We start from the raw sequence: 55,489 nt of genomic DNA on the forward strand, positions 1-55,489 counted from the left end.
GCATCCGCGCCCGATACCGCGCCCGCCGCAGCGCCGGACCACTCCCCCGCCCGCGGCGCCGCCTCCGACGCCGTGCGGCCGACCCGGCCGGCGCCGACGATCATGTTCCAGGGCACTTCGTCGGATGCCGGCAAAAGCATCCTGACGACGGCGCTGTGCCGCATATTTGTGCAGGACGGCCTCAAGGTGGCGCCGTTCAAGTCGCAAAACATGTCGCTCAACTCGTACGTGACGCCGGACGGGAAAGAAATCGGCCGGGCGCAAGGGATGCAGGCGGACGCCTGCCGCATTCCGGCGACGACGGACATGAACCCGATTTTGCTCAAGCCGAAAAAGGACATGGTGTCGCAGGTCGTCGTCCACGGCAAGCCGCTGCGCGACTACGACGCGAGGACGTACCGCGAAAAATATCTCGGCGAAGCGGAGCATATCGTCAAGGAGGCGCTCGGACGGCTGCGGACGCGCTACGACGTCGTCGTCATCGAAGGGGCCGGCAGCCCGGCGGAAGTCAACCTGAAGGACCGCGACATCGTCAACATGCGGCTCGCCGGTTGGGCGGACGCCCCCGTGCTGCTCGTCGCCGACATCGACCGGGGCGGCGTGTTCGCTTCGCTCGTCGGCACGATGGACATTTTGTCGCCCGAGGAACGGGACCGCGTGCAAGGGTTCGTCATCAACAAGTTTCGCGGCGACGTCTCGCTGCTGACGCCCGGCCTCGATTGGCTCGAGAAGCGGACCGGCAAGCCGGTGCTCGGCGTCATCCCGTATTTGCCGGACGTCGGGCTGGAGGACGAAGACTCGGCTTCGCTCGACGCGAAGCGGCCGTCGGGACCGAAAGGCGAAGGACAGCTGGACATCGCCGTCCTGCGGCTGCCGCGGCTGTCCAACTTTACCGATTTCGACCCGCTGTTCGAGGAGCCCGACGTGCACGTCCGCTACGTGTCCGCCGTCGGCGATTGGGGCGAGCCGGACGCGGTCATCCTGCCGGGCAGCAAAAATACGGTCGACGACTTGAAGTTTTTGCGGGAGACCGGCTTGGAAGCGCGCATTGTCCGGCATGCGGAAAACGGCGGCAGACTGCTCGGCATTTGCGCCGGCTACCAGATGATGGGGCGGCGGCTGCTCGATCCGGACCGGCTCGAATCCGACACGGCGGAGCTGCCGGGCCTCGGGCTGTTCCCGTCGGAGACGACGTTTGCGCCGGACAAGCGGACCGAACGGGTGACCGGGACGGCGCGATGGCCCGGCGGAGAGACGCTCGGCGTGGAAGGCTACGAAATTCATATGGGCCGCACCGTATTTCGCGAGCCGGTTCGGCAGCCGTTTTCGATTCGCGTCCACGACGCTCCGGACGCGGCCGATTCGTATCACCCCGACGGGGCGATGTCGGACGACGGCAAAGTGTGGGGAACGTACATGCACGGCATTTTGCATAACGACGAGCTGCGCCGCGCGTGGATCAACGACATTCGCCGCGACAAAGGATGGGCGCCCCTTCCCGGAGAGCTGCGATTTATGGGCAAGCGCGAGGCGGCGTTCGACCGGCTGGCCGATCACGTACGGCGGCATTTGGATATGGAGCGCATTTATGCGATGATACAAAAGAAGGAAAGGGGACGGAGCGAATGAGAATTTATACGAGAACGGGCGACAAAGGGCAAACCGGCGTAATCGGGGGACGGGTCGACAAGGACGACGTACGCGTCGAGGCATACGGCACGACGGATGAATTGAACTGCTTCGTCGGGCAGGCGATCAGCGTCATGAACGACGACAAGCTGGCCGACCTGAAGGCGGACCTGCAGACGATCCAGCACGAGCTGTTCGACTGCGGCTCCGATCTCGCCCTGCTGAAGCCGGAGCTTCGCCCGTACAAAGTGACGGCGGATCTCGTCGACCGGCTCGAGGCGTGGATCGACAAGTACGACGCGGAAACGCCGGACATTACCCGGTTCGTCCTGCCGGGCGGTTCGACGGCTTCCTCGCTGCTGCACGTATGCCGCACCGTATGCCGGCGGGCGGAAAGACGGGTCGTCACGCTGGCCAAACAAACGGAAATCAACGAAGAGGTGCGCCGTTATTTGAACCGGCTGTCCGACTTCTTTTTCACGGCCGCCCGTACGGCCAACCATCGCGAAGGAGTGCCGGACGTCGAATACGCCCGAAGTCCCGAAGTGTTCCGGCGCAAGTCGAAATGAACTATTACGAGCCGCTCACCTACGTCGTTCCGCCGGAAGATGACGGCGCGATGCTGAAGACGATTTTGCGCGACCGGATGCAGTTGTCCCGCAAGCTGCTGTCCAGGCTCAAGCTGACTCCGGAAGGCATTACGGTCGGCGGCGAAAGACGATATACGTCCTCGCGGGTCAAAGCGGGCGACGTCGTGGAAGTGCGCATGGAGGAAGAGCAGTCCGAGGACATTTTGCCGCAGGAGCTGCCGCTCGACATTTTGCACGAGGACAACCAGCTGCTGATCGTAAACAAGCCGGCGGGGATGATCGTTCACCCGACGCACGGCCATTACGTCAACACGCTGGCCAACGCGGTCGTCCATCACTGGCTCGCGCGGGGAGAAAAAGTCCGCTTCCGCCCGGTGCACCGGCTCGACCAGGAAACGTCGGGCGTGCTGTGCATCGCCAAAAATCCGTACGCCCACCAGCACATATCCGAGCAAATGCAGGCCGATGCCGTGGAAAAAACGTATCTCGCCGTCGTTTACGGCGCCGTGGAACGGGACCGGGGGACGATCGACGCGCCGATCGACCGGGATCCGCAATCGCCGCACGTTCGCATCGTGACGCCCGCCGGATACAGGGCCGTGACGCACTACGAGACGGTGCGGCGGTACGGCGCCGAAGCGACGCTCGTCCGGCTCCGACTCGAAACGGGACGGACGCATCAAATCCGCGTGCATATGAAGCATATCGGGCATCCGCTGATCGGCGACGCCATGTACGGCCGCGATGCCGGGCCGGACGAGCCGGCGGGCGCGAGCGGCAAAACGGCCGAGGGACCTTCCCTCGGCCGTCAGGCGCTGCACGCGCACATGCTCGCCTTCGCGCATCCGTCGGACCGCCGTCCGGTCCGTTTCGAAGCGCCGCTGCCAGCGGATATGGGCGGGCTGATCGAAGCGCTCGAGCGGCGTCACTTCGTATGAAGGTTGCCGCTGTGCGTTTTGTTGCCCGTCCCGCCCTGCGTGTCGTCCCGCTGCTCGAGCTGCTGCTGCTTTACGGCCGAGCCGGCGCCGCAGCCGGCCGCAAGAAAGGCGGCCAGCAGCCCCGTTGCGACGACGGCCGCCGTTTTTTGAAACAAGCTTCGGTTCATCGTGGTTGCCTCCCAAGCAGGATGGTTCGTCCTTACTGGTTACTGTTTCAAAATTCGCCGCATTTTATCCGAAAATTGCGGTATTTGTGCTGCACGGCACTTTTTTGTTCGCCCATTTCATGTATAATAGGGAAAGTCTGTATTTGACAGCAAAGCCGGGCAGAAGGAGTGAATCGAAATGAGCGACACGCATACGACCGTCTACTTATATTCGAAATGCGGCACGTGCAGAGACGCCATGAAATCGCTGCAGCGCAAAGGCGTCGTGCCGGACGAAGTCGTCGACATTTTCGAGACGCCGCCTTCCGAGGAACGGCTGTCCGAAATAATCGCGAAGAGCGGCCTGCCGATCAAAAAGTTTTTCAATACGTCCGGCGAAGTCTATAAGGAAATGAAGCTGAAGGACAAGCTGCCCGGCATGAGCGAACGCGACATGATCCGGCTGCTCGCTTCGAACGGCCGGCTGATCAAACGCCCGATCGTCTACGACGGAGAACGGGTTACGGTCGGCTATAAAGAGGACGAATACGAAAACGTATGGAAACGCGTCTGACGGGAACGAACGAAAGCGCGATCGAACGCGGGTCCGACAAGAGCGATTGAGAAGAAAAGGGGGCCGGACCCATTGAAGCGACGGGAATCGGAACAGCATCGCGGCGGAAGGTGGCTGCCGGGAACGGCCAGCCTGTTTTCGGTTGCGGGAATCAAGACGCTGCTGCAATTTTTGCGGCTCGGCAAAAAAAGCGGGGCGCTGCTCAGCATGGCGGCGGCGCTGGCCGTCTACATGTGGTTTTACCAATGGGAGTTCGCGCTCGGCGTCACGATCATGGTGCTCGTGCACGAGCTGGGCCATGTCGCCGCGGCCCGGCATAAGGGCATACCGGTAACGGCGCCTTTTTTCATCCCGTTTCTCGGCGCGTTGATCATGCTGAAGCGCAATCCGCGCGATGCCGCGACCGAAGCGTTTATCGCCATGGGCGGCCCGCTGCTCGGCACGATCGGGGCGCTCGTCTCGCTGCTGATCGGGCTCGCTACCGGCCATTCGCTGTTTTACGCCGTCGCGTATGTCGGCTTCACGCTCAATCTGATCAATTTGCTGCCGATCCATCCGCTGGACGGAGGGCGCATCGCCTCGTCGGTGACGCGCTGGCTGTGGGTCGCCGGAGCGGTCGGCGGGCTGTTCGCCGTCGTCTTTTTGCGCTCGTTTCTGTTTTTCGTGCTTTGGGCGCTGTTCGTTTGGGACTTATTCGCGAAATATATCGTGCACCGCGGAAAAACGACGGAGTATTCGTTTTGGGGCAAAATCGAAGTGCCGTTCGATCGGATACCGGGCGAAAACTGGATGCTGATTCCGTTCCGCGAACGGGAGCCGCTGCCGTACCGAACGTATTCGGATTTGGACGGCAAACAGTGGATCGACATCGAGTGGGAGGAAGCCGCTGTCGTCCATAAGGTCAAAATGCAGGAGCAGGGGCTCATCCGTTCGATCATCAGCACGAAGGTCGAACGCCGCTGGCAGCAAACGCCGAAAGTCGTCGTCCTTCGTTATCAGGTCGATTACGTGCCGCACGAAATCGAAAATTATTACGAAGTGCCGGACAAGGTACGCTGGAAATTCGGCATCGGCTACGGAACGTTGGCCGTCGTCCTGCTCATCCTGCTGGACATCGCGCAGCTGCTCATTAGCGAACAAGGCGGCTTTTTCCGTTCGTTAAGAGAGTGAACGATTAACGGAATGAACAAGCGGCGGGAATGTCTGCCCGTCCGACTTGGTCAAACCCGGGGGGTATAGGAAAGTTGAAACGGAACGGTTCGAGCCGGCTGCAGCATTTGGGGTCGGCTATTTTTACGGAAGTGGCGGAGTGGAAACGCGAAGCGATCGCGAAAGGACACGAAGTGATCGATCTCGGCATCGGCAGCCCGGATCGGCCGCCTTCGGCGCGCGTCATGGAAACGCTTGCGGCGGCCGTGCGCAATCCGGCCCATTACGGCTACCCGACGTCGGAAGGAAGCTTTGCATTCCGCAGCGCGGTCGCCCGATGGTACGACTATCGGTTCGGCGTGGAGCTCGATCCGGAGAGCGAGGTGACGACGCTGATGGGCTCGCAGGACGGTCTCGCCCACCTGGCGATGGCGGTCGCCGATCCGGGCGATGTCGCGATCGTGCCCGATCCCGGGTATCCGATCTATTCGGCTTCTCTCGTGCTTGCCGGCGTTAAGCCGTTTTTGCTGCCGCTGCGGGCGGACAACGGCTTTTTGCCGCGCTTGGAATCCATACCGGAGGAGGTTGCGGCTTCCGCCAAATTCATGTTGCTCGGCTATCCGAGCAACCCGCTGTCGGCCGTGGCGGACTTCGACTTTTACGAGCGGCTTGTCGATTATGCGGCGAAGCGCGATCTGCTGATCGTGCACGACGCGGCGTATTCGGAAATGGCGTTCGACGGGTTGCGGCCGCGAAGCGTGTTGGAAGTTCCCGGTGCGAAACGGATCGCCGTCGAATTTCATTCGCTGTCGAAAAGCTTCAACATGGCCGGCTGCCGGATCGCCTATATGGTCGGAAACGCGGACGCGGTCCGGGCGCTGCGGACGCTCAAGTCGAATATCGATTACGGCGTGTTCGCGGCGGTGCAGGAAGCGGGAATAGCCGCTCTGGAAGATCAGATGGCCGGATCGGGCTGGGAGATCGCCTCCGTTTACGAGCGAAGGCGGGACGTCGTCGTCGACGGACTGCGCCGGATCGGCTGGGACGTGCCCAAACCGAAAGCGACAATGTTCATCTGGGCGCCGATTCCGCCGGGCTGGACATCTCGACAAATTTCCCGGGAAATGCTGCTTTCCGCAGGCGTTGTCGTAATTCCGGGAGACGCGTTCGGCGAGCAGGGGCAAGGGTTCGTCCGCATCGCTCTCGTGCAGGAGGAAGCGAAGCTGCTCGAGGCCGTCGAACGGATCGGTCGTTTTTTGCGCGAAAACGGCGCGAGTGGATAGCGCTCGTTCTCCGAAGACGGTCGAATGCGGCACGGCGCGGCGACCGTATGCTGACGATCGCCGCGAATCGCGTTTGATCGCATCATTGCAGACGCCCGGCATGTACCGCAGCGGCGGCCGGTGCCTTTTGCAACGTGATCGGGACCTTTGTTTTTAAGCAGGGGTCCTTTTCTTTTCGCTCTTAAAAGGAAAAGCGGCGGAGGTGTCGAATTTTTCCAAACAATGGGTGATGACGCGATGTCGAAAATTACCCAATAATTGGAATACCCTGAAGGCGAAGGAACGGGTGCGGATGAATCCTACTTTTAAAATCGTTTTATTCGATCTGGACGATACGCTTATCCTTTTTGAAGATTATTGGGAAGATAGCTTGCTGGAAACGTTTCGGCAGCATGGTTGTACGAAGGAGCTCGATCCCGCGCTTCTGTTCGAAGTATTTTGGGAGATGAACCGACAATTCGTGAAGCTGTATCACAGCAGGCAAATTTCGTTGCGCGACTTCCGGAACGTTCGCCTGATCCGTGCGCTCGGTACATACGGCATCGAGATCGACGAGGAAACGGCGGACGATTTCAATGCGCTGCACAGAAGCTTGAGCAAGCGGTTTATGAAGGCGAACCCCGAGCTGATCGAGCTGCTGACGCAACTCAAACAGTCGTATTCGCTCGGCATCGTAACGAACGGGACATGCGACTGGCAGCTCGATAAAATCGAGGCGTTGGGCATCCGCTCCCTTTTCCCGAGAGAGACGATCGTCACTTCCGAGGAAGCGGGCTGCGAGAAACCGGCCATGGATATTTATTTACAAGCGTTGGCGCGTTTCAAGGCCGAACCGGAACACGTTCTTTTTGTCGGAGACTCGTGGGAAAACGACGTCGAAGGTCCGATGCGCGCCGGGATGCAAGCGGTTTGGTTCAACCGAACGGGCGACCCGCTCCCCGAAGGCGGCACACCGTACGGGGTGATTCGAACGCTGTCCGAACTGAGGGTGCTGTTGGAATTGAAATAGAAGGGAGAACCGTATGAGCCTTATAATCAGAGACGCCGCGGAGCGCGATATTCCCGGCATTATCGAGCTGAGAAAGCAATTGGACGACGTTCATGCCGAGCAGATGCCGGCTCTGTTCCAAAGCGCCTACTTGTACGACGAAGAACGGGTCCGATCGTTTTTGGAGGCGGAGAAGTCGAAAGTCATCGTAGTCGAGATGCCGGATGATGACGGAATCGTCGCCTATGCCGTTTTAAATCAAGAACGAGTGGAGGAGCAGACGATTTTCAAACCGAAAACGATGATCTACGTCAACGACATTTGCGTTCGCAAGGAGCTGCGCGGAACGGGGATCGGGAAAACGGTAATGGCCTACATCATTAACTGCGCGAAAGAGATGAAAGTCGATACCGTCGAGCTGAACGTATTTTGCTCCAACGAAAGCGCGGTCCGATTGTACGAAGCGATGGGGCTCAAAGATCAAAACAAGCGGATGGTTTTGCGATTATAACGGGCGGCGTAGTCGGACAAATTCGTTATTCCGAAAATCGAAGGGGGCGGCGGCATGAAATGTCCGGCAGCGCTGGAAGGCCATAGAGTCGTATTGAAAGCTATGGAACCGAGTCACGCCGATGAATTGTACGAATGCGGAAACCATCCGGATATATGGACGTATTTGCCGTGCCGGATGGAGTCGCATCGGGATTTGGCCGAATTCGTCGAAAGCGCGCTCCGCGATCGAGAGACGGGGCTCGACTATCCGTTCGTCGTCTACGATAAGAGCCTCCGCAGGCTTGTCGGAAGCACCCGCTTTTTGAATATATCCGTGCCGAACCGAAATTTGGAGATCGGCTATACCTGGTATACGCCCGAAGTATGGCGAACCCGCGTCAATACGGAATGCAAGTACTTGCTGCTGCGGCATTGCTTTGAACAAATGAAGACGGTAAGGGTGCAGCTGAAGGCGGACGTCCGCAATGTCCGTTCGAACAACGCGATCGAACGGATCGGGGCGGTCAGAGAAGGAATTATGCGGCAGGATCGGATTTTGCCGGACGGGTATTGCAGAAGCTCGTACATTTACAGCATTATCGATTCCGAGTGGCCGGCCGTGAAGCTTCGTTTGGAGCCGTACTTGAAAGCTTGACGCCGGCTTTCCGATGCAGATGAAAAATCGGCATGGCGCCGAAAAATAAGGGAGTTTATGAAACGATATATAGCGATCATCCTGATCGTCGGTTTGCTGTCGATTGCGACTTCGCTTTTGTACGGATTTCGTCTCTGGTTTACGTTCGACTTTATGGGACCCGAGCAAGGCTCGGAGCGAACGTCCGTCGGAATATGGACCGTGATCAATTTGCTTCTGGGGCTTTTTGTATGCGCCCTGTCGATCGATCAGCTTAGGCGAATGAGCGATTTTTCGATGAAACTGTTGCTCGCCTGCGTGAATGCGATCGTTTTTATCCATATCGCGCCGTTATGCTTATGGCTTGCATTCGCAGCTTCCGACGAACGATTGCGGGGCATCTCGCTTCATCTCGTCGTTTGCCTGTTAAGCCTCGTAAGCATTTATGCGTTATTGAGAGCGATGAACAGAGCGAGAGGCGGTTAGCGGGCCATTTTCTTTTCGGGGTCTTTTTTTGATCAGCCGTGGTATGGATGCGAGCCTTTTGAAGCTTAAAGCACGGGACGAGCGGCGCCTTTCGTTTCCGCGTCCTGCGTATCCGAATCCTGCCATTGGAATAATAACCGAACGGGAAAACCTCCTGTTAATTCGCTCTCCCAGTGGCATCGTGACGAAATACCGGGAGAAGCTCCAGTTATAGTGGTGCCGAACCGGCGAAAAACGCGGTTTGGACGAATATAACGGGACGTTTTCCAGTTGTTTTGCCCGGAAACGGGAAACGATCGAAAATAGCGGGAGCATTTCCATCTCGATTCCCGCTCCGCTGCCGTTTCGGCACAACCAGGTTGGCGCAGAAAAGACAAGTCCGTCCCGAGCTTCGCTTAAAAGCGCCAAAGCCGGAGCGGGTTTCCTGCCGGCGGCGGCGGGACACGGCGATACCGGCTCGTATGACCTGCGTTGATGCATCGAGTTGGAGCGGGGGGCGAGCATCGGGCGGCGGGACGGGCCCAAGTTCCAAATGTCTAACGGACATAGCGGCTGCTATTGAGCCTAATATCGGCTTCTTTTTTTTCTAACGGACACAGATGCAACTATTTGGCGAAAAACCCCCTTTTGGACGGCGGTTCGGAGCCATTAAGCGCAATGGTGTCCGTTACGTTTTCAAAACGGCCGATTTTCGCGAAATAAGCGCCGTGGTGTCCGTTACGTTTCGGAAGCCGACTGTTTCGCTAGAGACTCGCGCGGGGACGGCGGCGGATCCTCGAAATACGCCGATAGACGTTTTTCTTACAATATCCCTGGTCTTTACCGTATTTGCCGGAAAACCTCCCGACAACTTCGACCGACTCGCGCGTTTTGCCGCGGCGAGCTGATTTACCGGGAGCTTTTATCCTGATAAAACGATCGGACGCCTATTCGGAGACGAAGGAACGGGAGGAATTCCGGTTAACGGTTGATCAGCAACAGAGTCGATCTCCCCCGCGGGCGACCGCCTGACCGGGCTGCCCTCAATCGGCCGGCGCCTTGAGATGCCCTTGATTTTGAATGACGGCTTGAACGCGAAAGTCCAAGTTTACGTCGGGATAATAGTCGGTTCTCCAACGCTTCAGCTGCTCCCGGTTCAATTCGGCCCGAAACAATTGTCCGATTCCCAAAATGTCCGCTCCCGCCGCTTGAATTTTCGCGAACATGCGGTTGAATCGACCCGTCAGAAGCGTTTCCAGATCTTTTTGGATGGACGCCGTCGACGGAGTCTCCCTTGTTTCCAGCACCGATACTTTCAGGTTGATCACACTTTCCACGTGCGGACGCCCGTTCGCCAGCCCGCTCTTGTGACGTATCGTATTGCTGACGACCAGCACGCTGGCGTGATCCATCACTTCGATTTTCCCTTGCGTGCTTTGCCCTTGAAAAGCATTGAACAACAACGTATCGTCCGGGCTGATCCGTTCGACCATTTTGCCGTTTTTAATGACGGCCGTTCCGATATGCTCCACTTGCGTGCTTTTCCCGGAACGGATGATCGGGATGGCGACGTCGCGCGTGAAGGAATGGATGCTCCGGTACACCTGCCAAATTCGCGTCAGCGCGATTTGCGGACTCCAGCCCGCGTTTTTTTCGAAAAAGTCGTAAAGCGGCGTCCCGCTCGGCTGCTTCGTTCGGGTCACTCTGGCGAAAAAAGTGTCCAGATCCTCGTCGCATATCACGACCAACGCTTTGGGCGAAATATCCCGGGATCTCATAAAACCGGAGATGCTTTCGTTCAGCCCCTGCTGCGCGTACGGTTTTTCGAACAGGACGACTTTCAGGTGAAGCAGATCGACGTTGCTTTCCAAATTCATGCTGATTTTATCGACCGCCTGGGTGATCGTGCTTCCCGTATCCGTAACGATTTTCGTTTGGGTCGTCGTACCGGCGGGCTCCGGAATTTGCAGCGTCACCTTGAACGTTTCGTCCGCTTTGGAAATGCCCATGACGACCGGCAAAGCGCGGTGATTGATATCTTTGTTGTCCCAGCAGCCGGATACCGGCAAACCGACACAGGCGGCAAGCAGCATACGCATCGCGAGCTTAAACGTTTGCATGGTTAACCTTTCTTTTGGATCGAACCCCGAAGTAGTAGACGGATGCCGGAACGGCGATCATGATGTATAACCTCAACAGCGTATTCCACCAAAAGAGCCGTTCGACATCGTTCCAGCTCGGAATCGTCAGGCAAACGATAAAAATGAGCGCCGCAAGCGGGAGAACCAGCATGGCGGGCTTCGAGGACGGGATGTACCGATTCGCGATCCGGACCGTTTTCCACATGACCAACGCAAGAAATAAGATGAGGAACGTGACGAGACTGAGCAAAAAAAACATGGTAAGTCGATCGAATAGGAGCCAGCTGATCTGGATGGCGTCCAAAGCTACGACGTAAGGAAAAAGAAAGGTCGAGGCGGTGGACCTCCCGAACGTAAGAGCGGGTATGTAGACGGAAAATAAAAAAAAGGGAAGCAGCGCGGCGGCGGCAATCAGCACTTTGCTTCGGTCATAGGAGAAAAACGGCTGCACGAAGCCGAGAAACAAAAAGCCTCCCGCGAAAGCGAAAAAGCTTTTCCAATACGAGCGGTCCCGGAGAAACGAGAAATCGATATCGAACAAGGGGACGGCATAACGCCAATCCGCGTTCTGGAACGATGCGAAAAAAACGAACAAAACGATCGGAAGGAACAATACGGCGAGCAAAATGCCGGTGCGGCAAATCGTTTCAATCCCTTTTGCGGCGATGTAGGTCGAAATCGCGAGCAAAAGCGCCATAATCGCCCACAGCGGCGTATCGGACAGGAAGACGATCGTAATGATTTCCGAGTAGGCCCGGACGGTTAAAATCCCGACGATCAGCAAATAGAAGGCGACCGGCAGCAAAAAAACGGCCGATACTCGTTTTCCGACGTCCGAATAAATGCGAATCAAGTCTTTTTTGGGGAAGTGGCTTAGCCCTTTCATGTATATCGATAGAAGCGCAACATGGACGACAAACCCGAACAAAATCGGGGCCCAAAACCCTTCGGTGACGCTGGCGATGATGCTTCCGGGATACAGAAAAAAAATGAGCCCCAGATGACTGAGAACGTACAGCGTCGCGACGTGCAAGCTTTTACCCATGCTTGATTTCATCCTTTGCGATATGTAGGGCGAAATACGAAATTCCGTACGTAGTTTGACCGGCCAAGTAGGCGCCGACGACAACGAGCCCCGCCAATACCCCCAAAACGCCGTAAACGGAAGCCAAAATGACGATCACGTATTTGAACAAACGGATCGATAGCGAGTTTTGAAAGCCGACGACGGTCGAATTGGCGATCGTCGTGGCCGCGATCACGATGATGAGGAGATTGCTGACCAATTTGGCCGCCACGACCGCCTGCCCGAGAATGATGCCGCCGACCATCGTGATCGTCGGCCCGACGCTTTTCGGCAGCCGTACGCTCGCTTCCAAAATCAATTCGAGAATGACAAGCAGCATCACGATCTCGACCAGGGACGGATACGGAACCCCTTCGCGGCTTCGGGCGATCGAGAGCGCCAGCTCGATCCGCAGCACTTCGGGATTGACGGACACGAGCGCGACATACAGTCCCGGAATGATCAATGCCGTTAACGTTCCGACGATCCGGGTCAAACGTATGGCGATCATCAACGGAAGCGGATAGTTCCGGTCGTTTTCCATAGCGAACAAATCCCACAGCAGGCTCGGAAGCACGAGCGCGAAAGGCAGCCGGTCGATAAACAGAACGACCCTTCCTTTCGTCAAATAATGGGCGCTTTCTTGCGGAAGCTCCGTTCGATTGAATTTCGATACGGCGGCCCAGGACGAGAAGCCCATCGTTTTATACAGGTTTTGGATGCTGTTTACGTCTTTGCCGCGATTTTGTTCGATATGGGCAACGACTTTACGGACCAGCTCCATCTGCACATGGCCTTCGAAATAAACGACGGCGAGCTTCCGCTTTTGATCGCCGCCGACCGTAAACGTCTTGACCTTCAGCCGGTCCGAATGGAGCTGCTTGCGGAGCAGGCCGATATTGGTGTCGATATCCTCGATAAAAGAGCCGACCGGACCTTGTACGACGTTTTCGTTATGCGGCGATTCGACGGAACGGCTGAGCAATTTCGTCACGGGCCGTACGGTCGCAAAGCCGGAGCCGTTTTCGGCATAAAGAATCAGCTTGCCGTCGACGACGGAGGAGACGGCCTCCGCGACATCCTTCTCCTTCACTTCGCCGATCGCGCCGATCGCATGCAGCAGCCCCTCGATCGACCCGTCCGCGTCCGTTTCGCGATGCCCGGACCTTTGAATGTCGAGACGCGTCGAGGTTAAATCGATCAAGCTTTTGAATCCCATCAGAACGACCGGAACGCCGGCCAAAACGTCCTGCTGCGCGAAAAAATCGTCATTATCCCCGAGCATGCGTTTCATTTCCCGTACAAACGGATCCACGGCGTTCCCCCCCCGCTACGATGCATTGTTATATGCTTCCCTTTTTGGAAACGGCGTATACGGCGCCGCCGCGTCCAGCGTCCGCCCTGCCGCGGAATGCGCTTTTTTTGCCCCGCTCCGGAAGCGCGGCAAAAAAAGCGAATCGGCGGCCGCCGCCCATTTTTTGCCCCCCTCGCCCCCTTGGCGCAACAATTGGTCATTGAGATTGCGCAGCCGCTTTAGTAGCATTCGGGTATGGCACGGACCGGCTGCGGGGGTGCGACTTCATTCGGAGACTGGGGGATGGAACGATTTGCTGCAACGTGAAAGCGACCGCCCGCGCGTCGGGGCTGCGGGACAGGCAGAGGGAAGCGCGGGGCCGGTTCGGGCCTCGATTCGGGCCGCGCCGACGGGCGGATGGAGGACCGCGCTGAGACGGGACAAATATTTGTACATGCTCGCCGCCCCGGGGCTCCTGTTTTTTGTTATTTTCAAGTACGTGCCGCTTTGGGGGCTGCTCATCGCCTTTAAAAATTACTCGGTTTATCTCGGATTCCGGGAAAGCGAATGGGTCGGCATCAAATATTTCGTCGACTTTTTCACGAACCCCGATTTCGGGCTGTTGTTTCGCAATACGATGGCGATCAGCTTCCTCAACATTTTGTTTTTCTTTCCGCTGCCGATCGTGCTCGCGCTGCTTCTGAACGAAGCCCGCAGCCTGCTGTTCAAACGGATCGTGCAGACGGTCGTCTACTTGCCGCATTTTTTGTCCTGGGTCATTATCGTCGGCATTTGCTTCCTCATCTTCAGCCAGGGCACGGGCATCGTCAACAATTTGATCGTGGAGTCCGGCGGCAAGCCGATCGCCTTTTTGACCGAGCCGAACTATTTTTGGGCGATGCTGACGGCGCAGTCGATCTGGAAGGAAGCCGGCTGGGGGACGATCATTTTTCTCGCCGCGCTGGCCGGCATTCATCCGGAGCTGTACGAAGCGGCGACGGTCGACGGGGCGAACCGCTGGAAGCAGACGATCCACGTCACGCTGCCGGGCATCCGCAGCACGATCGTCGTTTTGCTCATCCTCCGGCTCGGGCATGTGATGGACGTCGGCTTCGAGCAAATTTATTTGATGATGAGCGCTCCGGTCGCTCACGTCGCCGACGTGTTCGACACGTACGTATACCGTCTCGGCATACAGAACGGACGGTTCGGCTACGCGACCGCCGTCGGCATTTTCAAATCGGTCGTCGGCCTCGTTCTGGTCGTCCTGGCCAACAGGCTGGCCAAAAAATTCGGAGAGGAGGGACTGTACTGATGACATCCGGCCTCGGCTACAAGCTGTTCGCCGCGTTCAATTATTTGGTGCTCGGGCTTTGCGCGCTCGCCACGCTGCTGCCGTTTCTGTACGTCGTCATCGTCTCGTTCACCGACGCGACCGAATATTTGACGACGCCGGTCGTGCTCATTCCGAAGCAGTGGAGCCTCGATTCGTACAAATACATTTTCTCGACCGGCACCTTTATGCGCTCGATGGGGATAAGCGCGTTTCTCGCCGTCGTCGGCACGCTGTGCAGCCTGATCGTCACAAGCGCGCTCGCCTATGCGCTGTCGCGCAAAAGGCTCAAAGGCCGGACGTTTTTCCAGGTCGCCATCCTGCTGACGATGCTGTTCAACGCCGGGATGATTCCGAATTTCCTCCTCGTGGACGGCCTCGGCCTGATGAATTCGATCTGGTCGCTTATTTTGCCCGCGCTGACAAGCGCCTGGTACGTGCTGCTGATGAAAAACTTTTACGGCGAAATTCCCGACGAGCTGGAAGAAGCGGCGCGCATAGACGGCTGCTCCGATATCGGCGTCTTCGTAAAAATCATTTTGCCCGTCTCGACGTCCGCCCTTGCCGCCTTCGGGCTGTTTTACGCGGTCGGGTATTGGAACACGTACTTCAGCGCCGTGCTGTTCATTAACGACGACGCGCTGCGGCCGATGCAGGTCGTGCTGCAGCTGATGCTCATAACGGCTTCGACGCAGGTCGCCGATCCGGCGGTGGCTGCGATGCTGGAAAGCGAGCGCAGCATTCCGCCACAGGTGATCAAGATGGCGGCCGTCGTCGTCTCGTCTCTGCCGATCGTCATGGTGTACCCGTTCGTGCAAAAATATTTCGTCAAAGGCATGATGGTCGGCTCGGTAAAAGGCTAGCGGGGCGGCGGGCGGCCCGGAGCGCCGGGGACGGGAAGGAAAGGCGGTGATCGCTTTCTAAGGCGGGATCAAACGCGGAAGGACTCAAGGACAGGCATCCGTACCATGTGTTACCATGCGAACCACTTCGAGGGAGGTCGTCGACAATGAGAAAAAGAAGCAAAGCATGGCTCGCCGGAGCGGCCGCGATGGCGCTGGCGGCTTCGCTTGCCGGCTGCGGCAAGGCCGGCGGAGCGAACTCGAACCCGTCCGAAGCGGCGGGCGGCGCGAATAAGCCGCAGATGGACATTTCCGTGACGACGATCACGTTCGGCGGAACGCCGAGCAACGATCTGGACGGCTACAAAGAGCTGAACAACAAGTTCAACGTCAAGATGAACGTGAATTACATTCCGGCCAACAACATCAACGAGAAGCTGAACGCGCTGCTCGCCTCCAAGGAACTGACGGACGTCATGTTCGTCGAATATTTGGAATCGACGCCGAGCTATTTGAACGCGGTTCAGCAGGGCGCATTTTGGGATTTGACGCCGTACGTCAAGCATTACCCGAACTTGTCCAAATATCCGGAAAGCGTCTGGGAAAACTTGAAGGTCGACGGCAAAATCATGTCGCTGCCGCGCGTCCGGCCGCTCGACGGGCATATGGCGATGTCGATTCGCCAGGACTGGCTCGACAAGCTCGGCCTGCAGGCGCCGAAGACGATGGATGAGCTGTATAACGTCATGGAGGCGTTTACGAAAAAAGACCCCGACGGCAACGGCAAGGCGGATACGTACGGCCTCGTCTTCGTCGGCGCCCCGACCGGCATCATGCCGATGTTCGGCTCCGGCAACAACTGGGCGCAGGACGCCGCGGGCAATTTGATCCCGGATTGGTGGACGCCGCAATTCCGCGACGGTCTCGCCTTTTTGAACAAAGCGTATCAGGCCGGGCTCCTATTGCCGGATTTCCCGGTGCTGAAAAGCACCCAACTGAAAGAAATGCTGCTGCAAAGCAAGGCGGGCATCGCCTTCAACAACATAATCGATTCGTACCTTTATTCGCTCGACCTGCAGAAGGTCGTTCCGCAAGGAAAGCTGACCGCCTACGAAGTCCCGGCGGCGGCCGACGGCAAGTCGCACTACACCCAGGCGCCGGGCTATTACGGCCAGCTGCTGATCAATAAGAAGGTCAGCGAAGAAAAGCTGAAAAAAATATTGGAAATTTACGACTATACGGCGACCAAGGAAGGCTTCAACCTGATCGCCTACGGCATCAAGGACAAAGATTACAAGGAAGCCGCCGACGGCTTCGTCACGCAAACGGACGAGGGCAAAAAGCTGTACGACAACTCCTCCTCCTGGCTGGCCGGCTATTTCAACAAATACGCGCGGGCGGAAACGTCGGGCATCCCGGCCGACATCCGGCAGTACAACTATAAGCTGGTCGACGCCATTTCGCAGAAGTCGAAGCCGGACCCGACGATCGGGCTTTCGCCGACGGCGCCGTATTTGGAGAAAGGCGCCGACTGGAACAAGAAGAAGCAGGACATGATGGTCAACGTCATAATCGGCAAAAATTCGCTGGCCGACTGGGATCAGTTCGTGAAGTCGTACCAGGAGGACGCGAGCTTCAAGAAGCACGTTCAGGATACGAACGACGGCTACAAAAAGAAGGCGAAGAAATAAGCCGATTCATTGACAGCGCATACAAAAGGTTCGTACAATGAATGGTGCGACAACGGGCGATGACGGGGGGAGCGGGCGTGAAGCGGGGATTCCGGAAAAAAATATGGCACGGCATGATCATATTCTCGCTCTTCGCCTCCATCCTCCCGATCGTCGCCGTCGGATACGGCAGCTATTATTTCTCCGCGTCGGCGATTCGGAGCGAGGTCGATCAGGCGAACGTCCGCATGCTGAGCAACGCGGCGTCCTCGATCGATACGACGCTGCAAAGAATTCAGAACAACGTCGTCCAAATGCTGCTCGGCTCGTTTTTCAACGACAACCTGACGGAGCAAAAAAAACAGGACTATGCGGGCTTTTACTCCAGCATGTACCAAAACTTGTCGGCTTTGCAAAACGCCAACAAAGAAATCCAAAACGCCATTTTATACGTCAAGGACGACGGCTATTTCATATCCCCGTCGACCGGCGGGCGGAAGGTGGAGTCGGAGTCGGACCGGAAAACGCTCGACGACGAGCTGGCTTCGGACGTATCGCTGAAATGGAGCGGCGCCTTGTATCCGTTTCTGGCATCGGACCCGTACGGCGTTACGCTCGTCAGCAAAGTGCCGCTGAACTCCGGATCGCCGGTCGGATTGCTGTTCGTCCATATCGACTACCGCCTGTTTCAGGACACGATGGGCCGGTTCGCCAGCTACGGCGGCGAACGGCTGTATATTTTGAACGCGGAAGGACAAACGGTATCGTTTTTCGGCGACGAGCGGGTGCCGGACGGCTTGTTTCGGGGCGGCGCGGACGGCGGCCCGGACGACCGGCGTTCCGTATTGTCGCTGAACGGCGATTCTTATCTCGTAACGCGCATAACGTCGGCATACAATCACTGGACGTACATGGATTTGATTCCGGTCAAGGAGCTGAACGCCAAGTCCAAAGGGATCGCCGTCATGACGCTGGCCATCGTCGCGACGTTTCTCGTGCTCGGCTTTTTGCTCGTTTTATGGGGAACGCGGCGCGCCTACCGGCCAATCCAACTGCTCCTCGCATTCGTGCGGGGAAACGGGCCGATCGAGCCGGAGCTCGACGAAGTCGGGTTCGTGCAAAAACGGTGGGCCGAACTGAACGACGCCACGCTCCAGCTCAACCGCAGGTTGAACGAGCAGCTTCCGATGCTTCGCGAATCGTTCGCGCTCCATCTGCTGCAAGGACAGTTCGCCCGTTATTCCGAGGAGCAGCTGCAGGCGCTGCTGCACAAGTACGGCTTGCCGGACGGCGGGGAGCACGACGTGCTGATCGTCGCCTGCGATCCGCCGCCCGGAGGGGACGGGCGTTTCCAGGAAAGCGACAAAGACCTGATCGCGTTCACGATGAAAAATATCGTCCAGCATATGCTGGAGGAGGACGGCCGGCGAGGCGTCGCGCTGAATCTGCTCGGCGATCGGACGGCCGTCTGGCTGTGGCGAGGCGCGGACGGTTCGGAGGAATGGCGCGCCGGGCTCAAGCCGTTCGCGGAGGCGGTTCGGGCGACGATCGCCGGCTATTTGAAGCTGCCGGTCACGGCGGGGCTGGGCGGCGGCGCCGACCGGCTGGGCGAGCTGCCGGAAGCGTACCGTAAGGCGCAAATCGCCCTGCAATCCCGGATCGTCTACGGCGGCAACCGGGTGATCCCGTATGCGGGCCATATGGCCGACGCGGATATTCGTTTCCGCTACCCGATCGAGACGGAGGCGCGGTTCGAGCAGGCGCTGCAGCTCGGCGACCGTGCCGAGGCCGAACGGGCGCTCGCCGATTTTTCCGCCGCCGTTCGCGATTCGTTCGTCCAATCGGAGCTGATGCGCTCGGCCTATTACCAGCTGCTGACGACATCGCTTCGCACCGCCTACATGCTCGGCATCCGGCCGGACGATTTGCTCGCGGGGGGCAAGACCGACCCGTATGCGGCGGTCGGCCGGCTGCGGACGGTGCAGGAGCTGGACGGCTGGTTCGCCGAAACGCTGATCCGGCCGATCGCCGATTTCGTGCAAGGCCGGCATCGTCGGGAGAACGAGCGGCTGATCGGCAAAGTCGTTCAGTTTATCGAGACGAATTACGGCTACGACCTGTCGCTCGATCAATGCGCGGAGCTTTGCGGCCTCAGTCCGCACTATTTGAGCCGGCTGTTCAAAAAGCAGGTGGGCGTATCGTTCATCGACTTTTTGACGAACTGCCGGGTGACGCGGGCGAAGGAGCTGCTGCGGAAAACGGAGCTGTCGGTGGCGGAAATCGCCGATCAAGTCGGATATCAGCCGAAACACTTTATTCGCGTGTTCAAGAAGGCGACCGAGCTGACCCCCGGTCAGTTTCGGGAGCTCCGCGACGCGTAGAAACGGCCCGAACTTGCGGGGCAAAAAAGGAGAGCGTGCGATGGCTGACATATCGAGAGTGTTGATTATCGGCTGGGACGGGGCGGGCAACTTCGCGCAAGCCGCCGATACGCCGAACCTGGACCGGCTCGTTCGAAGCGGGGTATCCGGCTTCGACGTACAGACGGCGATGCCGACGATCAGCGCGCAATGCTGGGGATCGCTGCTGCACGGCGTCGAACCGGACCGGCACGGCTTGACGAACGAAATCGCGAGCAGGGAGCTGTTTCGGGACGATTCGCCGTACCCGTCGATATTCCGGGCGGTGCGGGAAGCGGAGCCGGACGCCAAGCTGGCATCGTTCAGCGCCTGGTATCCGATCAATCACGGCATCGTCGAGGATTCGCTCGGCGTGCACAAAGTGTCGATGAAGGACCGAGATCTGGCGCTGGCCGCGGCCGATTACATCCGGGGCAACCCCGATGTAAGGCTGATGTTCGTCCAGTTCGACCTGCCCGACACGGCCGGTCACAAAAGCGGCTATAATACGCCCGAGCAGTACGAGGCGATCGGGGAAACCGACGGATATACGGGGTACATCCTGAAGGCCGTCGAGGAGACGGGGCTGCTTGCGGACAGCTTGATCATCGTCGTTTCCGACCACGGAGGCGGCGGCGTGAATCCGCGCGGACACGGAAGCGACCATCCGCTCGACCGCACGATATTTTGGGTGGCGGCCGGCCCCGGCATCGAGCCCGGCTCGACGCTGCCCGGCGGCGTGACGATCGCCGATACGGCCGCCGTCGCCGTCCGCGCGCTGGGCGTCGACGCGCCGTCTTCGTGGCAGGCGAAGCTGCCTGACGGCCTGTTCGGTTAAGACAAGCCCGGAAACTGCCAGCAATTGCCCCGAATAAACGGTCGAACCGGCGTAGATCCTATTTTTGTCCGAAAACGCATAGAACATTTTAAAATCTATAAGGAGCGTGCAAAATGGGAATCTTGGGCGGCAATCCGAAAGACGAGCCGTTGCATTACGGGGAAATTTACGATATATGGCAATTTTCGATGATGGCCAAAGGCTGCGTTTCCGCTTATCGGGCTTTCCAAAACCATGCCGGGGATTCGGATTTGAAAAACATCCTCGCCGACATGATCAACCAAGCGGAGCTTGAAGCAAGCGAATGCGACAAGCTGTTGAACGATAACGGCATCGTTCCGGCTCCCGGTTTGCCGGATCGTCCCGAAGCGAAGTGGGAAGACATCCCGGCCGGCGCCCGGTTCGCCGATCAGGAAATCGCGCCGAAAATCGCCAACGACGTGGCGATGGGACTGGTCGCCTGCAGTCAAGTGATGGGCAAGTCGATCCGCGAAGACGTCGGCGCCCTTTTTGCGAAATATCATGCGACGAAAGCGGCAATCGGTCTGAAAACGCTGCGGCTCAGCAAGGAAAAAGGCTGGCTCGTTCCGCCGCCCCTCCAGGTGAAACGTCCCGAGCTTGTCGAAGCTTGAGAGCAGCCCGGGGATTCGGTATCTTTTAACTCGCCTATGCAAATCAAGCCGCCCGCCGGGGCGGCTTTTTCCATGAACGCTGCCGGGACAGGACGCGGAAATGTTGGCAGCATACAAAGAACGCCGCCGGGTATGCTAATGGACGGCAACAAAATAATTTCATCAGGAGGGTTCGAGACGATGCAAAAGCAAAACATGACGAATCAAATCAACCAGTGCCAGCAAACGATCCAACAGCTGATGAACCAAACGCAGCAAGCGACCCAAATGTACCAACAGCTGCTGCAGCAGGAACAGCAAAACGCGGCTACGCTCGAAGAGCTGGCTCGCCGGGAGCAGCAGGCGTCGCAAATCATTCAGCAAGCGTTGCAAGGGCATCAAATCGCGATGCAGCACATGCAGCAGGTGTCGCAAGTATGCCAGCAATTGGAGCAGGCCATTCATGCGGAAGCGACGGCATTCCAGCCGCAGCAGTACGGCGCTTATACGACCGGAAACGCCTATCGGAATTATCAATAACGTTGGCATGAACAGTCTCGGCCCTTCCGCCCGGAAGGGCTTTTCTTAATGAGCGGATGGCGGCGTTGACGGCAATCATGCGCCGCCTGTATAATTATGGGAAACAAAAAAACGGAATCGCACTATTGAAAGCGCATACAATATTCTTCAAGCGTTTGGTTTTCCGGGAAGGAGAAAGCCGATGAACCGCAAGCTAATCAATTCCCCGGTCATGTTTGCGCTTGGCATGTTTGCGATGATGGTTCCGAGTCAAGCGTTCGGCGCGTTTTACAGCTATTATTATGTCGAGAAGCTCGGTCTCGGCGTCGGTTTGGCCACGCTTGCCCGCACGATTTATTTGATCTGGGACGCCGTCAACAATCCGCTGTTCGGCTATATGTCCGATCGGACGAGGACGCGCTGGGGACGGCGCAAGCCGTGGATATACGGGGCGATTCCGCTGTTTATGGCGGCCTTCGTCATCGTCTTCGCCGTTCCGAAAGGGCTTGCCGGCACGGGATTGTTCGTCTGGTTTCTCGTCGCGCTGCTCTTGTTCGAGGGCGTGGCCACGGTGCTGTGGGTCAATTACGGCGCGCTGTTCCCCGAGCTGTTCCGCGGCGACCGGGTACGCGCGAGAGCGTCGGCGGTGCAGCAGGCGTTCCAGATCGCCGCCATCCTCGTCGCCTCGGTATTGACGCCGGTTTTGTTCGCGGCGGTCGGTTTCGGGTATATGGCGCTCGTCTTTGCCGGCGTTTTCGCCGTCTGCATGCTGCTGTGCGTTCGGTCGGTGCGGGAAGACGAGCAGGCGCGCGCGGAAACGCCGCTGAAATTCGTCGACGCCTTTCGGGCGACGCTGAAAAACAAGCCGTTTTGGATATTCAACATCGCGAATTCGTTCGCCCAGACGGTGAACGGCCTGCTCAGCTCGATCATCCCCTTTTACGGCAAATACGTGCTTCGCATCGCCGAAGCGCAAGTTTCGATCCTTCTGGCTTCCGTTTTCGTCTCCGTCATTCCGCTCGTCGCGGTCTGGTACGCGATCGTCCGCAAGCTCGGAGGCGTGCGCGGCTGGCGGCTCTCCTTGGCGGTCTACGGATTGTCGGTCATCCCGCTCTGGTTCGCGGACAGCCTCGGCACGGGCATCGCCGCCGGCATTTGCGCGGGCTTCGGCCTGGCCGGCTTTCTCGTCACGCCCCCCGTCGTGACCGGCCACATTATCGATCGCGACTTGGCGGCGACCGGGCGCAGGCGCGAAGGCATCTATACCGCGGTCGGCGGGTTCATCACCCGTTCCAGCGGCCTTATATCCGCTTTGGCGTTCTGGGTCGTAGGCCTCGTTTTCGGCTATGAGAGCGGCGAAAATCCCGGTCCGGATCCGGAAAGCACGTTCCGTTATTTAATTTGCGTCGTCCCCCTTTGCTTGCTGGCGCTTTCGTTTCTGATCTCCCTCTTCTACAAACACGCGCAGAGCGGCGGAACGCGGTAGCCGCGCCGCGCATTAACGTCATGACCGGAGGTATCGATGGATAAATATTTGATATTGAATTGCGACGATTTCGGGCAGAGCCGGGCGGCGAACATGGCGATCATGCATTTGCTCGAGGCGGGAAAAGTATCGTCGGCGACGATTATGCCGCCTGCCCCGGCGTTCGCGGAGGCGGCCGATTGGGCAAGGCGCAGGCCGCAGCTGAACATCGGGCTGCATTTGACGCTGACGAGCGAGTTTTCCGGCTTGCGCTGGAAAAGCTTGACCGGCCGTCCGTCGCTGCACGACGAGAGCGGGCATATGCACCGGACCGTCGCCGATTTCGAACGATACGTATTGGCGAAGGACGTGCGGGCGGAAATCCGGGCGCAGTTTCATGCCGTCCGGAAAGCCGGGCTCCCGGTCGTTCACGTCGACAACCATATGGGCAGTCTGTACGGGCTCGCGACCGGCCGCAGCTTCCTGCCGTACGTCCTGCTGCAGTGCGCCCGGCGGGGAATGCCGTTTCGCATTTTTCGCCGCATTTACCCGAAGGACAAATTTTTGGCGTCGATTCCGGATGCGGAAAAGGCGCTGGCGCCCGTCGTGGCGCTCGCCGATACGCTCGGAGTCGGCATGCCGGATTACTTGCTGTCGCATCCGTATCCTATCGAGGAGGGCGAAACGTACGACAGCTTCAAGCGGTCGATCATCGCCAAGCTGTACGATTTGCCGGAAGGCGTCAGCGAGACGTACATTCACCCGGCCGAGCGCGATCCGCAGCTGGAGAAGCTGATTCCGTCGTGGAACAAGCGGGTGTGGGAATACAAGCTGATGCTCGACCCGGACTTCGACTATGCGCTGCGGGACGCGCGGGTGAAGCTGACGGATTATACGTACGTCCGGGATCATATGCGCAGGCCGCGGCTACGCGCGGCGGGAACGCTGCTCCGGCTGATGCTGGCGGCCGGGCGGCACGATTCCGGGCGCGAGGCGCATTGAGCCGGGCGGCCGGCGCGGCGGCGGAGCGTCCTATATCCGCAATACGCCGCCGAGATCGGCAAGCTGTCCCGTTAAACCGTTCCGACAAGCGGTCCTGCGCGCTGTTCGCGTTTAGGGCCGCTTCGGTTGAAACGCCCCTCGCGCAGCCTTTCGCTCATCCTATTGACGTCCGTCATAGAAACGTTTACAATATCCATAAGGTATATAATGGTATGACCATAGTATCACATGAAGATCACCCTTTTGACTCGTTGATTATTGGTATGACCATAGTACCTATTAGCGCGAAACCGGGTCGTCGCAATCGCAATAATAATAGCGCTTTCACGATAAGCCGCGAGGAGGTGATTGGGCTGCGGAAGCGATAACCGGCGGGAGCGGCAGCCGCAAGCCGTTCGTTTGAATCGCAATCATTCATCTTTTTACGGGAGGGTTTGCCTGATATGGGGAAAAAGTGGGGTCATCTGTCGCTGGCGAGCGCGATCGTCATGTCGCTGCTGGCGGCATGCGGCGGAAACGCGAACGGTCCGGACGACAAGGCGGGCGCCGGAAACGGGACGGAGAAGCAGCCGGAAAAGCCGAAGGAACCCGTCGAAATTTCGATTTTCCATTATAACGGAACGTGGGGGGAGGAGCAGAACAACAAAGTATTCGCGGAACCGATCACCAAGAAGTACCCGCATATCAAAGTCAAGGCGATCACTTACAAAGATCCGAAGCAGCTCGAAGAAATGGTCGTGTCCGGCAATATCCCCGATCTGATCATCACGACGCCGGGCCCCGGCTTCGAAACGACGATCCGCAAATTCGAAGGCCAAACCGACTTGACGCCGTTCATCAAGCAGTTCAACTACGATCTGGGCGCGCTGGACGAAGCGGCCGTCGGTTCCGTCCGCAGCCTGTCGACCAAAAACGAGCTGTACAGCCTCCCGGTTTACATGGCGCCTAACACGATCTATTACAACAAAACGGTGTTCGACAAATTCGGCGTCGCTTACCCGAAGGACGGCATGAACTGGGACGACATGTACGAGCTGGCCAAACGGCTGACGCGCAACGATAACGGGGTGCAGTATCGCGGATTTTTGGCATCGTACGTTCATTTGATGAGGCTGAACCAAGTATCGCAAAAGCTGTTCGACTCCACGGGGCAAAAAGTCGCCTTCGATACGAGCGAATTCAAAAATTATTTGAAAGACATTTTCCGCATTTTCGAGCTGCCGGGCTACGATATGGATAAAATCCCGCTCAGCTACAACCCTCTGTTTCTCAAAGACCAAACGGTTGCGATGATCGAGCCCGGCGGTACGTTGCTGGGCGAGGAATCGCTCGCCGCATTAGGGAACAATTGGGATTTCACCTCCTTCCCGTCGATGAAGGATAGGCCGGGAGTCGGCTCCCAGCCGTACCCGTTCATTATTTCCATGTTCAATACGAGCAAGCATAAAGAAGCGGCGTTTGAAGCGATGGCTTATTTGACCTCGGCCGAATACCAGACGGCGGCCACGAAGCAGGGCACGCTGCTGCCGGTGCTGAAAGACAAATCGATCGTCCGCCAATTCGGGCAGGATTCCGCGTTATACAAAGGGAAAAACGTCGGCGCACTGCTGCCGAAGCAGTTCGCGCCCGTTCCGAACGAGCCGTTTTCCGAATATACCGCGACCGCGCAAAACGAGCTGTACGGGATATACGTCAAAGTCGTACAGCAGAAAGCGGATATCAACACCGCCTTTCGCGAGGCGACCGAAGCGGCCAACAAAAAAATCGAGGAAATCAAGGCGGGCAAAAAGTAGCTTCGCATCGACCGCTTAAGCCCGGGGCGGCGGCACAGGATACCGGCGAATAATAAAAAACGGTCCGAAGCGCTTCGATTCGCGCCAGGGCCGTTTTTTCACGGGCAATGTATCGACCGCAGCCCCGCCGACTTCAGGGCCGCTGCGGCCGCCTTACAGGCGCTCGTTTACGGTGCGCTCCAGCTTTTGCAGCAGCAGCGGAAAGCGTGCGGTCAGCCGGTACAGCTCGTCGCGTCTCAGCGACAGCAAAACGCTCGACGTCAGCGCCACGATCGTCGCCGTTCTCGGAATGTTACGAAGCAGGGCGATTTCGCCGAAATGATCGCCGTCGTCCAGCACGGCGACCCGCTGCGGGCTTTGCAGGCCCGCCTCCTTGACGACCTCCACGACGCCGCGCGCGATGATGTACAGCTTGTCGCCCTCCTCGTTTTCCCGGATGACCGTTTGTCCCCGTTCGTACGTTTCGGTCACGAACAGCGGAGCGATCTGCTCCAGCTGCTCCTTGTCGATGTCGGCGAAAACCGGCAGCCGCGCCAACCGGGCCGCGTCGACCTTCGCCCGAAAGCCGTCCTCGGACAGCTGGAAGCCTTGCTGCTTGTCCCACATGGCGCGGTACAGGCCGTTTTTCTCCATCAGCTCCGCATGGATGCCCGTCTCGGCCACCTCCCCGTTCCGGAAGACGACGATACGGTCGGCCCGGACGACCGAAGACAGCCGGTGCGTGACCGATACGATCGTGCTTCGTCCCCGGTAGTTCCAGATGACGTCGTTCAGCTCGGCTTCCGTCGCCGGATCGAGCGCCGACGTCGCTTCGTCGAGAACGAGCAGCTCCGGATTGCGAACCAGCGCGCGCGCGATGGCGATCCGCTGCCGCTGTCCCCCGGACAAGCTGGAGCCGAAGCCGTCGATCGCCGTATCGTAGCCGTCCGGCATGCGCATCACCGTATCGTGGATGCGCGCCTCCCGCGCGGCCCGTTCGACGTCCGCATCGGTCGCATCGGGATTCGTCAACCGGATATTGTCCCGAATCGTGCCCTGAAACAGCAACGATTCTTGAAAGACGATTCCGGTCCGGCCGCGAAAATCGGCTTCGCCGGCCTGCCGCAGATCGGTGCCGTCCCACGTGACGGTCCCTCGGCCCGGATCGTAAAACCGGAGCAGCAGCTGCAGGGCGGTGCTTTTGCCGGAGCCGCTCGGACCGACGAACGCCGTGTAGCCTTTGGCCGGAATGTCGATCGACACGTCCCGCAGCGCCGCGGAACCCGGCGCATAGCCGAACGTCACGTTGTCCAGCCGGAGCCGTTCGTTCAGGCTGCGAAGCGGGACCGGGCCGGCCGGTTCCCGGACCGGCGTTTCGTAGTCGAGCACGTCGCGAATCCGCTTGAACGTCACCTCCGCCTCGAGAAGCGACGGAAGAAGCGCCGACAACGCATATACGTTGTGTCCGACGCCCGCCGCTATCGTATAAAACGCGATAAAGGAGCCGACGGTCCAGCCGTCCGCAAAAATCATATAGCCGCCGAGACCGATCAAAATGCCGTTCAGCAGCAGCATCGCCGACATCGGGACGCGCTGCAGCAGCGAAAACAGGAACGATACGCGAAGCCCCGATTCGTATAAAGCGCGAAGCTGCCGCTCCGCTTTGTCCATGAAGCGCCGCTGCAGGTGAAAGCCTTTGATGACGCTTTGGCCCTTCAAGCTTTCGTCGATCGTATTGAGGAAGCCGTCCTGCTCCTTGCGGTATTGCTCGGACGCCTTTTCCGCCGGGCGGCGAAGCAGGCTCGGACTCAAGAACAGCAGCGCGGAGCCCGCGATCATGGCGAGCGTCAGCCTCCATTCGAGCTGAATGAGCAGGACGAGGCCGATGATGACGGCAAAACCGCTCTTCAGCGCCGTCGGCAATGCGCCGGAGATGGCCCGGTCGATCAACGAGACGTCCGAGGACAATCGCGTCGTCAGCGCGCCCATATCGAACGTTCGATAAAAGTCCGGCCCCTGCCGCAGCATATGCCCGAACAATTGCGTTCTCAGCCGCAGCACCGATTTCTCGCCGATCTTGGCGAGCGAATAGTCGCCGGCGACCCCGGCGACGACGGACAACAGACCGCAGCCGACGAGCAGTGCGAACAGCAGCCCGAATACGGCCGCGTCTTTGGGCAGAAACGCGTAATCGATAAAATATTTCAAGCTTAAAGGCGCCGTCGCCGTATAGGCCGATTCGACCAGCAGTCCGGCCATGAACAGAACGAGCAAGGCTTTATGCGCCAAAACGTATCGGAGCATCGAACGCAGTGCGGTCAACGGGTCACGTCCTCGACAAAACAGGATAAACCTAGCATAGTCGATTAACGGGCATTCCGTAAACCCGCTGCGGCAAGGAAGTTTGCCGGAGCGATGCGGCGGACCGTTTTTTTCGGGGGCGAATGGGCATCCTACAATTGGAAAAAGCCGAATTTGAACCGAAAGGATCCGTCGCCCGTGGAACTATTTTTGGCCGTTCTCGTCCTGCTCGCGCTGATCGGCGTCTCCAACGCCGTCAGCCGCTTCCTTCCGTTTGTCCCAGTTCCGCTCATCCAGATCGCGCTCGGGGGCCTCGCCGCGATGATGTCGCCGGCCATTCGCGTGCCGCTCGAGCCGGAGCTGTTTTTCGTGCTGTTCATCGCGCCGCTTCTGTATAACGACGGCAAAAATACACCCCGCGACGAGCTGTGGAAGCTGCGGGCGCCCATTTTGTTCATGGCGGTCGGGCTTGTGTTCGTTACCGTGGTCGCGGTCGGCTATGCGATTCATTTCCTGATTCCGTCGATCCCGCTCGCGGCGGCTTTCGGCCTGGCCGCCATTTTGTCGCCTACGGACGCGGTCGCGGTCGCCGCGCTGGCCGGAAGAATCCATATGCCGAAAAGATTGATGCGGCTGCTGGAGGGGGAAGCGCTCATGAACGACGCTTCCGGCCTCGTCGCCTTCAAATTCGCGATCGCCGCCGCGGTGACCGGCGTCTTTTCGCTGCCGCACGCGGTCGGAAGCTTTCTCGTCATTTCGCTAGGCGGCCTCGTCGCCGGGGCGGTCATCGCCTTCCTGATCGGCTGGCTGCGCGTCGTGCTGCGCCGAAGCGGGATGGAGGACGTGACGATGCATATGCTCATTCAGCTGTTGACCCCGTTCCTGCTCTACATCGTCGCCGAGGAGCTCGGGATGTCGGGCATTCTCGCCGCCGTCGCCGGGGGCATCGTCCATGCGATCGAGCGCGACCGCGCCGAGCCGTCCATGCTGAAGCTGAGAGCCGTCTCGACCGGCACGTGGTCGGTCGTGCTGTTTATACTGAACGGCCTCGTCTTCGTCATACTCGGACTGCAAATTCCGGCGGTCGCGCGCATTATCTGGCTCGATCCGGCTTTCAACAATGTAAAGGTGATCGGCTACGCGGCGATCATTTTCGCCATGCTCATCGCGCTTCGCTTCGTATGGACATATGCGTTCACCCGGGGCGGCCGCCTGTTCGGCTTGAAGCGGCGGCGGGAGGCGCCCAGCCTTCGCGTGCTGGTATTGACGGCGTTCTCGGGCGTCCGGGGGGCGGTGACGCTGGCCGGCGCGTTTTCGATTCCGCTGGCGCTCGCGGACGGCAGCCCGTTTCCGCAGCGGGACTTGATCGTGTTCCTCGCCGCCGCCGTCATTTTGTTTTCGCTCGTCACGGCGAGCGTCCTGCTGCCGCTGCTGTCGAAGAAAAAGCAGCCCGCGGGCGAGGCGGACCGGAAAAAAGCGGAGAAGCAGGCGGCAATCCGCGTCATGACGGCGGCGATCCAGGCGGTGCACCGGGAGCGCGGCGACGAGACCGACGCCGCGGCAGCCGCCGTCATCGCGGACTACAAGTCGCGGATCCGGGAGCTGCGTCTGAAGGAGGAGGGCCGGAAGCAGGCGGCGTTGTCCGGCGAGAAGGAAGCGGAGCTGCGCCTGACGGCGCTTCGCGAGGAGCGGGAGTGCGCCAGGCGCATGCTGGAGAGCGGCCAGATCGAGCGGAAGCACGCCGACCGGTTTTTCCGCACGCTCGATCAGGTCGAGCTCATTTTGGCGAACCGGCTCCATTTGTGGCTGATGATGGCGCGCCTGTTTCTGGACAAGCTGCGGGCGAGCTTTACGGGCAAGGAGCCGGCGCTGGCGAAGCTGCCCGAAGCCGATCTCGAGGCGCTGCGGACGATCAAAATCCGCACGTGCGAGGCGGCGATCGGCGAGATGGAAAAAGTGCGCCGCACCGACAACGGGCGCGAGGCCGTCGACGTGATCGCCTATTACAACGGCGTGCTCGATCGGCTGGCCCGGTTTCCGCGCGCCGTTCGCGGCGGCGACAAGCAGTTCGAGGAGCGGAAAAGGGAGCTCTATTGGACGGCGATTCAGGCGGAGCGCGACAAGGTGCAGTCGCTGTACGAGCAGGGCGACATTACGCGGGAGACGGCCGGAAAGCTGCGGGCGATGATCCGGGAACGGGAGGCGGCGACGTTCGAGCTGGGGGAAATCGGCTGATCGCGCGGGAGACGTTCGCGGAGGGAGCCCGGAAATTCCCGGTTGTACGGGGAAGGAAGTCCGGGAGGCAGACCGGGGCCGGGAAACATGCATGGGCGGGCGGGCCGTCAAGGCATGTCGCCCGCATCGTTTTTCCGGTACTCCTGCGGCGTCATCCCGGTTTTGTGGCGAAACAGCTCGTGGAAATACTTCATGTCCTGATAGCCGACCGCGTTGGCGATTTGCTGCACGGTCATCGAGGTCGTTTTGAGCAGCTCGCAGCATTTTTTGATGCGCAGATGCTGCACGTACGACGTGAAGGAGGAGCCGGTTACCTGCTTCAGCAGCCGCTGCAGGTGGCTGACGCTCAGGAAGGAATGGTCGGCGACCTGCTTCAAGGCGATATTTTCGGCGTAATGATGCTTGATGTACTGCAGCGCGTCCTGAATTTTCGGGCTCCGCTTCTCGTACGCGCCGGTCATGATCGTATGGCGGTACAGCAGCGCGAACAGCTGGAGGAAGAGCGCGTGCACGACGACCTCGTAGCCGGGCTGCTGTTGGCGGTATTCGGACAGCAGGTTGTAAAACAGATCCGTGAAAGCGTTATCTTTATCGTAAATATGCAGCCACGGCCGCTCCATCGTCTGCGGGGCGCAGAGCACCTGCCGAAGCACGGAGCCGTCCGGCGGAAAGTCGGCCCACGATTGCAGCGCCTCCGGGCGGAACACGCAGTTGATGACGCCCAAGCTGCCGACCTTCGACGGGGAAGGGGGCCGATAGACGTGGGACGTTCCGACCGGCAGCACGAAAATGTCTCCCTGCTTCACCTGCACGGTCGTGTCGTTAATGTACTGGAAGCCGGTTCCTTCGGTGACGTAGCTGATTTCGATGGCGTCGTGCGTATGCTGGTGCAGCTTGAACGCCTCGTACGCCCGGTTGACGAAGACGTGCATGCCGGGACGAAACCGTTCCTCCGACCTGAAGACGGTCGATGCGGAAGAATGCATGTGTAACGCGACCTCCTTGAACCGGTTTTGATGCGATGCGGATCATAGAACGGCGGCATATATGCGCCCGTCGGCGAGAGACGCCGTGCTTCTCGAACCGTTTGAGCCCCGTCCCGCGTAAGCGGTTGCCTGCGCGCCTAAGCGATCGCGAGCGGAAGCGGACGGTGCGCGGCTTGACGAAATACCGGACGTTTGGGGCCGTTATTTGCGCTTGGCGGGCCGCGATTCGGCCGCTGGGCCGGAGCGCCGCTCCGGGGCTCGCGTAATTCCATTATTACCACGGAACGTTTTTTCGTTCAACCCGTACTTTCGGCGCGGGGGCGTAACGGTCCGTCTACCGTCGGCAGCCGCAAGATGAGTTATTTCCCCTATATTTTTCATGCGTTAGACCCATATATGGTAAGCGTTTTCCTCTATAATAAAAAGTAAGACGGCTGTCCCGGAAACGCGGAAACCGACGTCCTAACACGTATACATTCAAGAGCAGCTGAAGGAGGCGGCCTACAAATGACGCAAATAGACCGGCGGGCGCTCGTAACCCGGCACAACCCGACGATTCGCGGTATCGTGCCGATGGCCCCGCTTTCGGTCGGCAACGGCGAATTCGCCTTTACGGCCGATTTGACGGGGATGCAGTCGTTCCCGGAGCAGTACGAGGTGCCGCTCAGCACCCAATCGCAGTGGGCGTGGCACAGCTCGGGCGGAAGAGGGACATGGAGCCTGAAGGACGCTCCGATGCAGTACCGCGACGGGGATCGCGGCGGCTACCCGATCCGCGCCGAAGACCGCGAGGAGGCGTTTCACTGGCTGCGGCAAAATCCGCATCGGCTGCAGCTCGGCGAGTTCGGCTTCCGGTTCGCGTCGGCGTCCGGCGAGCCGCTGACCGTGCAAGCAATTACGGACGCGGAGCAGACGCTCGACCAATGGAGCGGCGTGCTGACGAGCCGATTCCGGGTCGACGGGGTTCCGGTGACGGTGCGGACGGTGTGCCATCCGAGCGTCGACCAGTTCGGCGTCGTCGTCGAAAGCGCGTTGATCGCCGAAGGGCGGCTCGACATCGCGATCCGTTTTCCGGCGCCGGGGATGGTGTCGCGCAGCTGGGACCGTTCAATAGCGCTGAACTGGGAGGACGCGGATTCCCACGGCACGGAATGCCGGCTGCTTTCCCCGAGAAGCGCGCTGATCGACCGGACGATGGACGACGACGGGTATCGGGTCGCGATTCGCGCATCGCAGGGCGAGCTCGTGCGGGACGGGACGCATGCGTTCCGGCTGCGGGCGAAGGGGCCGGAAAGCCGGCTCGGGTTCGCGGCCGGCTTCGCCGGGGCGGACCGGACGCCGGCGCTCGTTTCGCCGGACGAATGCATCGCCGCAAGCCGCGAGCATTGGGAGTCGTTCTGGCTCGGAGGCGGGGCGGTCGAGCTGTCCGGCAGCCGCGACCCGCGCGCGGCGGAGCTGGAGCGGCGCGTCGTGCAGTCGCAATTTTTGACGGCGATTCATTGCGCGGGCTCGGTGCCTCCGCAGGAAACGGGCCTTTTGTACAACAGCTGGTTCGGCAAATTTCACCTCGAGATGCATTGGTGGCACGCGTTTCATTTTCCGCTGTGGGGCAGGGCGGAGCTTCTCCGCAAAAGCATGGGCTGGTACCGCGACATTTTGCCGGTCGCCCGGGAGCTGGCGAAAGCGCAAGGCTACGAAGGCGCGCGCTGGCCGAAAATGGTCGCGCCGGACGGCGTTCAGAGCCCGTCGCCGATCGGACCGCTGCTCATTTGGCAGCAGCCGCACCCGATCGCGTTGGCGGAGCTGTGCTACTTGGCCGATCCGACCGAGGAAACGCTGCGGCAGTACGGGGAGCTCGTGTTCGAGTCGGCCGACTTTATGGCCTCGTTCGCGGAATGGGACGCGGCGGGCGGCCGTTACGTGCTCGGTCCTCCGGTCATTCCGGCCCAGGAACGGCATAAGGGCGAGCATACGTGGAATCCGACCTACGAGCTGGAATATTGGCGGCACGGGCTGGAGCTGGCCGAGACGTGGGCGAAGCGGCTGGGCGCCGAAGCGAATCCGAAATGGAAGGACGTCCGCGAGAAGCTGTCCGTGCTCCCGGTAGGGGACGGCGTCTACTTGGCGCACGAAAACTGCCCGGACACGTACACCCGCACGAATACGGACCATCCGTCGATGCTCGGCGCCCTGGGCATGCTGCCCGGCAAAACGGTCGACCCGGAAACGATGCGCCGTACGCTGGACCGCGTCATGGAATGCTGGAGCTGGGAAACGACGTGGGGCTGGGACTACCCGATGGCCGCGATGACGGCCGCCCGTCTCGGGGACGGCAAACGGGCCGTCGAGCTGCTGCTGATGGACGTGACGAAAAATACGTATTTGCCGAACGGCCACAACTACCAGCGGCCGGGCCTCATGGCGTATTTGCCGGGCAACGGCGGCTTGCTGACCGCGGTCGCGATGATGGCGTGCGGCTGGCAGGGGGGCCCCGACGGGGACGCGCCGGGCTTCCCGGCCGACGGAAGCTGGACGGTGCGCTGGGAAGGGCTGAACCGGTTCATGTAAGCGAAAATGAAGCGGCAGCCCCTTAAGTTGATGCGTAACCCCCATATAGAGCGATGACGTTTCGGTATAATTTGAGGTAAGAAAAAAGGGTTCGCGGATCGTACGACCGCGACCGACAACGGTTTTGCGGCGAGCGGCAAGGAAGCGTTTTCCGCAATCGGCCGCGAAGGAAGGAGCGGGAGATGTCCATGACGGAAGCGACGCGCGTACCGGCGATCGGCTGCTGCTTGACGGCCGGATCATTTATGGCGGGGCTTGGCGGCTCCGCGGAGGCGGATGCCGGCCGCGACCCGGTCGACGGACTTGTAAACGGCATTATGGAAACGCTGCGAATCGGCTACGACTTCGCCGAACTGACCGTCCGTTCGCTGATGGACCTGTCCGAGCCGGAGTTCGGCCGGCTGCGGAGCAGGCTGGCTGATGCAAACGTGAACATTCCGGCGCTGAACAGCTTCATCCCGCCCGGGCTGAAGGTGACGGGGCCGGATGTCGACGAGGATGCGCTCGTCCGGTATGTCGGGCTCGCCATACGGCGGGCGCGGGCGGTCGGCGCGGACATTATCGTGTTCGGCAGCGGGGGAGCGAGACGGGTTCCGGACGGATTTCCGGCCGAACGGGCAATGAAGCAGGTCGAGCGCTTTTTGGCGATGACGGGCGACATTGCCGCGGAGCATGGCCTGACGATCGCGATCGAGCCGCTGAACCGAGCGGAATGCAACTTGATCAACACGGTCGAACAGGCGGTGCGGCTTGCGGAGCGGGCGCGCTCGCCCCATATCCGCGTGCTGGCCGACGCCTACCATATGCATCTGGAGCGGGAGCCGCTTGGGGTCGTCACCCGGGCGGCCGCCGCGTCGCTGCTGGCGCACGTGCATTACGCCGAATCCGACCGCGGCTTTCCGACGGGTGCGAAAGCGGACGGAATCCGGCTGCCGGAGCTGCTTCGGGCGCTTCGGGAAGGCGGCTATACGGGCCGAATATCGGCGGAATGCTTCTCCGCGGACGCATCGGCGGACCGCTCCGCGGCTCGCGCCGGCTCGCTGCGGTACGTACGGGAATGTTTGCGGCACATCACGACTCGAGGAGCGAATTGACATGGGTTTGTTATTCAAGCTGCGGCTGAACGCCGGCAGCCATCATCGCGACTATTGTCCGGTTTCGTACCGGATCGCCGCGGATTCCCCGCTGCTGCAAGGCCGCGACGCCTCCGGGCTTGTTCTGCTCGGCCCGGGCGGCGAGCCGGTCAAGCTGCAATGCGAGCGGGAGGACGGCGGGATCGTCCTCCGTTGGATCGTGGAACGCTTGTCCGCGGGCGGTACGGCCGACTATGAGGTGCATGCCGGGAGCGGAGCAGGGTTGCCGGCGGAGACGGACGACGCGGTCCGTTTGCTGGAAAAGGACGATCGGATCGACGTCTTGATCGGCGGCCGCTTTTTCACCTCCTTCGTCTACGATCCGCAGTTGGCGAAGCCGTATATCGGCCCGGTTATCGGACCGTACGGGGACAGCTTCACCCGGCTCGATTTCGAAACGAGGGAGCATCCGCATCACCGCTCGATCTGGGTCGCGATCGGCGACATCGACGGGACCGATTTTTGGAACGAACGGGACGGACACGGCAAGCAGCTTATCGCCGAATTTGCGGACAAAACGGACGGCCCCGTATTCGCGAAGCTGACGGCGAACCTGAACTGGTGCAATGCGCGGGGCAAAGCCCAGCTCGCCGAAAGGCGGACCGTCACGTTTTACAACACGCCGGCGGGCGGGCGGTTCATCGATCTCGACGTCGAGCTGTTCGCGGACAAGGACCGGCTCGAATTCGGGGCGACGAAGGAAGCGGGGCCGCTCGGCATTCGGGTCGCGGAGTCGATGAAGGCGGACAACGGCGGCACGATCGTGAACGCCTTCGGCTCGATCGGGGAGAAGGAATGCTGGGGCGTCCGCGCGCCGTGGTGCGACTATTACGGCGAAGCCGGCGGCCATACGCTGGGCATCGCCGCCTTCGACCATCCGGACAACGACGATTACCCGACCTACTGGCACGTTCGCGATTACGGCATGCTCGCCGCGAACAATTTGTATTTCGCCGGCGGCAAGCTGTTCCGGAAAGGGCAGTCGATCCGGTACCGGCACCGCGTCTATTTCCACGAAGGCGATACGGCGGCGGCCAAAGTCGCGGATAAATTCCAGGATTACATCCATCCGCCGGAAATATCGATCGCCGATTAATGCGGGACCGGGGGAGGATACGGATGGAGCAGACGCACATGGAGCGGCCGGATCATCGGCATCGCCTCGTCATGAGGCGGCCGTCCTCGTGGTGGGGCGGCTTGTGGAGGGAAGCGCTTCCTTCGGGCAACGGGACGGTCGGCATCTCCGTCTATGGAGGCGTCCGCAGCGAGACGGTGCTGATCAACCATGCGGAGCTGTGGCACGGCGGGCTGAAGGGCGAGCTGCCCGACGTCGGCGGCTTGCTGCCGGACATTCGCAAGCGGATGCGGGACGGCGACTTTATGGCCGCCAAAACGATGCTGACGGAGGCGCTGGCGGAGCGCGGGTACGACTCGAAGCGCGAGATGCCGCTGCCGCTCGGGGACTTGAAAGTGACGATGCCGGCGCACGACGGTTTCCGCCGGTACCGGCGGTCGCTGGAGATGGAAACGGGGGAAGTTTCCGTTCGCTGGGAAAGCGCCGACATCGCGTACGAACGGACGCTGTTCGTCTCCCGGCGGGACGATCTGGTCGTCTGCGAGCTGCGCGCGCACGGCGGAACGATTGAGGCCGATATCGGGCTGATGCCGCACGATATGGCGGAATCTTCGCCCTCGATCCCGGCTTGCGTGTCCGCATCGGCGCAAACGGTGGCGGACGGCGGCTTTTTGTCGTACGCCGCGACGAACGACGACGGGCGCGACTTCGGCGCCGTGCTCCGGGTCATCCCGAACGGCGGCCGGGTCGATGCGGCGGACGGCACCGTGCGGATATCCGGGACGGATCGCGCGCTGCTGCTGCTGAAGACGTTCGTCCGGGGCGAACGGTCGGACGACTGGCAGCGTCTGAGGCGGGAGCTCGGCGAGGTCGCGCTCACGTACGACGAGCTGCTGGAACGGCATACGGCGCTGCATCGTCCGCTGTTTACGTCGGCCGACATTCGGCTCGGCGAAGGGGACGGCGGCCGGACGAACGAAGAGCTGCTGCAGGACGCCTACGAAGGGGAAGGGCTGCCCGCGGGCCTCGCCGAAAAGCTGTGGGCGTACGGCCGATACTTGTTCGTTTCGGCGACCCGGCCGGACGGTTTGCCTTTTCCGCTGTACGGACTGTGGGGCGGCGAATACCGGCTCATGTGGAGCCATTTCATGGCGAACGAGAACGTCCAGATGATGTACTGGCACGCCGCGGTCGGCGGCTTGTCCGAGCTCGTGCCGTCGCTTTTCCGCCATTACGAGAACCTGATGGACGTGTTTCGCGACAATGCCCGCAAGCTGTACGGCTGCCGCGGCATTTTCGTCCCGGCCGGCACGACGCCGGGCGTCGGCACCCCGTTCCAGACGGTGCCCGTCATTTTGTACTGGACGGGGGCGGCCGGCTGGCTGGCGCAGCATTTTTACGACCACTGGCTGTTTACGGGCGACGTCGCGTTTTTGAAGGAGCGGGCGCTGCCGTTTATGCGCGAAGCGGCGCTGTTTTTGCAAGATTTTTTCGAAATCGGGGAGGACGGCTATTACGTCTCCTACCCGTCGGTTTCGCCGGAGAACACGCCGGCGAACTTTTACCCGCGCGGCCCGAAGCCGCTCGCCCATCCGATGCCGAGCGCGATCAACGCGACGCTCGACTTCGCGATCGCGAAGGAGCTGCTGGCGAATTTGATCGAGGGGAGCCGGGCGGCGGGCGTCTACGAGGAAGAGCGGGCCGAATGGGAAGCGATGCTCGGCCGCATCCCGCCTTACGCCGTCAACGCGGACGGGGCGGTCAAGGAATGGATGGACGACCGTTTCGAGGACAATTACCGTCACCGGCACATCTCGCACTCTTATCCGCTTTTTCCGGGACGGGAAATTACGAAGCAGAGCGATCGCGCGCTGTTCGAAGCGTTCGGCACGGCGATCGAGAAGCGGCTCGTCATCGGCCTGAGCGATCAGACCGCCTGGTCGCTCGCCCATTTGGCCAACTTGTACGCCCGGCTGGAAAACGGCGACCGCGCCCTCGAGTGCATGGAGCTTCTGGCCCGCTCCTGCCTGCTCGGCAATTTGTTTACGGTCCACAACGACTGGCGCGGCATGGGCGTGACGCTGTCCGACAAAAAGGCGCCGGTGCAGCTCGACGCGAACATGGGCCTCGTGTCCGCCGTGCAGGAAATGCTGCTGTACGCGTCGCCGCAGCTGGTCAAGCTGCTGCCCGCTCTGCCCGGCGCATGGAAGAACGGGTCGGCGCGGGGGCTGCGCTTCTGCGCCGGAACCGTCGCCATGCGGTGGGACACGGAGCGGGGCGAGTTCGAAGCCGAGCTGCGAGCCGAGCGGGAGGCGGCGGTCGGCGTGAAGCTTCCGCCCGCGTTCGGCGGCTGCCGCTGGCGGCTTGTGCGCGCGGACGGGACGTCTGCGGACGGAGCGTGCGACGACGCGCTGGACGTCCGGCTCCCGGCCGGGAGCGCGCTGCGGATTTGGACTTAGCCGCCGGTGCGGGGCGGTGAGGCGCGGATAGTGCGCGAAAGAGCGCTATAGGCCCGGTCCCCGGGTCGCGGGAGCGGGGATAGCGCTCGAAAGAGCACTATGCGCGCGAAGCGGCCGCCGGTGCGGGGCGGTGAGGCGCGGATAGTGCGCGAAAGAGCGCTATAGGTCCGGTCCCCGGGTCGCGGGAGCGGGGATAGCGCTCGAAAGAGCACTATGCGCGCGAAGCGGCCGCCGGTGCGGGGCGGTGAGGCGCGGATAGTGCGCGAAAGAGCGCTATAGGCCCGGTTCCCGGGTCGCGGGAGCGGGGATAGCGCTCGAAAGAGCACTATGCGCGCGAAGCGGCCGCCGGTGCGGGGCGGTGAGGCGCGGATAGTGCACGAAAGAGCGCTATAGGCCCGGTTCCCGGGTCGCGGGAGCGGGGATAGCGCTCGAAAGAGCACTATGCGCGCGAAGCGGCCGCCGCACGGGCGCCAACAAAAAACTTATAAAGGGGGGGCGAGCATGGACGGGCAAACGCTACACCGGCGGTTTCAAACGCCGCCGGACGAGTTTACGCCGATTCCGTTCTGGTTTTGGAACGACGCGCTGACGGAGGAGGAGCTGGTCCGGCAAATCGGCGGCTTCGCGGAAAAGGGCGTCATGGGCTTCGTCATCCATCCGCGCATGGGCATCCCCGATTCGATCCCGTATTTGTCGGACCGTTACATGGATTTGGTCGAAGCCGCCGTACGGGAAGCGGAGAGACGCGGCATGATCGTCTTCCTGTACGACGAAGCGATGTACCCTTCCGGTTCGGCGAAGGGGCTCGTCGTGAAAGACAACCCCGAATACGCCAGCCGCGGCCTGAAAATGGAACGTTTCGACGGTACGGAGCCGGTATCGCTGGCCGCCGTGCTCGGGCCGGGCGACGCGCTCGTATCCGCCCAGGCGGTTCGGCTGACGGACGGTCGGCTGGCCGATCCGCAGTCGACGGTCGTCCTGCAGCCCGCGGACGGGGTCGTCGCCTTCGTTCCGCCGGCCTCCGGCGATTGGTCGATCCTGCTGTTCGTGGAAGCGTTTTCGAAAGGGACGATTCGCGGCGTTCACGTCGGGGAAGACGACGGCGAGCCGAACGCCCCCGCTTCCGCCGATTTGCTGAACCCGGATGCGACCGCCAAATTTATCCGGCTGACGCACGAGGCGTACTACGAACGGCTGGCCCGCTATTTCGGCGGGACGATCCGGGCGATTTTCACGGACGAACCGCACATATTGGGACGCCGGCACCAAAAAGGGCTTGTGCCGTGGAGCGGAGGCTTTCTCGACGATTTCGCCGGCGAAGGAAACCGGTTAACCGATCTGCCGCTGCTGTGGCTCGAAGGGGAGCGGGCCGCCGTCGTCCGCTCGAAGTACCGCGCGGCCGTGCGCAAGCGGCTGGCCGCCGCCTACTACAAGCCGCTCGCCGATTGGTGCGCGCGCCGCGGAATCGCCCTGACGGGACACCCGGAAGCGAGCGACGATATCGGCCTGCTCGATTATTTCCACATTCCCGGCCAGGACGTCGTTTGGCGCTGGGTCGCGCCGGAAGACGGCAAGGCGCTCGAAGGGCGGCACAGCACGATGGCCAAATGCTCCTCCGACGCGGCCAGACACCGGGGCCGGCGCAGAAACCTGAACGAGGTTCTCGGCGTTTGCGGCATCGGGAACGGCTGGCATTTGACCGCCGGCGACATGAAATGGTACCTGGACTGGCTGTTCGTCCGCGGCGTCAATATGATCGTCCCGCACGCCTTTTACTACTCCGTGGACGGGCCGCTCCGCTACAACGAGCGTCCGCCGGACGTCGGCCCGAACAACATTTGGTGGCCGCATTACGGAGCGTTCGCCGCCTACGTGAAGCGGATGAGCTGGCTCATGACGGACAGCCGGAACGAGACGCCGATCGCCGTCCTGTGCCGGGACAACTGGCTGCCGTGGCAGATCGCGAAACCGCTTTACGAGCATCAGATCGAGTTCAACTATTTGGAGGAAAGCTTGCTGGCCGCCTCCTGCCCGGAGCGGAACGGGACGCTCCGCATCGCCGATCAAACGTATGCCGTTCTTGTCGTCGAGAACGGCGGCGTCTGGCAGGAAGCGACGATCGAAGCCGTGCGGCGGTTTCGGGATGGCGGGGGAACCGTTCTCGTCTGGGATGATGGCGCGGCGTCGGGCTGCGAAGCGATGCCCCGCACGCTGAGCCTGGCGGAGCCGTCCGGCATCGTCGAGGCACTCGACGGCCGCGTGCGCGGGCCGCTTCGTCTCGATCCGCCGTGCCGCGATATTCGCGCCAGTACGATCGTGAAGGAGGAGCGCCATTTCATCGTTCTCGTCAACGAGGGCGAGGACCGCTACGAAGGCTCCGTCGTCACGTCCTTGCCCGGCCGCGCGGAGCGCTGGGACGCATGGACGGGAGAGACGGGGCCGGCGCAAGCGCGAAGGACGAAGGGGGGGACGGCGCTCCGTCTCGAGCTCGAACGCAGGCAAAGCGTCATCTTCATGCTCGACCCTCGCGCCGCGGCGGATGGCGAGGCGGAACGCGCCGCGGAGCCGCCTGCGCCGCCGCAAAGGCCGACGCGGACGCTGCGCGAGCTGCCGCTTGCCGAAGGCTGGACCGTCCGGGCGGACGGCTTTCCGATCCGGCCCGCGGGGCTCGGTCCGTGGAACGAGCTGCCGGAGCTGCGCGGCGTGTCGGGCACGGCGGTCTATACCGTCGCCTTCGAGCTGGACGATCCGGAGACGGCGGACGTTTTGCTGCTCGATCTCGGGGACGTTCACGAATTGGCCGAGGTGACGGTGAACGGGCGTCCGGCGGGCGTCGTCATGTGGGCCCCGTACGTCCTCGACATCCGTCCTTATGCCGCAAAAGGCCGCAACGAGCTGGAAGTGGCCGTCACGAACAGTTTGGCGAACCGGTACGACGGCGCCGGCGTACCGTCCGGCTTGGTCGGTCCGGTCAAGCTTCTGCTGGGGTAGAACGGATCGGATCCCGGGCATTGCGCTCGGGACGGGTCCGCTAAACGATTTTCAAATTGGGGGAGGTTTATCGATGAAAGCGAATGGAAAAATCAAACTGCTCGCCGCATCGCTCGGGGTAAGCATGGTGTTCGTAACGGCCTGCGCCGGAGGAGACAAAGAAGGAGCCGGAACCGGGACGCAAAACCCGGGCGGGTCGACGAACGCGTCGCTCAAGGAGGATGAAGCGGCCAATCTGGTCGTCTATTCGAACAGCGGGGACTCCGTGGAAAGCTGGAACGAAAGGTTCGGCGACGCGCTCAAACAAAAGTTTCCGAAGTACAATATCAAGTACGTGCAGAAAACGAAAGAGTTCGGCTTGAAGGAGCTGCTGACGAACGGCGAGACGATCGACATTTATTGGGACTCGATCGGCAGCTTCGCCTCCACCGTGCTGGACAACAACATGCAGTACGACATGACCGAGCTGATGAAGCCGCGCGGCATCGATTTTTCCAAAATGGAGCCGACCGTGGCCGACTCCGTCAAGCTCATCGATAAAACGAAAGTGTACGGCATCCCGGTTTTCAACAACAACATGGTGCTTTACTACAACAAGGACATTTTCGACAAGTTCGGCGTCCCTTACCCGAAAGACGGCATGACGTGGACCGAGGCGATCAAGACGGGGGAAAAGCTGACGCGCTTCGACGGCAAGCAGTATATCGGCCTGTCGTCGTCGCAAACGCATATTTTGAACATGAACCAGCTGTCGATCCCGTTCGTCGATCCGGACAAATTGACGCCGACGATCAACACCGACCCGCGCTGGAAAGAGCTGTTCGAAACCGTATTCGTCGGACCGGCGAAGGCGGCGGGCTACAAGGAATACATGGAAGCGCACAAAAGCGTCATCCCGTATCGGGACGAGTTTTTGAAAGAAAAGGAAGTCGCCATGTTCGCCTGGCTGTCGTCGATCATTTTCGTCTACCCCGAAGAATACAAAAGCATGAACTGGGACATGGTGTCGCTGCCGACGTTCGACGGCAAGCCGAAAATCGGCTCTCAGGCGTATCCGACCTATTTCACGGTGACGAACATGTCCAAGCAGAAAGATCAGGCGATGAACGTCATCAACTATTTGATCTCCGAAGACGTGCAGAAGCAGCTTAGCAAGAAGGGCATCATGTCCGTGCTGAAGGACGAATCGATCCGGAAGCTGTACGGCCAGGAAAGCGCGTTCAAGGATAAAAACATGCAGGCGGCGTTCTACAACGATTTCGCGCCGATACCGGCGAAAACGAAATTCGAAAGCTTGCTGCTTACGCCGTACGCGAAAGCGGTTCCAAAGGTCATTTTGACCGGCGACTACAACACGGTCTTCCGCAGCACGGAGGAAGAAACCGCGAAGAAGATCAACGAAGCGAAGCAGCAGTAACGGCTGGGGACGGCCGACGTTGCCGTTACGATGGTCCCGGCCGCCTGCCGCGGCCGGCGCAGCGGAAGCGACGCGCATGGCATTTCGGTTCGCCGAGCCGAGCCGGCGCGACGATGCCGTTCCCGGGAAACGGCTTGTCGCACGATGCGAATAGGCCGGCTGGGCGGCAGCCGGCGGCGGCGAACTCCCGAGACCCGCGTTCAAGCCGGCGGGCCGAAAAGTAACGGAACGGTTTTTCATTCGTTTCCGCTATCCCCGGGCTCGGCCATGGAATGCCCGGCATTTGCCCGGACACGGATGCTTCGTGTCGCGCGACGTCCCCGAAAAACGCCTCCGTCTTCGCCTGCGCGGCGGTTTTGGAGGCGTTTTGCGCGCGGTTTTTGGCCGTCCCGGGCTACCCGCGCGTGCCGGCCCGCGCCGGATGAAACGGGAAAATGCGACCGGTTCGCGTGCAAATAACGTTCGAAGGAACGCCATGTGCCACGACGGAACCGGTTTCCGCGCCGATCTGCGCTAGGGAGCACCGGCTAGGGGCTCCCTCAAGCATGGGCGCGGCCGGCGCTACTTTTTCTTTACTTTGGCGGAGGCGAGCGGGCCGTAATTCATCAGCTGCGTCATCACTTGTCCCATTTCGCGGGCGGGCAGCTTCATGCCGGTTTCGATCCAGTGCATGACGATGCCGACATTGGCCGAGGCGATATAGGCGACCAAGTAATCGCGCGGGATGAGCAGATCGTCGTCCGGCGGCTGCAAGTCGACCAGCTTGTTGTACAGCTGGCCGGTCATGAACGCCTTCAGCTCCCTGACGAACGACATGTCCCCGTTCGGACCGAAGATCGCCTTGAAAAAGTCGGCGTTGGCGATCGCGAACTCGAATATCGCAACGGCGACCGGATAAGGCTCCCCTTTGGCGGCCGAGGCGATCATGTCCCGGGGATCGATGTTCGAGGCGGTGTTTTTGAAATGCCCGAGCATTTCGTCCTTGAGCTTCTCCAGCATGTCCGGAACGTCCCGGTAATGCAAATAAAAGGTGCCCCGGTTCACGTTCGCGCGGTTCGCGATGTCGGTGACGGTGATCGCCTCCGCCTGCTTTTCCTCCATCAGCTCGAACAGCGCGCGGCGAAGCAGCCGGTTCGTTTTGATTTGCCGCCGATCGGTTTTGGTTGTCATTCGGCTCCCTCCATGAAAAAAACTGCGACCTAATGAACAGTCCGCGTCCGGACTGACGATTAATGAACAGCGAAGCCGGACACTGATTATTGCGCATTCCGCTGTCCCCATTATAATTAACAGTGTGATAATTAATCAACAACTTGTTCATTATAATGCGGGGAGTGAACCGGAATGGCATTGTTGAAGCAAAAAACGTTATGGCTCGGCGTGCTCGGCGCGCTTGCGGCGTTGTCCGTCTTCGGCGCGGCGATGATCGGATCGATCGCGGGCGCGAAGCCGCAGGCGCTGCCGGTGGCGCTCGTCGTCCTCGACGAGCCGGTCCGGCTGCCCAGCGGAGAAACGCTGGCCGTCGGCGCGATGGTGAAGGAGAAGCTGCTCGCGAACGCGCAGCTGCCGGTGAAATGGGACGTCGTCGGTACGGAGGCGGAGGCGCGGGCGGGAATGGATGCGCAAGCGTACTACGGCGCGCTCATTCTGCCGGCCGATATGAGCGCCGGGGTGCTTTCGCTCCAAACCGGTTCGCCGCGGCCCGGCGTCGTTCAAATCGTATCCAACGACGGGATGAACATGCAGGCGGCGACGGCGGTCAAGCAAATTCTTCAGCAGGCGATGAAGCTGATCGGCCACGAGCTGTCCAAGCAAGCTCTCGGCTCGATCGGCAAACAAACGCCGCAGCTGCCTGTCGCCGCCGCGCAGTCGCTGCTGACGCCGATCGAGGTGCGGGAGGAGACGGTGCATCCCGTAGGTGCCAATCACGCGAGCGGCAGCGCGCCCGGCATGCTGACGCAAATTCTGTGGATCGGCTGCCTGATCGCCAGCGCGATTTTGTTTCTGACCGCCCGCAAAACGGCGGCGGACGGGGCGCGCAGCGGGACGACCGTCCTGCTGCAGACGATCGTCGGCATTGTGCTGACCGGCGCCGTCTCGGGCTTCATCGTCTGGATGGCCTCCGGCTGGTACGGGATGGAGCTGGCGAACGCGGGAAAGGTGTGGCTCGCGTTATGGCTCGCCGGCTTGGCGTTTTTCTTCCTGCAATCGTCGCTCCTAGTATGGATCGGCTTGCCGGCGATGGCCGTTCTCGTGCTGCTCATGTTTTTCTCCATGCCGGTGCTGAATTTGGCGCCCGAATTTTTGCCCCGGGCGACGCACGACTGGCTGTATTCGTGGACGCCTCTCCGTTTTGCGGCATCCGAGCTGAGGCAGACGCTTTATTTCGACGGCGTCGCGTCTTCCGCGCCGAATGCGGCGGTGCTCTGGTGGGTCGCCGGCGTCGGCCTCGCGCTGCAGCTCGCCTCGGCTTTGCGGAAGGGCGGGGCCCGCGAACGGAACGGCGGCGCCGTATCGGCCGCGGCGGAAGGACGTTAAGACAGGCGAAAAAGGAGCACCCGTCTCTCCGACGGATGCTCCTTTTGACGTAAGCCTAGTTCGCGGCATGCGCCGAAGCCGCCTCGTTCGCGTCCTCTTCGTCCGGGGACGGCTCTCCCTGCCACAGCAGCCGCATTTCTTCGCTTGTCGCGAGCAGCTCGGACAACGTCCCCTCCGCCTCGATCCTCCCGTCCTTCAGCACGATAATATGGTCGGCCCGCGCGAGAGCCGCCCTGCGGTGCGAAACGGCGATGCAGGTGACGTCGCGCTCCGCGAACAGCCGTTCCCAGACGAGCTTTTCCGTATGGACGTCGAGCGCGCTCGATAAATCGTCGAACAGGAGCAGGTCGGCGCGCGTCATCATCATCCGGGCGGTCGCGGCGCGCTGGATTTGGCCGCCGGACAGCATGACGCCCCGCGGTCCGACGAACGTGTCGAGACCTTTCTCCAGATCGACGATGTCTTTCTCCATAACCGCGAGCCGGACGGCCCGTTCCAGCGCCTCCGGCGATTCCGGACTGCCGAGCGTCATGTTTTCCCGCAGCGGATCGCTGAACAGGCGCGGCACTTGCGGCGTGTACGCCGCCCTCGGCGGAATGAGGAAGCGGGCGGGCTCCGCCACGCGCTCCCCGTTCCAATGCACTTCTCCGCCCGTTTTGGGCAGCAAGCCGAGCAGCGTCCGCAGCAGCGTCGATTTCCCGGAGCCGATTCGTCCCGTCACGACGAGAAACGTGCCGCGTTCCAGGCGAAAGCTGATGTCCGCGATCCCGTTCGCGGAGTTCGGGTACGTAAACGTCAGACGCTTCACCTCGAGGCTGCGCAGCCGTTCCCCGTCTTTTCGTTCAGGCGCCGGCGGTTCCGGCGGATCGCCGTACAGATGGATGTCGCGGTGCTCGATCAGGCGGTCTTCCTCGCCCGGCCGGAACAGGACGCGCATCCGGTCCAGCCCGACCCGCAGCCGCTTGTGCTGGAACACCATGTAGCCGAACAGCGAGACGCTGTTGGCCAGCATGGCGAGGTACGACGTGAACAAGGCGAAGTCGCCTACCGTAAACCGGCCCGCCCGCATCTCGGAGGCGCACATGAGCAGGATGAGTCCGGTGCAAACGTTCAGCACGTGCTGGTTGAGCGAACGCATCCACTGCTTGAACAAATTGTCCCGCAGCGCGGCTTGCCGGCGGTCTTCGTTCAGCTTGACGAACCGGTTCAGCACGTGGCGTTCCGCCTGGCCGAGCTTGATCGCCTGAACCGCGCCGAAGCATTCGGCGATGAAGCCGGTAATGCGGCCGGTCGCCTCGCGGTTGAGCTTGCTGTACCGCCTCGCCCGGGCGCCCGACAAATTGTTGAACAGCGTGACGGCCAGCAGCGGCACGATGGCGACGACCGTCACCTGCCAATTGACGGAAGCCATGATCGCGACGGAGACGACCGCGAAGACGAGCCGTCCCCAAAAGTCGACCCACGATTCGACGTATTCGACAACCTCGTCGACGTCTTCCCGGAAGCGGGTCATCGCCTCCCCCGGCGACGCCGGCAGGTTGCGTCCCGGCCAGCGCATGATGCCGGCGAGCATGTTCGTGCGCAAAATCGCCTGGACGTGGTAAATGTACGTCACCCATTCGAAGAAGGCGGCGAAAAACACGCCTACCCGCGTCAGCCGGACCAACGCGACGAACGCGAGCGGAACGGCGAGCCAAAGGAAGCTGCCGGAGCCGCCCGACACGCGGTCGAAAAACCATTGCATCCCGAGGCCGAGCAGCACCGGGATGGAATGAAACAGTCCCCACAGCGCGCCGTTCACGACGAACAGCGTCGGCCGGAACCGGAACAGCCTGATCATAAACCGGGTTACGCTCATGCGGGCTCCTCCTGTCTGTCCGTTTTGAGCAGCTGCGCGTAATGGGACGACGGATCGCGGGCCAGCTCCTCCCTGGAGCCGAATTCGAGAATGCGTCCGTCGCCGAGCACCATGATTTTATCCGCCCTCCCGAGCGTCGACAGCCGATGCGCGATCATAATGCCGGTACAGCGGTCCAGCAGCCGCATCGTCGCTTCGTGCAGCGTCGCCTCGGTCGCCGCGTCGAGCCGGGAGGACGGCTCGTCGAGGATGACGAGGCTCGGCTTCGTCAGAAAGACGCGGGCGAGCGCAAACAGCTGCGCCTCGCCGGCCGACAGCGATGCTCCGCCTGCCGCCAGACGGGTGTCCAGCCCTTGCGGCATGCCGTCGACCCAAGGCTTCAGCCCGAGCCTCGCCATCGTCTCCAGCACGTCCCGGTCGGATACGTCCGGGTCGAACAGCGTCAGATTGTCCCGGAGCGTCCCGTCGAACAGCTGCACGTCCTGCGTGACCATGCCGACCCGGCGGTACAGCGCGTCCAGGCGCAGCTCGCGGATATCGACGCCGCCGATCCGAATGACGCCGCCGTCATGGTCGTACAGCCGCAGCAGCAAACGGCTGACGCTCGACTTGCCGCTGCCGGTTCGGCCGACGATGCCGAGCAGCTCGCCGGGCTGCAGCTCGAAGCTGACGTCGTGAAGCACTTGCTTGTCCGGGCTGTAGCCGAAATTCACGCGTTCGAACTGCACGGAGAGCGGCCCTGCCGGAAGCGCCGCCGAAGCGCCCTCGGCGACTTCGCTCTCCCTCTGCAGCAGCTCGCGGCAGCGGCGCATGCCGGATTTCGCCTTCTGAAACTCCTGCATTTGGTTGCCGAGCTGCTCGATCGGCTCGTTCAGCATTTGCGTATATTGGAAAACGAGGAACAGCGCGCCCAGCGTCACCTGTCCGAGCAAGTACAGATGAACGCCGAGCAGCAGCACGGCCGTTACCGCGAACGTAAACAGCACGACCGTGGCGTTCCACGGAACGACCCGCAGCATCCACGCTTTCCGTCCCCGCACGAACACGGCGCGCATCGCGCGGTGAAACCGGTTCATCACGTAAGGAACGGCGCCGCTGGCCTGCACGTCCTCGATGCCGGCGATCCGTTCCTCGATCAGCCCGTACATGCGGGCGCTCGCTTCCCGTTCCGCTTGCGACGTCGCGACGCCCGTATTGCGGATGGCGACCATGACGCCGACGGACAGCAGCGTGGAAACGGTCATGACGACGGCGATTTGCCGGTTGTAGGCGAACATGAAGCCGAGAATGCCGCTCAGCATAACGAAGCTGCCGACGATCTGCACGATGAACATCGCGAAAAAGTTGGACATGCCGGTCACGTCGCCGTCGATGCGCTCGATCATTTCGCCGGGCGTCTTCAAGTTGTGAAAGCGCATGTCGAGCCGCAGGCAGTGGTGCAGCAAATCGGCGCGCAGCCGGTTCGTCGCCCGCCAGGCGACGTCGTTGCCGAGGTAGCTGAGCGCGACCGTCAGCAGCTGGTTGCATACGGAAACGACGAGAAACAGCCCGGCCAGCCCGAGCAAGCCGGATACCGCTTCTTGGGCGGCGGCCGTATCGATGAACCGCTTCACGATCTGCGGGTTGATCAGCTGCAGCGCGGTCGCCATGAACAGAACCGCAAGCAGGAGCGCCATCCGGCCTTTGACGGGGGCGATATAGCGGAACAGCCAGGCGATCGATCCCGATTTTTGCGGCATAACACGCAACCCCTTTACCGAGAAAAAAATGAAAAGCTCCAGGTTCGATGGCCCGGAGCGGGAAGTGCCAATCCATGCGAAAGCTTCGTTTTCGTATCCCCATCATACACGAAATCCGAAGCGGCCGCAGGTAGAAATTAACTAAAAAAAACTTTAGGGCGAGCGTTATATGATACGATAGACGAATCGGCCCCGCCTGCGGAATCTTTATCCGCAAAGGCGAACATATGTGCTATAATGAGGGTTGTTAGGGATACGAGGAGAGGTGAACGGCTTGGCTTTCGTACGTCGGTTAATGTGGTTTTTTCAAAAACGGTGGGGCTATTACGCGCTGGCGATCGGGTTGATGGCGACCGTCAGCCTGCTGACGACCGTGCCGCCGAAGCTGATCGGGAACACGATCGACCATATTCGGGAGGGGGATTTGACCGCCTCAGGTCTAAGCTCGACCGTCGCCCTGCTCGTCGGGCTGTCGTTAATTTTGTACGTCATGGTCTACGTCTGGATTACGACGCTGTTCGGCAATTCCGCGCTGATCGAGAAGCTGCTGCGGGGCAGGCTGCTCGCCCACTTGACGAAAATGACGCCGGGCTTTTTCCAGCGGAACAGCACCGGACAATTGATGGCGCTGGCGACGAACGACATTTTGGCGATCGGCCAAACCGCCGGCTACGGCGTCATGACGCTCGTGAACACGCTGGTCGGGGCGTCCGTCGTCATCGTGACGATGATTTCCACGATCAGCTTCAAATTGATGCTGGCGGCGCTCGTTCCGCTGCCTTTTCTGGCCGTCGTCATCGGCAAGCTGGGCAAAAAGGTGCGCACCCGCTTCCTCGAAGCGCAGGCGTCGTTCGGCAAAATGAACGACCACGCGCTGGAATCGATTTCCGGCATTCGCGTCATCCGCTCCTACGTGCAGGAGGAGCGCGATTTGAACGCGTTCGACGGCGTCGTGACGGACGTGATGAACAAAAACAAACGGGTGGCGATTTTGAACGCGCTGTTTCAGCCGACCATCTCGCTGATCGTCGGCGTCAGCTATTCGATCGGCATCGGCTACGGCTCCTATATGGTGCTGAGCGGCGAAATTACGCTCGGGCAGCTGATCTCGTTCAACATTTATCTCGGCATGCTCATCTGGCCGATGATTTCGTTCGGCGAATTCATTAACGTCCTGCAGCGCGGAACCGCGTCGAGCGACCGTCTCGATACGTCGCTCAGCGAGAAAACCGACGTGCCGGACACGGACGACCCGATCGCGGTCGAGGCTCCGGCCCGGATCGAGATGCGGAAGCTGAGCTTCGCTTACCCGGCCGCGGCGCAGCCGAGCCTGACCGACGTTTCGTTCGTTCTGGAGCGGGGCGAGACGCTCGGCATCGTCGGCAAAACGGGCAGCGGCAAAAGCACGCTGCTGAAGCAGCTGCTCCGCCAATATCCGGTGCAGCCGGAAAGCCTGTTCATCGGCGATGTGCCGATCGAGCGCATCGGGCTGGAGCGGGTGAAGCGGTGGATCGCGTACGTGCCGCAGGAGCATTTGCTGCTGTCCAAGTCGATTCGCGACAATATCGCGCTCGGCAAGCCGGACGCGACGCCGGAGGAAATCGCGGAAGCGGTGAGGCTGGCTTCGTTCGCGGACGATATCGCGGCGATGCCCGAAGGGCTGGATACGGTCGTCGGGGAGCGGGGCGTCATGCTGTCGGGCGGGCAAAAGCAGCGGCTCGCGATCGCCCGGGCGCTCATCGTCGACTCGGACATTTTGCTGCTGGACGACGCGCTGTCCGCCGTCGACGCCCGAACGGAGAGCCGCATCTTGCACAACATTCGTCGCGAGCGCGCGGGCAAGACGACGCTCATCGCGACGCACCGGCTGTCCGCCGTCAGCCACGCGAACTGGATTATCGTGCTCGGCGAAGGGCGGATTCAAGAGGCGGGCACCCACGACCAGCTCATGCTGCTGGGCGGCTGGTACAAGGAGCAGTGGGACCGCCAGCAAATGGAAGCGAGCCTGGACCAATGAAAGGAGGCGTATCATGCCGAAGCCATCCACGACGAGCAGACTGATCGGTTATGCGCTCGTCTACAAGTTCCGAATTATCGGCGCGCTGCTCGTGTTGTGCTGCGCCGTCGGCGCCGAGCTGGGCGGACCGTATATTACGAAAACGATCATCGACCGGCATTTGTCCGGCGGCGCCGGCGACCTGGCCTCCGTGCTCGGGCTCATCGCGCTGTATATGGCGCTGCTTCTGGCCGCCGGGATCGGCAACTTTTCGCAGGCGTATATTTTGCAATCGACGGCGCTGCGCATTATCAAAAACATCCGCATGGACTTGATGAAGCATATCCAGCGCATTCCGCTGCGCTATTTCGACAATACGCCGATCGGGCAGGTCGTATCGCGCATCGCCAACGATACGGAGGCGGTCCGCGACTTGTTCATGAGCTTCATGGCGACGTTCGTCGTCAGCTTCGTGCAGCTGCTCGGCATTTACGTCGCCTTGTTCGTGCTGGACGTGCGGCTCGCGCTGTCTTGCCTGCTGCTGCCGCCGCTGTTCGCGCTCATTATGGCCGTCCATCTGAAATATTCGAAGGTGTACATTTCGATTATGCGCGCCCGTCTCAGCGACATGAACGCGATGATCAACGAATCGATTTCGGTCATGCCGATCATTCAGGCGTTCCGCCGGGAGAAGACGACGCTGGACGAATTCGAGACGCTCAACAACGACCGCTATGTGAACCAGATCAAGCAGTTTCGCGTCTTTTCGCTTTCCTCGCGCAATATCGTAGGGACGATCGGCAGTCTCGTGACGGCCGCGGTCGTCTGGTATTTCGGCCGGGAGTCGCTGCAAACGGCGATTTCGTTCGGCGTGTTTTATGCGTTCATCGATTATTTGGGACGCATTTTTCAGCCGATTATCGGCATTTTCGACCAGCTGACGAATGCACAGCGGGCGTTCGTGTCCGCCGATAAAGTGTTCGCGATCATGGACATCGACGGCGCGGAGGTCGAGCGGGCGGAAGGGGCGCGCCGCCCCGAAGGCAACGTGAAGTTCGACAACGTGACGTTCGCATACAAGGAAGGCGAGCCCGTCCTGAAGCGGATTTCGTTCGAAGCCCGCAAAGGGGAAACGGTCGCGCTCGTCGGCCATACCGGTTCGGGCAAAAGCTCCGTCATGAACTTGCTGCTCGGCTTCTACGAGCCGGACGAAGGGACCGTTACCGTCGACGGGCGCGACATCGCGACGATGTCGAAGCAGGAGCTGCGCAAGCATATGGGCATCGTGCTGCAGGACCCGTATTTGTTCGCCGGGGACATCAAATTCAACGTGAGCCTGTACAATCCGGACATTACGCTGGACAAAGTGAAGCGGGCGCTTCGCGACGTCGGGGCGGCGCCGTTCGTCGAGCAGCTGCCCGGCGGCTACGACGAGCCGGTGATCGAGCGGGGAAGCACGCTGTCGTCCGGCCAGCGGCAGCTCATTTCGTTCGCCCGGGCGCTCGCGTTCGATCCGGCGATCCTCATTTTGGACGAAGCGACGGCGAGCATCGACAGCGAAACGGAAGGGCTCATCCAGCGGGCGCTGAAAGTCGTCAGCGAAGGGCGGACGACGCTCGTGATCGCGCACCGGCTGTCGACGATTCGCGAAGCCGACCAAATTCTCGTGCTGCACCGCGGCGAAATCGTCGAACGGGGCAATCACGAGGAGCTGATGGCGCTGGAGGGCCGGTATTACAAAATGTATCAGCTGCAAAAAGGAGAGCGTGCGCCGCTGCAGGCGTTCGCCCCGGATGCCGCGTCCGGCGGCGCGACCGAGGCGGTTCCGGTTCAACCGGCCAGGCCGCAATAGGGATCGGGCCGGGCAACGACGCGGCCGGCCGAGAGGATGAGGGCGATGAACGAAATCGATTATAGACGGTTTTACGGGCAGGTCGGCGCCGCGAACGGCTGGGATTTCAGCAAAGTGAAATGCACGGTGGAGGGCGACCGGTGGAGCTTCTACGAGGAAGTGGCCCGCCGCTGCAAAAGCACGGACGTCGCGCTCGACATCGGAACCGGCGGCGGGGAAAACGCGATGGCGCTCGCCGGCTCCGTTTTGCTGCTGGTCGGAATCGACCGGTCGGCCGCGATGATCGAAGCGGCGAACGGCCGGCTGAAACGGGAGGACGGGCGAAACGTCCGCTTCGTGCAAATGGATGCGCGGCGGCTTTCGTTTCCCGACCGGTTTTTCGACGTCGTCTCGTGCAGGCATTCGCCTTTTTCGGCATCGGAAGCGGCGAGAGTGCTGGCGGAGGGCGGCCTGTTCATGACCCAGCAGGTCGGCGAAGGCGACAAACGGAACCTGAAGCAAGCGTTCGGGAGAGGGCAGGCATACGGAGAACGGGACGGGGCGTTGCGCGATACGTGCGTTGCGGAGCTGCGGGAGGCCGGTTTTGCCGATATTCGGTGTTTGGAATACGATGCGGACGTGTATTATGATAGGTACGAAGACTTGCTGTTTGTGCTGAAGCATACGCCGATCGTTCCGGATTTCGGGCGGGCGGAGGGCGATTTTGACGTCTTGCGGCGTTTTATCGAGAAGAACGCGACCGCCGAAGGAATCCGAACGAACGAGCGGCGGTTCATGATCGTCGCCCGCAAAGCGTAACGCCGCGACCGGCAATGGCGCAAACGCGGACGAAAGGAGCATGCGCATGTGCCGCAACATTAAAACGTTGTTCAATTTCAACCCTCCCGTTACCGAAGACGAAATTCGCGCCGCCTCGCTGCAATTCGTACGAAAGCTGTCGGGCTTCAACACGCCCTCGAAGGCGAACGAGGCGGTATTCAACCGCGCCGTCGAAGAAGTGACCGCGGTTGCCCGCACGATGCTGCATTCGCTGGTGACGAACGCCGAGCCGCGAAGCCGCGAGGTCGAGCTCGAACGCGCCCGCGCCCGAAACGCGAAAAGATTCGGAACGCTGCGCAAATAACCGGCCGGCCGGCGATGTCGGCAAGGTCGGGGACACCGGGGTACGGGCGACGGGCGTCGGAGGCCGGACCAAAAAGGAGTACTCTGTCGGGTACTCCTTTTGTTTATCGCTTCCGGCGCTTCCCTTTGACTTGGGCATGCAACTAGATTGGCAGTACCGAAAAATTTCCAGTAGCTTCACTCTCTGCGTGCGTTGCTCCCTACATGGCCAAGTAACCCGACTATAACTGGAATAGCTCCTGCCAGCTAATGCGCTCTCCAGGCACGAATCCCCCTGCCTTATCAAGTAACTTGGACGCAGTTTCGAAGTTGTCCCGGCAACTTCTCTTTCCGCGTACGGCATCCCTAACATGGCTAAGTAACTCGACTATAACCGGAATAGCTCCTGCCTGCTAATGCGCTCACAAGGGCACGAATCCCCTTGCCTTATCAAGTAACTTGGACGCAGTTTCGAAGTTATCCCGGCAACTTCGTTTTCCACGTACGGCGTCCCTTATACGGCCAAGTAACCCGACTATAACTGGAATAGCTCCTGCCTGCTAATGCGCTCACAAGGGCACGAATCCCCTTGCCTTATCAAGTAACTTGGACGCGGCAACTTCGTTTTCCACGTACGGCGTCCCTTATACGGCCAAGTAACCCGACTATAACTGGAATAGCTCCTGCTAATTCGTTTGAAACAGGGAGTGGGTACGAACAAACGGGAAAAGCTCCCGTTAAATCGGCGACGCATCGGCGAAAAGCGCGATCCGGTTGAAATTAACGGGTTGTTTTCCCGTTAAAATATCCCGTAGCGGGGGAGTCGGGAGAAATAGAGGGAGGTTTTCCCGTTCACTCTACCAGAAACACTTACTGTCGATGTGTTGACCGTACGGATGATGATTCCGCCTCGCTCCGACATTGTTTTTTTGACAATGAGAATCATTATCATCTATAATGAGGACGGGAGTATCATTTCGAGAGGAGCTGCGGCCTTGTTCGTTCAAATGAGGAAAACGATCGTTACCGAAGGTCATGCCGGCCGGGTTGTGGACCGGTTTAGCGGGGAAGGGATCATCGAAAAGCAGGAAGGGTTCGTCGATTTGACCGTTATGGTGAAAAAAGTACGGCACGGCGACGAAGAAGTCATCGTGTTGATCCGCTGGGAGTCGGAGGAGCATTGGAAGCAGTGGGAGAAAAGCGAGGCGCACATCGCCGGACATCGGGCGAGACGAGGCCAGGCGCAGCCTGAATTTATCGTCAGCACGGAAGGCGGACTGTACGACGTGAAATTTGTCAAAAAGAAAGCCGACAGCGCGCCGTAAAAAGAACGCAGCGCAGCGGTTTAGCTCCGCTGCCGCCCGCACGCCGGGCAACCGCCAGCGGGGCAAGCGCCCGCG

General features: G+C 60.6%; 42 protein-coding genes. 33 read left to right on the plus strand and 9 right to left on the minus strand.

Going from position 1 to position 55,489, the window contains the following annotated elements; translation table 11 throughout:
* The 3 genes from PV407_RS08280 to PV407_RS08290 all read left to right on the plus strand — a co-directional run.
* Positions 1-1,629: cobyric acid synthase (locus tag PV407_RS08280; protein ID WP_442951637.1), on the plus strand; the 1,629-nt coding region annotated here is incomplete at its 5' end.
* Positions 1,626-2,198 carry a cob(I)yrinic acid a,c-diamide adenosyltransferase gene (locus tag PV407_RS08285; protein WP_332089443.1) on the plus strand — a complete coding sequence of 191 codons (573 nt, stop codon included), beginning with the start codon at positions 1,626-1,628 and terminating at the stop codon, positions 2,196-2,198. The genes PV407_RS08280 and PV407_RS08285, both read left to right, overlap by 4 nt.
* Complete coding sequence (locus PV407_RS08290) at positions 2,195-3,157, plus strand: RluA family pseudouridine synthase (RefSeq protein ID WP_332089444.1); 963 nt, start codon at positions 2,195-2,197, stop codon at positions 3,155-3,157. The genes PV407_RS08285 and PV407_RS08290 overlap by 4 nt, the downstream gene beginning before the upstream one ends.
* On the opposite strand, the gene PV407_RS08295 is transcribed toward PV407_RS08290, so the two are convergent.
* Positions 3,145-3,324, minus strand: coding sequence for a hypothetical protein (locus tag PV407_RS08295; RefSeq protein ID WP_332089445.1), 180 nt, complete (start codon positions 3,322-3,324; stop codon positions 3,145-3,147). The genes PV407_RS08290 and PV407_RS08295 overlap by 13 nt on opposite strands.
* Positions 3,325-3,502: 178 nt before the next feature.
* On the opposite strand from PV407_RS08295, the gene PV407_RS08300 reads away from it, so the two are divergent.
* The 7 genes from PV407_RS08300 (at position 3,503) to PV407_RS08330 (ending at position 8,909) form a co-directional block, all read left to right on the plus strand.
* Positions 3,503-3,877 carry an arsenate reductase family protein gene (locus tag PV407_RS08300; RefSeq protein ID WP_332089446.1) on the plus strand — a complete coding sequence of 125 codons (375 nt, stop codon included), beginning with the start codon at positions 3,503-3,505 and terminating at the stop codon, positions 3,875-3,877.
* A 72-nt stretch (positions 3,878-3,949) separates the two neighbouring features.
* Positions 3,950-5,047 (plus strand): site-2 protease family protein, encoded by a 1,098-nt coding sequence (locus PV407_RS08305; RefSeq protein WP_332089447.1) that lies wholly within the window; start codon positions 3,950-3,952, stop codon positions 5,045-5,047.
* Between the two features lie 74 nt (positions 5,048-5,121).
* On the plus strand, positions 5,122-6,309 hold the full coding sequence (locus PV407_RS08310) for an aminotransferase class I/II-fold pyridoxal phosphate-dependent enzyme (RefSeq protein WP_332089448.1): 1,188 nt from the start codon (positions 5,122-5,124) through the stop codon (positions 6,307-6,309).
* Between the two features lie 292 nt (positions 6,310-6,601).
* Positions 6,602-7,318, plus strand: a complete 717-nt coding sequence (locus tag PV407_RS08315) for an HAD family hydrolase (RefSeq protein WP_332089449.1) — start codon at positions 6,602-6,604, stop codon at positions 7,316-7,318.
* 13 nt (positions 7,319-7,331) lie between these two features.
* Positions 7,332-7,808, plus strand: a complete 477-nt coding sequence (locus tag PV407_RS08320) for a GNAT family N-acetyltransferase (RefSeq protein ID WP_332089450.1) — start codon at positions 7,332-7,334, stop codon at positions 7,806-7,808.
* A gap of 54 nt (positions 7,809-7,862) precedes the next feature.
* The gene (locus tag PV407_RS08325) at positions 7,863-8,444 is read left to right on the plus strand and encodes a GNAT family N-acetyltransferase (RefSeq protein WP_332089451.1); all 582 of its coding nucleotides are present in this window, start codon (positions 7,863-7,865) and stop codon (positions 8,442-8,444) included.
* A 57-nt stretch (positions 8,445-8,501) separates the two neighbouring features.
* Complete coding sequence (locus PV407_RS08330; protein ID WP_332089452.1) at positions 8,502-8,909, plus strand: hypothetical protein; 408 nt, start codon at positions 8,502-8,504, stop codon at positions 8,907-8,909.
* 1,022 nt (positions 8,910-9,931) lie between these two features.
* Here the strand turns inward: PV407_RS08330 and PV407_RS08335 are convergent.
* Genes PV407_RS08335 through PV407_RS08345 form a run of 3 tightly spaced genes read right to left on the minus strand, consistent with a single transcriptional unit; the run spans position 9,932 to position 13,410 of the window.
* The gene (locus tag PV407_RS08335; protein WP_332089453.1) at positions 9,932-11,008 is read right to left on the minus strand and encodes a Ger(x)C family spore germination protein; all 1,077 of its coding nucleotides are present in this window, start codon (positions 11,006-11,008) and stop codon (positions 9,932-9,934) included.
* Positions 10,995-12,074 carry a GerAB/ArcD/ProY family transporter gene (locus tag PV407_RS08340; RefSeq protein WP_332089454.1) on the minus strand — a complete coding sequence of 360 codons (1,080 nt, stop codon included), beginning with the start codon at positions 12,072-12,074 and terminating at the stop codon, positions 10,995-10,997. The genes PV407_RS08335 and PV407_RS08340 overlap by 14 nt, the downstream gene beginning before the upstream one ends.
* Positions 12,067-13,410, minus strand: a complete 1,344-nt coding sequence (locus PV407_RS08345; RefSeq protein ID WP_332089455.1) for a spore germination protein — start codon at positions 13,408-13,410, stop codon at positions 12,067-12,069. Before PV407_RS08345 ends, PV407_RS08340 begins: the two co-directional genes overlap by 8 nt.
* A gap of 292 nt (positions 13,411-13,702) precedes the next feature.
* Here PV407_RS08345 and PV407_RS08350 point away from each other — a divergent pair, with 292 nt between their 5' ends.
* The 10 genes from PV407_RS08350 to PV407_RS08395 all read left to right on the plus strand — a co-directional run bounded on the left by PV407_RS08350 (position 13,703) and on the right by PV407_RS08395 (position 25,861).
* Complete coding sequence (locus PV407_RS08350) at positions 13,703-14,704, plus strand: ABC transporter permease (protein ID WP_442951638.1); 1,002 nt, start codon at positions 13,703-13,705, stop codon at positions 14,702-14,704.
* A complete protein-coding gene (locus tag PV407_RS08355) occupies positions 14,704-15,585 on the plus strand; it encodes a carbohydrate ABC transporter permease (RefSeq protein WP_332089456.1) in 882 nt (293 codons plus the stop codon). The genes PV407_RS08350 and PV407_RS08355 overlap by 1 nt, the downstream gene beginning before the upstream one ends.
* A 146-nt stretch (positions 15,586-15,731) precedes the next feature.
* Positions 15,732-17,255, plus strand: coding sequence for an extracellular solute-binding protein (locus PV407_RS08360; RefSeq protein WP_332089457.1), 1,524 nt, complete (start codon positions 15,732-15,734; stop codon positions 17,253-17,255).
* A 41-nt stretch (positions 17,256-17,296) separates the two neighbouring features.
* On the plus strand, positions 17,297-19,615 hold the full coding sequence (locus tag PV407_RS08365; protein ID WP_332089458.1) for a helix-turn-helix domain-containing protein: 2,319 nt from the start codon (positions 17,297-17,299) through the stop codon (positions 19,613-19,615).
* Between the two features lie 40 nt (positions 19,616-19,655).
* Entirely contained in the window at positions 19,656-20,471 is an 816-nt protein-coding gene (locus tag PV407_RS08370) for an alkaline phosphatase family protein (protein WP_332089459.1), read from the plus strand.
* A gap of 113 nt (positions 20,472-20,584) precedes the next feature.
* Positions 20,585-21,103: a DUF3231 family protein gene (locus PV407_RS08375; protein ID WP_332089460.1), complete on the plus strand. Its 519-nt coding sequence runs from the start codon at positions 20,585-20,587 to the stop codon at positions 21,101-21,103.
* 180 nt (positions 21,104-21,283) lie between these two features.
* Complete coding sequence (locus PV407_RS08380; protein ID WP_332089461.1) at positions 21,284-21,622, plus strand: hypothetical protein; 339 nt, start codon at positions 21,284-21,286, stop codon at positions 21,620-21,622.
* A gap of 181 nt (positions 21,623-21,803) precedes the next feature.
* Positions 21,804-23,087 (plus strand): MFS transporter, encoded by a 1,284-nt coding sequence (locus tag PV407_RS08385; protein ID WP_332089462.1) that lies wholly within the window; start codon positions 21,804-21,806, stop codon positions 23,085-23,087.
* Between the two features lie 36 nt (positions 23,088-23,123).
* Positions 23,124-24,068, plus strand: coding sequence for a polysaccharide deacetylase family protein (locus tag PV407_RS08390; protein ID WP_332089463.1), 945 nt, complete (start codon positions 23,124-23,126; stop codon positions 24,066-24,068).
* Between the two features lie 443 nt (positions 24,069-24,511).
* A complete protein-coding gene (locus tag PV407_RS08395; RefSeq protein ID WP_332089464.1) occupies positions 24,512-25,861 on the plus strand; it encodes an ABC transporter substrate-binding protein in 1,350 nt (449 codons plus the stop codon).
* A gap of 153 nt (positions 25,862-26,014) precedes the next feature.
* Here PV407_RS08395 and PV407_RS08400 read toward each other — a convergent pair whose 3' ends face one another.
* On the minus strand, positions 26,015-28,162 hold the full coding sequence (locus PV407_RS08400) for an ABC transporter transmembrane domain-containing protein (RefSeq protein ID WP_332089465.1): 2,148 nt from the start codon (positions 28,160-28,162) through the stop codon (positions 26,015-26,017).
* A 177-nt stretch (positions 28,163-28,339) separates the two neighbouring features.
* Between PV407_RS08400 and PV407_RS08405 the strand changes: the two genes are divergently transcribed.
* Complete coding sequence (locus PV407_RS08405) at positions 28,340-30,376, plus strand: Na+/H+ antiporter (RefSeq protein ID WP_332089466.1); 2,037 nt, start codon at positions 28,340-28,342, stop codon at positions 30,374-30,376.
* Positions 30,377-30,483: 107 nt separating this feature from the next.
* On the opposite strand, the gene PV407_RS08410 is transcribed toward PV407_RS08405, so the two are convergent.
* A complete protein-coding gene (locus PV407_RS08410) occupies positions 30,484-31,362 on the minus strand; it encodes an AraC family transcriptional regulator (RefSeq protein ID WP_332089467.1) in 879 nt (292 codons plus the stop codon).
* 507 nt (positions 31,363-31,869) lie between these two features.
* Between PV407_RS08410 and PV407_RS08415 the strand changes: the two genes are divergently transcribed.
* From PV407_RS08415 to PV407_RS08440, 6 genes are all read left to right on the plus strand, one after another.
* Positions 31,870-33,930: a glycoside hydrolase family 65 gene (locus PV407_RS08415; RefSeq protein ID WP_332089468.1), complete on the plus strand. Its 2,061-nt coding sequence runs from the start codon at positions 31,870-31,872 to the stop codon at positions 33,928-33,930.
* A gap of 188 nt (positions 33,931-34,118) precedes the next feature.
* On the plus strand, positions 34,119-35,024 hold the full coding sequence (locus PV407_RS08420; RefSeq protein ID WP_332089469.1) for a sugar phosphate isomerase/epimerase family protein: 906 nt from the start codon (positions 34,119-34,121) through the stop codon (positions 35,022-35,024).
* A 1-nt stretch (position 35,025) separates the two neighbouring features.
* Complete coding sequence (locus PV407_RS08425) at positions 35,026-36,159, plus strand: PmoA family protein (RefSeq protein WP_332089471.1); 1,134 nt, start codon at positions 35,026-35,028, stop codon at positions 36,157-36,159.
* A gap of 23 nt (positions 36,160-36,182) precedes the next feature.
* Positions 36,183-38,597 carry a glycosyl hydrolase family 95 catalytic domain-containing protein gene (locus tag PV407_RS08430; protein WP_332089472.1) on the plus strand — a complete coding sequence of 805 codons (2,415 nt, stop codon included), beginning with the start codon at positions 36,183-36,185 and terminating at the stop codon, positions 38,595-38,597.
* Between the two features lie 501 nt (positions 38,598-39,098).
* Positions 39,099-41,588: a glycosylhydrolase-like jelly roll fold domain-containing protein gene (locus PV407_RS08435; RefSeq protein ID WP_332089473.1), complete on the plus strand. Its 2,490-nt coding sequence runs from the start codon at positions 39,099-39,101 to the stop codon at positions 41,586-41,588.
* A 73-nt stretch (positions 41,589-41,661) separates the two neighbouring features.
* On the plus strand, positions 41,662-43,005 hold the full coding sequence (locus tag PV407_RS08440) for an ABC transporter substrate-binding protein (protein ID WP_332089474.1): 1,344 nt from the start codon (positions 41,662-41,664) through the stop codon (positions 43,003-43,005).
* 561 nt (positions 43,006-43,566) lie between these two features.
* Here the strand turns inward: PV407_RS08440 and PV407_RS08445 are convergent.
* Positions 43,567-44,175 carry a TetR/AcrR family transcriptional regulator gene (locus tag PV407_RS08445; RefSeq protein ID WP_332089475.1) on the minus strand — a complete coding sequence of 203 codons (609 nt, stop codon included), beginning with the start codon at positions 44,173-44,175 and terminating at the stop codon, positions 43,567-43,569.
* 174 nt (positions 44,176-44,349) lie between these two features.
* On the opposite strand from PV407_RS08445, the gene PV407_RS08450 reads away from it, so the two are divergent.
* Entirely contained in the window at positions 44,350-45,543 is a 1,194-nt protein-coding gene (locus PV407_RS08450) for a YhgE/Pip domain-containing protein (protein WP_332089476.1), read from the plus strand.
* Between the two features lie 55 nt (positions 45,544-45,598).
* Here PV407_RS08450 and PV407_RS08455 read toward each other — a convergent pair whose 3' ends face one another.
* Positions 45,599-47,401, minus strand: a complete 1,803-nt coding sequence (locus PV407_RS08455) for an ABC transporter ATP-binding protein (RefSeq protein WP_332089477.1) — start codon at positions 47,399-47,401, stop codon at positions 45,599-45,601.
* The gene (locus PV407_RS08460) at positions 47,398-49,140 is read right to left on the minus strand and encodes an ABC transporter ATP-binding protein (RefSeq protein ID WP_332089478.1); all 1,743 of its coding nucleotides are present in this window, start codon (positions 49,138-49,140) and stop codon (positions 47,398-47,400) included. The genes PV407_RS08455 and PV407_RS08460 overlap by 4 nt, the downstream gene beginning before the upstream one ends.
* Before the next feature lie 274 nt (positions 49,141-49,414).
* On the opposite strand from PV407_RS08460, the gene PV407_RS08465 reads away from it, so the two are divergent.
* The 5 genes from PV407_RS08465 to PV407_RS08485 all read left to right on the plus strand — a co-directional run bounded on the left by PV407_RS08465 (position 49,415) and on the right by PV407_RS08485 (position 55,414).
* Complete coding sequence (locus PV407_RS08465) at positions 49,415-51,157, plus strand: ABC transporter ATP-binding protein (protein ID WP_332089479.1); 1,743 nt, start codon at positions 49,415-49,417, stop codon at positions 51,155-51,157.
* Positions 51,158-51,170: 13 nt separating this feature from the next.
* A complete protein-coding gene (locus PV407_RS08470) occupies positions 51,171-52,988 on the plus strand; it encodes an ABC transporter ATP-binding protein (RefSeq protein WP_332089480.1) in 1,818 nt (605 codons plus the stop codon).
* A gap of 45 nt (positions 52,989-53,033) precedes the next feature.
* Entirely contained in the window at positions 53,034-53,786 is a 753-nt protein-coding gene (locus PV407_RS08475) for a class I SAM-dependent methyltransferase (RefSeq protein WP_332089481.1), read from the plus strand.
* Between the two features lie 46 nt (positions 53,787-53,832).
* On the plus strand, positions 53,833-54,111 hold the full coding sequence (locus PV407_RS08480) for a DUF2277 domain-containing protein (RefSeq protein WP_332089482.1): 279 nt from the start codon (positions 53,833-53,835) through the stop codon (positions 54,109-54,111).
* Positions 54,112-55,084: 973 nt separating this feature from the next.
* Positions 55,085-55,414: an antibiotic biosynthesis monooxygenase gene (locus tag PV407_RS08485; protein ID WP_332089483.1), complete on the plus strand. Its 330-nt coding sequence runs from the start codon at positions 55,085-55,087 to the stop codon at positions 55,412-55,414.
* The last annotated feature ends 75 nt before the right edge of the window (positions 55,415-55,489 follow it).

This window comes from Paenibacillus sp. GYB003, from assembly GCF_036577625.1.
Lineage (GTDB): Bacteria > Bacillota > Bacilli > Paenibacillales > NBRC-103111 > Paenibacillus_AB.

Bases quoted from the DNA above. Each gene is read 5' to 3' on its own strand.
- PV407_RS08285 (WP_332089443.1), top strand. From the start codon at position 1,626: ATGAGAATTTATACGAGAACGGGCGACAAAGGGCAAACCGGCGTAATC.
- PV407_RS08290 (WP_332089444.1), top strand. From the start codon at position 2,195: ATGAACTATTACGAGCCGCTCACCTACGTCGTTCCGCCGGAAGATGAC.
- PV407_RS08295 (WP_332089445.1), bottom strand. From the start codon at position 3,324: ATGAACCGAAGCTTGTTTCAAAAAACGGCGGCCGTCGTCGCAACGGGG.
- PV407_RS08300 (WP_332089446.1), top strand. From the start codon at position 3,503: ATGAGCGACACGCATACGACCGTCTACTTATATTCGAAATGCGGCACG.
- PV407_RS08315 (WP_332089449.1), top strand. From the start codon at position 6,602: ATGAATCCTACTTTTAAAATCGTTTTATTCGATCTGGACGATACGCTT.
- PV407_RS08320 (WP_332089450.1), top strand. From the start codon at position 7,332: ATGAGCCTTATAATCAGAGACGCCGCGGAGCGCGATATTCCCGGCATT.
- PV407_RS08325 (WP_332089451.1), top strand. From the start codon at position 7,863: ATGAAATGTCCGGCAGCGCTGGAAGGCCATAGAGTCGTATTGAAAGCT.
- PV407_RS08330 (WP_332089452.1), top strand. From the start codon at position 8,502: ATGAAACGATATATAGCGATCATCCTGATCGTCGGTTTGCTGTCGATT.
- PV407_RS08335 (WP_332089453.1), bottom strand. From the start codon at position 11,008: ATGCAAACGTTTAAGCTCGCGATGCGTATGCTGCTTGCCGCCTGTGTC.
- PV407_RS08340 (WP_332089454.1), bottom strand. From the start codon at position 12,074: ATGGGTAAAAGCTTGCACGTCGCGACGCTGTACGTTCTCAGTCATCTG.
- PV407_RS08355 (WP_332089456.1), top strand. From the start codon at position 14,704: ATGACATCCGGCCTCGGCTACAAGCTGTTCGCCGCGTTCAATTATTTG.
- PV407_RS08360 (WP_332089457.1), top strand. From the start codon at position 15,732: ATGAGAAAAAGAAGCAAAGCATGGCTCGCCGGAGCGGCCGCGATGGCG.
- PV407_RS08365 (WP_332089458.1), top strand. From the start codon at position 17,297: ATGGTGCGACAACGGGCGATGACGGGGGGAGCGGGCGTGAAGCGGGGA.
- PV407_RS08370 (WP_332089459.1), top strand. From the start codon at position 19,656: ATGGCTGACATATCGAGAGTGTTGATTATCGGCTGGGACGGGGCGGGC.
- PV407_RS08375 (WP_332089460.1), top strand. From the start codon at position 20,585: ATGGGAATCTTGGGCGGCAATCCGAAAGACGAGCCGTTGCATTACGGG.
- PV407_RS08380 (WP_332089461.1), top strand. From the start codon at position 21,284: ATGCAAAAGCAAAACATGACGAATCAAATCAACCAGTGCCAGCAAACG.
- PV407_RS08385 (WP_332089462.1), top strand. From the start codon at position 21,804: ATGAACCGCAAGCTAATCAATTCCCCGGTCATGTTTGCGCTTGGCATG.
- PV407_RS08390 (WP_332089463.1), top strand. From the start codon at position 23,124: ATGGATAAATATTTGATATTGAATTGCGACGATTTCGGGCAGAGCCGG.
- PV407_RS08395 (WP_332089464.1), top strand. From the start codon at position 24,512: ATGGGGAAAAAGTGGGGTCATCTGTCGCTGGCGAGCGCGATCGTCATG.
- PV407_RS08410 (WP_332089467.1), bottom strand. From the start codon at position 31,362: ATGCATTCTTCCGCATCGACCGTCTTCAGGTCGGAGGAACGGTTTCGT.
- PV407_RS08415 (WP_332089468.1), top strand. From the start codon at position 31,870: ATGACGCAAATAGACCGGCGGGCGCTCGTAACCCGGCACAACCCGACG.
- PV407_RS08420 (WP_332089469.1), top strand. From the start codon at position 34,119: ATGACGGAAGCGACGCGCGTACCGGCGATCGGCTGCTGCTTGACGGCC.
- PV407_RS08425 (WP_332089471.1), top strand. From the start codon at position 35,026: ATGGGTTTGTTATTCAAGCTGCGGCTGAACGCCGGCAGCCATCATCGC.
- PV407_RS08430 (WP_332089472.1), top strand. From the start codon at position 36,183: ATGGAGCAGACGCACATGGAGCGGCCGGATCATCGGCATCGCCTCGTC.
- PV407_RS08435 (WP_332089473.1), top strand. From the start codon at position 39,099: ATGGACGGGCAAACGCTACACCGGCGGTTTCAAACGCCGCCGGACGAG.
- PV407_RS08440 (WP_332089474.1), top strand. From the start codon at position 41,662: ATGAAAGCGAATGGAAAAATCAAACTGCTCGCCGCATCGCTCGGGGTA.
- PV407_RS08445 (WP_332089475.1), bottom strand. From the start codon at position 44,175: ATGACAACCAAAACCGATCGGCGGCAAATCAAAACGAACCGGCTGCTT.
- PV407_RS08450 (WP_332089476.1), top strand. From the start codon at position 44,350: ATGGCATTGTTGAAGCAAAAAACGTTATGGCTCGGCGTGCTCGGCGCG.
- PV407_RS08455 (WP_332089477.1), bottom strand. From the start codon at position 47,401: ATGAGCGTAACCCGGTTTATGATCAGGCTGTTCCGGTTCCGGCCGACG.
- PV407_RS08460 (WP_332089478.1), bottom strand. From the start codon at position 49,140: ATGCCGCAAAAATCGGGATCGATCGCCTGGCTGTTCCGCTATATCGCC.
- PV407_RS08470 (WP_332089480.1), top strand. From the start codon at position 51,171: ATGCCGAAGCCATCCACGACGAGCAGACTGATCGGTTATGCGCTCGTC.
- PV407_RS08475 (WP_332089481.1), top strand. From the start codon at position 53,034: ATGAACGAAATCGATTATAGACGGTTTTACGGGCAGGTCGGCGCCGCG.
- PV407_RS08480 (WP_332089482.1), top strand. From the start codon at position 53,833: ATGTGCCGCAACATTAAAACGTTGTTCAATTTCAACCCTCCCGTTACC.